The organism is Terrimonas alba, assembly GCF_042434975.1.
GTDB classification, from domain to species: domain Bacteria; phylum Bacteroidota; class Bacteroidia; order Chitinophagales; family Chitinophagaceae; genus Terrimonas_B; species Terrimonas_B alba.
This window is the reverse complement of sequence record NZ_JBHMQM010000004.1, coordinates 170,869-228,539: the sequence shown is the minus strand read 5'-3', so window position 1 is coordinate 228,539 and position 57,671 is coordinate 170,869. Positions and strand designations below refer to the sequence as shown.

Below are 57,671 nucleotides of genomic sequence, written 5' to 3'. Positions count from 1 at the left end.
TGCAACAGCAGGCTTGGCAGCAATGGCATCTGTCATGCTAACAACTTTGTATTTCTTTCCCTTGAATTCAATTTCTTTCCCAACTGATCTTTCAGATGCTACCGGCAATAACTCCGTTACCGGGAAATTTCTTTCAGCCAATACCTGTAACATTTTGGTGCCTACTAATCCAGTGGCCCCTACTACTGCAACTTTCATTTTTTGGTTCCCCCCAGCTTCTCCAATGGAGAAGGTTTTTTTGTTATTAAATAAAAATGTGTTCCGATTTTACATGCCATAAAAAAAAGCAGGCCTTCCATCCGGAAGGCCTGCTAAACTTTTATATGGTTACATACATAACGCCGCAAACCTTCCATCAGGAATGTTTCTTTATGCGCTTTGTATGCTTCATCATTTTCATGCTGCGCAAAAATAGGTTGCTGACTCATTAAGTCCAAATTCTTGCCGGCTATTTTTCTAAAAAAGGATTGGTTAAATTAGGGTTCATGAAACCATTACTGCTGCTTTGTTTGTTTCTTTTACTTACAACTGTTGTATCTGCTCAAAATCGCTATGACGTTATAATAGCTGAAATAATGGTTGATCCTTCTCCCCAGGTTGGCTTACCTGGCAATGAATGGATCGAGTTGAAGAACATAACTGCTGCGCCCGTTAACCTACAGGGCTGGCGTATAGGAGATGGCAACGGCCAAAGCGGACCCATGCCCAGCTTCTTATTGCAGCCGGACAGTCACGTGATCATTTGCACAGGCAGTGCTGTTACTGCTATGTCAACTTTTGGAAACACAATTTCAGTTACCAGTTTTCCCTCATTGGACAATGACGGTGAAGAAATAGTGCTTAAATCTCCCGACGATAAAATCATTCATTCCGTAAGTTATAATGCCGGCTGGTATCAAAACGAATTAAAAAAACAAGGTGGCTGGACACTCGAAATGATTGATCCGCATAATCCCTGTTCGGGCATTTCTAACTGGAAGGCAAGTATCAATACGCAAGGTGGAACTCCTGGAACGATCAATTCAGTTGATGCGGTAAATAATGACCAGCAGTCGCCAGAGTTAGTAAATGCATTTGTAAAAGATCACTCAACAATCATTCTTTCATTTAATGAACCCATCGATAGTTTGAGCGGCATTTCGCTGGCCAATTATGGGATAGACGGAGGTCTCACTCTAAGCAGCGCAGAAGTTTTATCACCATCATTTTACCAGATAGCTTTAAAAACAAACATTCCCATTGAACAAGATAAAGTTTATGTCGTCACCGTCAATAACATCACCGATTGTAAAGGAAATGTAATAAGTGCAAAAAACACCGCGAAGTTTGGCTTGCCTGCCGACGCTACTGCCGGGGATATTATCGTGAATGAGATTTTGTTTAATCCCCGCCCCAATGGATATGACTATGTTGAACTTTATAACAGGAGTAACAAAATTGTAGATGTAGCTAAGTTATATGTCGCCAACCGAAATAGCAGTGGAGGTATCAATTCCATAACCCAATTAAGCAGCAGTCCTTTTTATATTTTTCCTGCCGATTATCTTGTAATCACGGAGGATGCGGATAACCTGGCACTCAACTATCTTGTTCAAAATCCAGGTGCAGTTCTTACCGCTTCGTCTCTACCCTCTTTTCCGGATGATGAAGGTTTTACTCTTGTATTAAATCAACAAGGAGATGTAATTGATGAGGTTAACTATTCGGACGATTGGCACTTTAAATTAATCGATAACGCAGAAGGTATTTCTTTGGAAAGAGTAGATGCGGATGGTGCATCTCAATACGCAGACAATTGGCATTCGGCTGCTTCCACCGCTGGTTTTGGAACACCGGGTTATAAAAATTCTCAATTCAAAAACCAGCAGGCTATTTCAGCCGCCATCCAGGTGACACCCAAGGTTTTTTCACCGGATAATGATGGGTTTGATGATATCGCTACCATTCAGTATAAAATCAGTGAGCCTGGCTATGTTGCCAATATCACTATTTTTGATGCAGCCGGGCGACCAGTAAGAAATCTTGTTCGCAACGGAACGATGGCGATAACAGGATACTGGAACTGGGATGGACTGAATGATAAGGGCTTAAAGCTTCCGGTCGGTACTTATATTTTATTTACTGAAATATTCAACCTGCAGGGAAAGAAAGAGAGATTTAAGAATACGATTGTACTCGCAAGAAAATTTAATTGATTCATTTATCTATCTAATGCAACATTATCACCGTTGACAATGTTGCATCATCACAAAAATCAGCTAAATCCCATTAATCACAGTTCAGACAAGCTCAATTTCAAAATTCACCAGCTCCTTAAACTGCTGTATCCTTCTTTCAATATCTTCCCTGGTGATCTCCTTCAATCTTGTAGGGCCAAATTTCTCGACACAAAAACTTGCCATCGCTGAGCCCACGATAATTCCTCTTTTCATATTTTCAAAAGAAATATCACCCGATTTTGCCAAATGACCAATAAAACCACCCGCAAAAGTATCACCGGCTCCTGTTGGGTCAAATACATCTTCCAGCGGTAAGGCAGGGGCAAAGAAGACATTGTCGCCATGAAAAAGTAAGGCTCCGTGTTCTCCTTTTTTAATGATCAGGTATTTTGGACCCATGGTCAAAATGGTCTTGGCGGCTTTTACCAATGAAAACTGGCCGGTTAACTGGCGGGCTTCGGCATCATTCACCATCAGCAGGTCCACATGTTTCAACACCTCTTCCAAATCCGGCATCGCTGACTCCATCCAAAAGTTCATGGTGTCCATCACGATCAGCTTCGGTCGCTGCTTCAATTGTTTGATTACATTCAGCTGGGTCGCAGGCGCCAGGTTTCCGAGCATCAGGAATTCAGCGCCCTGGTATGAGTCCGGGATAACAGGGTTAAAATCGGCCAACACATTGAGGTCCGTAATGAGTGTATCCCGGCTGTTCATATCCTCATGATAGCGGCCACTCCAGAAAAACGATTTTTTGTCCGGCACCATCTCCACGCCTTCCAATTGAACACCGCGACTTTTCAGTTCTTCCAACTCCTCTTTCGGAAAATCGAACCCAACGATCGAAACCTGCTGGACGGGTTTTACAAAATTGGTTGCCGCATAAGCAACATAGGTGGCTGATCCACCCACAATTTTATCAGTTTTACCAAAAGGAGTTTCTATTGCGTCAAAGGCCATGGTACCTACGGCGATCAGGGACATGAGATTGATTTTATTAAAAATGAGTAAAAATTTCAGCGGGCAATATTACAGCAAATACGGCAAAGAGCGTTGTGAACCCTCAATTATGCCGAACTAAGATTGATGTAAAAGCTTTATTCCTGTCACTTTTATTGAGTTTCAATTACCATCAACTACTTATCTTTGGGTATGGCCAAAGCACAGCGACGTAAAGCGTCCAAAAAAGAACTGATTCTGGAAAAAGCGGCTGCCATGTTTCGCCAAAAAGGATTTGCTGCCACATCAATGCGTGACCTTGCCGAAACAGTTGGTATTGAAGCTGCCAGCTTGTATAATCACATCCGCTCAAAAAACGAAATATTGGAAGCCCTCTGTTTCGATGTAGCAAACCGGTTTAACACCAATATGGCATTGATTGAAGCCAGCCAGCAAAATTCGATTTCAAAAATCGAAACGCTTTTACGGTTTCATATTCAGCAAATGGTGGAGCGATATGAAGAAGTGTATGTAAGTGACCGGGAATGGAAGCACCTGGAAGAACCATACCTCTCCAACTTTCAAAACCAGCGTAGCACCTACCGGAAAAGATTTGCTGCCATCATTGAAGAGGGTATACAAAAAAATGAAATCCGTAAAATTGATGCCCCTACTGCTGTGTTGATCATGCTGCACGCCGTCAGCGGTATCGAATCATGGCACCGGTCCAAGGCGAAGATCAGCGCATCAGAGCTGGAAGACAATATGGTCATGATCATGATCGATGGCTTGCGTAAACAAGGTTGATTGATGTCCATTCATTTTCACTCTCTCCATATAAAAGAAATCAGGAAAGAAACTCCCGAATGCGTGTCAGTGGTGTTTGATATTCCTGAACGGCTAAAAGAAAATTTTCGCTTTAAGCAAGGACAAAGCCTGACCATGAGAATAGGCGGTGGCAATGAAGAAGTAAGGCGAACTTACTCTATCTGCAGCAGTCCTTTTGATAATGAACTAAGAGTAGCCATCAAAAAGGTGGCCGGTGGCCAGTTCTCCACTTTTGCCAATGACCAATTGAAAGCCGGTGATCTGCTGGAAGTAATGGAGCCTGTTGGAAAATTTTATACCGAGCTTGACCCGCTCCATAAAAAAAATTATCTCGCTATTGCTGCCGGGAGCGGCATCACTCCTGTTCTTTCATTAATTAAAACAACATTGGCTGCAGAACCGTACAGCCATTTTACACTGGTATACGGCAACCGAAACAGGTCATCTATTATTTTTTTTGAAGAGCTGGAAAGTTTAAAAAATAAATACCTGCAGCGCTTCAATTTCATTAATATCCTGAGCCGTGAAAGGACAGATATTCCTCTCCATTATGGCCGCATCAATATAGATAAACTGGTGGAGCTTGGAAAACTAGTTGATTACTCCCGCATGGATGAAGCATTTCTCTGCGGCCCCGAAGAAATGATCTTTGCTGCCAAAGAGTTTTTGGAACAAAAAGGACTGGATAAAAAGAATATCCATTTTGAATTGTTTACGACACCCGGAGCGAAGAAGTCAGAAGTGAAAGGTGAAAAAAGGGAACTCCCTGCTGAGTCACCAAAGAGCAAAATAACCGTTAAGCTTGATGGCAGAACATTTGACTTTGATTTGGGCTTTAGTGACGAAGCCATCCTGGATGCAGCCTTAAAAGAAGGGGTTGATCTTCCTTTTGCCTGCAAAGGCGGCGTTTGCTGCACCTGCAAAGCCAAATTGATAGAAGGCCAGGTGGAGATGGAAGTGCATTGGGGACTGGAAGATGAAGAGATTGAGCAAGGCTATATTCTAACTTGCCAGTCGCATCCAAAAACAGACAGGGTGGTGGTTGATTTTGATGAAAGATGATCAAACAACAAGCAAATGAAGAATGCCTGCCTCATCACGCAGGCATTTTCGTTGCCACTAAATGAATATTGTGCCTGATCACCAGATAAAAGTGGCCACACTATTTGCCGGTAACACCGGTGATGTCCACTTGCCTTTGAATTTGATGTTGAAAGGTGCTGCTGCGCTTCCATCATTTAATACGATCAAAACCTTTCTCTTCCCAGGTGTTTCGAAGGCTGCGCTGTAAAGACTTCCATAATTGTTGCTCGCTACTCTTACAGATCCGGCGGGCACAAATTTGGAAGCATGTGCAATAATATAATAAGATACATTTCTTGAAACAGAACTACTGATTGTCAAAGCACCTTTGCATTGCGTGCAACCACCGGGGGTGTGCGGGCCAAAGTTGGGGTCGTTCGCCAAATTCCACTCGAGAGCAACCCGGCTCCAGTTTCGCATCGACCCTATGATCACATTTTTCACATGCCATTTTAAATCGCCTTCAAATCCGCCGGTCGACGACGTCCATTGTTCTGTGAAATAAACATTCTTATCCTGGTGGGCATTTCGAACCGTAGACAAAGCGCTGATATCGCCTGCATACAAATGAAAGGCCGAGCCATCTACAAAAGCCTTGGCTGCCGGATCATTTAATATCGTTAACGGGTATTCCGGTTTATCGCAATTGTGATCATATACAATAATCTTTGTGGAAATATTGGCCGCCTGAAAAGCCGGTCCCAAACTGTTTTTTATAAAATCTCTTTGCTGTTCGGCAGTCATTAATAAACTCGGATTATTGCCCGGATGCAGCGGCTCATTTTGTGGCGTGATGGCATCAATAGTGATTCCTTCTGCTTTCATTTGTTGTATGTACTTCACAAAGTATTGGGCATATACATCATAATATTCTGTTTTTAAACTTCCCCCTATCGAGTTCCCATTGTCTTTCATCCATACCGGTGGTGTCCACGGACTTCCTAAAATTTTTATGTTCGGATTGATAGCCAGTATTTCTTTCAGCAATGGAATAAGTCCTGTGCCTCCTGCACGATCCGGGTCGAGGCTAAAGTTGGTTAAGCCAGTGTCTGTTTGCCCCGTAGGCATATCATCATAAGTATAAACCGATGCACTCAGGTCAGAAGCACCGATACTTACTCGCAGGTAGCTGATACTAATAGAATTCGCATCTTTTCCGAAAAGCTCCTGTAATAAACTGGCTTTGGAATTTACGGGGAGATTATTAATTAGCGTCGCACTCCCGCTGGTCAACGTATAGCCGAATCCATCCACGGATTGGTATCGCTGAGTGGTATCAACTGTTATTTCAGGGTTTGAATTAGTTATCGTATTAAAAGCTAAAACACCGGCCTGCTTTTGCAAGAGGATGCTTTGATCACCTTTTGTCAGCCAAAAATCTACTTCGTTCTTAGCTGGGAGTGGAGTTGGCGTTGTTCTGCCAGTGCTATCCTTATCTTTTGAACAGCCTCCATATATACTAATCAAACCTATGAGAGTAATTACAAATAATCGTAGTTGCATAGAAACGAATTTTTGGAGCATCAGAAAAGTTGTGTTAAGAAAATCAAGTTGTTCTTTTATATCGGTATTAATAGGTAGTCTTATATAAATTATCGAACCTCGTCCCGGTAGCTTTTTTTAAAGGAATTTGCAATCCGCCAGTTTGCTGCAACCAGTTGAAGAGCTCAGTTCGCAGGGCCATTCCGGTCTTTTGATAGCTGCTATCACGTATGAGGTTGTTCATTTCATAGGGATCAGCTTGCAGGTCGTAGAGTTCATTAATATCCCAAACGCCGTTGTAATAAATATACTTGTAACGATCAGTGCGAATTGCAAACATGGTTGGCGTTTGCGGGAAAGCCGCTTCCCAGTAATATTCATAAAATACTTTATCTCTTGACCACGGGCTATTTTTTCCTTTCAGTATATCAGTAAAAGAAAAACCCTGCATTTGACCAGGCTTGTTAATACCTGCCAATTCTAAAAAGGTCGGCGCTAAATCTACATTCATGATGATCTGCTCCACCACTGAATTGGGTTTCACCATGCCCGGCGCCCACACCAACAACGGCACCCGCATAGATTCTTCATAAGCATGCCGCTTGTCGATCAATCCATGCTCACCAAATGAAAATCCATTGTCGCCCATATAAACAACCATCGTATTGTTTTGCAGTCCCTGTGAACTGACCCATTCGAGAACCTTTTGAACACTTTCATCTACGGCTTGCAAGGTTTCAAGATACCGGCGGTAAAAATTATCAAACTGTATAAAGCCATGATACATGTAATCTACCCCGTGCCAACTATAGCGTTGATTGCGTACCCATTTCGGGATATCACGATAATTAACTTTTGTTTGGGGTGTTGTTACAACGCCATATGTTTTACTACTGTCGGTTGCTGTTAAATACATAGACGGCGGACAAACCACCGGTATATTAGCATATTTATTTTCGTGTCTTTTGGCGGGGTAAAATTCTGCGTGAACACCCTTGTGCGACAAGTAAAGAAAGAACGGTTTGTTCTTATTGCGTCCATCCATCCATTGAATAGCATAATCAGTGAGAAGGTCCGTGACATAACTACCTTCCGGTTGTTTTATTCTTTTACCATTGATATTGAATGTTGGATTATTATAAACACCCTGTCCCTGGAAACTAAGCCAGTAATCAAATCCGGGTTGCGGCTGATCATCCGTATTGCCCATATGCCATTTACCCATGAAAGCGGTTTGATAGCCCTTCTTCTGCATATAGGATGGAAAAAATACAAGGTTGCCGGGCAATGCTGCTTCATTATCTACTACGGTATGCGTATGTGCGTACTGACCCGTTAATATAGACGCACGGCTTGGTGAACACAGCGCCGTTGACACGAAGGCATTTTTTATATGTGCGCCTTCTTTGGCCATGCGATCCATGCCCGGAGTTTCTAATCCCTTTATTTTATTCATAAATCCCATAGCATCATACCGGTGATCATCAGCGAGGATGAAGATGATGTTCATGGGTTTTTCCCTGCCTGGTTGACTGATAGCTACAAGGCTTGCCAACATTATATCGATAAAAAAGATATATTTCATCATAAAAACCAAACGAACTATTTGACATTTTTGATTCTTTCCATTACAGGCGCCAACGAAGGCAATGAAGACGAAGGTTTATCCAAATAAAAATAACTTACCGATGAATAATCATCTACCCTGTAAAAATTCACCCAGCCTTCGGGAAATTTTTCATCCATGATAGAAAGGGTATCCGGCAGGTCCAACAAACGAACAAAACCAGCAGGTCCATCCACGGTAACGGGTTTTAGATTCACACCCTTTTTAGTAAGCTGCTTCACTTCTTCTTTGCCCCAACCGCCGATTTGTTGCAGTGTTACTTTTATTTCTTTGTTGAAAAAAATTGCATCAGGAATATGCCAGCGATAAAAATTGTATTGACCCAATGAGTCATTGGCTACGGTACATCCCTGGTATTGATTGATAAATTCCCCAAGCCCCCAGGCACTCCCGATATAATCTTCGGTGCCGGTTCCAATGATTGTTGGATATTGATCATCTCCATCCAGGTACATTTTTACTTCACCTTCGCCCCACCAGCTTTTACTGTAGGCGGAATCTGTGTTAACCCCCACCGTCATTCCTAAAAACCTGCCCTTACCGGATACTTTTGGCAACACTACAAAATCTTCGCCCAACCCGGCTGTCATTTGCCTGTTCCAATAAGCATGAAAATATAATGCGTGGGGTTCCATTTTTTGGAAGACAAAGTCGACATCATAAAATAGTTTCGCCGGTTCCTTTCCTTCATTGATCAGCAATATCCTTGCAGCTTTTTTAAATGGCATCGGGATATAACAGTTGAAAGAACGCCCTTCACCACTTGAAAAAAAAGCCGACTGAAAAGCAACTTTTTTCCCAAGATTATAACCAAAAAAATCACCCATGGGAACATCTACAGCAGGCTTGCTTTGCCCATCCCAGAAAAATTGCAAGCGAAGGCTTCGCAATTTCACCGGCGTTTGATCGATCGTCAGCCATATCCGCTGAATTGAGCCTTGTCCTTTTATATCCAGCAAAGTTTTTGTTTCTCCCGGCTTTATAAATTCAAAGGCGTTGCCCTTCGCCATTTTATTCGTTTTGCCTCCCTGACCTTTTATACCATTCGGGTTTTCAAAACTACTTAGGCGGCTTTCTGCAGCATTTGGCATTTCATATAATTGCTGCGCGGATGAAAACAATACTAAACAGACGCTAAAAGAAAGCAAGATTGTTTTTATCATGATCAGAGTAATTTAAAATCGGCATCTTTTACATCACGACTATTCCCACCAATAAAAACTTTAAAATCCCCGGGCTCTGCCACATATTTCAGTTCATAGTTATAAAACTTAAGATCGTCAACCGAAATGTCAAATGAAACCGCTTTGGCTTCACCCGCCTTCAACGCAATTTTCTGGAACCCTTTTAATTCTTTTACCGGCCTTGTACTGCTGCCCACCAAATCCCGTATGTACAACTGCACTACTTCCTTACCATCTTTATTCCCGGTATTAGTAATAGTAACGGAGGCGGTGATCTTTTTCCCCGCACTCAGTGATGCACTGCTCAGTTTTATATCGCTGTAAGAAAAGTCGGTATAGCTCAATCCATATCCAAAGGGATAAAGCGGATCATTGGAAACATCTAAATAGTTGGAACGGAATTTCTGGAACCATTTTCCTTCAGGGAGTGGACGGCCGGTATTCTTATGGTTATAAAAAATAGGAACCTGGCCTACGTTCTGTGGAAAGGTAGTACTCAGTTTCCCGGATGGGTTTACATCGCCAAACAAAACATCGGCAATGGCATAGCCAGCTTCAGAGCCGCCGAACCAAACATTGAGAATAGCGGGAACATTTTCCTGCTCCCATTTCAGTGCCAGCGGACGACCGGTGAATAACACAAGCACAACAGGTTTACCTGTTTTCAATAAAGCCTTCAATAATTCTTTTTGAGTACCCGGTATTTCAATATTAGTACGGCTGCTGGCCTCACCACTCATTTCCGCCGCTTCACCCAATGCCGCAACAATCACATCGGATTGATTGGCTATCTCAATTGCTTCCTGTAATATTTCACTGGCCGGGCGACGATCTCTTTTTAGTGATTTGCCAAACATGGTTCCTCTTTCTTCTATCAAACTATCTTCATCCAGGTTAGACCCTTTGGCATATAAGATCTTCGCATTGCTGCCGGCTACTTCCGTCAACCCCCTGATCACAGAAATGGATTTTGAAAAGTTAGCAGCTACACTCCATGTTCCCGTCATATTTTCTGTTGCATCGGCCAGCGGGCCTATCAATGCGATGGTACCGCTTTTCTTCAATGGCAGGATATTGCCCTGGTTCTTTAATAATACAAAACTTTCCGCTGCTATCGCTCTTGCTCCCTTACGGTGTGCATCCGTGAAAATTTCTCTCTTTGCACGGTTCTCATCACAATAACGAAAAGGATCATCAAACAATCCGAGTTTATATTTTGCTTCCAAAATTCTCCGGCATGCAGCATCGATCTGCGCCATCGTGACCTTACCTTCTTTCAATGATTTTTGCGTGGTGGTTAAAATGCCTTCTCCCACCATGTCCATATCGATACCCGCCATCAATGCTCTTGCGGAAACGGTTTGCAGATCGCCGATACCATGGTCAACCATTTCATTAATGCCAGTATAGTCTGTAACTACAAAACCTTTGAATCCCCATTGCCTGCGAAGCACATCTGTCAGCAACCATTTATTCCCGGTTGCCGGTACACCATCTATTTCGTTAAACGATGCCATCACAGATCCTACTCCGGCATCTACTGCCGCTTTATACGGAGGGAAGTACTCATTGAACATCCGTTGGCGGCTCATATCCGTAGTATTATAATCACGACCAGCTTCAGCAGCACCATATAATGCATAGTGTTTTACACAAGCCATGATGGTATTATTTTTTGAAAGATCAGTTCCCTGGTAACCTATTACCATTGCCCTTGCTATTTGCGAACCGAGATAAGCATCTTCACCACTGCCTTCAGAAATGCGGCCCCACCGCGGATCACGGGAAATATCTACCATCGGAGAAAAAGTCCAGTTGATACCATCGGCGCTTGCTTCCTGCGCTGCAATTTGTGCACTGCGTTCAATGGCTTTCATATCCCATGTGCAGGATAAACCTAACGGTATGGGAAACACTGTTTCGTAACCATGTATCACATCCATGCCGAAGATCATCGGAATTTTCAACCGGCTTTGCTCCATTGCTAACTGCTGAACATATTTTATTTTTTCAACTCCTTTGATATTGAACAATCCTCCCACCTTCCCCGCTTTTATTTTTTGTGCTAAAGAGGAATTATCCTCCCCGGCCTGTCCGCCCGTTACAATGTCACCGGCGCCCGGCAGATTCAATTGCCCTATTTTTTCTTCCAGGGTCATTTTCTTCATCAATGCATCAACAAAAGTTTTCATCTTCGCATCGGGTGAAGTTTGCGCAGCGACATTCAGCGATACAACGATTAATAAACCTAAAGACAGCTTTTGAAGCAGTTTCATGTTTTATTATTTTATTCTTTCAGTAAATGGGGTTCAATCAATTTTTGCCAGATAGCATACCCGGTTTTGTTCATATGCAGGTTATCATCCAGGAAAAGCTCGGATCTTGGTTTGCCTTCATCATCAATCATTTCCTTGTACACATCGACATAAGCCGTCCTCTTTTTAGTAGCGAGATATTTTTTAATCAATGCGTTGCCCTTGATCATTTTAGGAAGCAATAATTCCCGGCTTGGACTCGGCTTCATGGAAACATATACAACCGGCACATAAGGAAATTTCTTCCTGATTTTAGTGAACAAGGATATGAATCGTTGCAAAACAATTTTGGAAGAAATAGTATCTGATGAAGCCAGATCGTTTTCACCACAATAGATTACAATTTGTTTAGTGTGATATTGCGGAATAATATCATCCATATAACGAATAAGATCTAATAGGGTTGCCCCCCCAAAAGCATAATTGGTTATGCGATGATTAGGAAAATAATCCTGAACATCATTCCAAAGTGTAAAGGAAGAACTGCCAATGAAAAAAATTGATTTTACCTCTTTAGGATGTCGGAGACTATCCTTCTTTTTAATTTGCTGCACTTCATCGTAAAAAGGGGGTTGTTGTGCATACAACACACCCGTCAATAAAAGAAAAATCAATACTGTTTTTATCTTTCGCATTTGACGTTTTATTACTTAGTTTTATGACTTATCGGCGCTTATTACCTATTTGACCTCAATGACCTTTGTTCTCCCGGAAACTCCACTCTCATTGATCGCTTCAATCGAAAAATAATACGGCTTTTCTTTATCCATGGCTTTAAACCAATATTCATTAAAATCATGCACCATCACACAGTTATACAATTTATCCGGCGCAGTACCATAATAGATATTGTAGGCAAATGCATTGTCGACAGGACTCCATTTAATATATGCACTACGCTTATCTTTCTCTGTTCTTAAGACAATAAACTGTTTTACCATCTGCGGTTTGGCTCCATTGCCATTCCCAAATACCCGCAAGCCGCTAATAGCGAATTTGCCGGTCGGCATTTGTATATTTTCCAGCCGGATAAATCTTGCCTGCACAGGTTTTGTCAATTCGATATAGTCATGCGGCACATCTGTTTTGTTATTGCTTTTATCAGCCAGTATGTTCCATTTTTTCCCGTCAATGGAATAAGACAGTTTATACTGGTGAAATGTACCAAGCTGTTTGCCTAAAAAACTATTATCGACCTCCTGGTCTGCATAGTTGATTTGTACCGCATTCACGGTGGAAACATTTCCGAGATCGGATTGTATCCATTCACCTTTATTGGCAGAAGCAGAACTCCAATAGGTTTTGATATTTTCGTCCACCGCATTGTTGGCGTAATAGCTTCCTAATGTTGATGAGACCGTTACTGGTTTTTTGTAATTGAGGAGCATCCAGCCGGTGAAAGACGCGGCCCCCTCCCGACCTCCCCCCATAGGGGAGGCCACCATCACACCAACCCCGCTTTTCGCAGAACCTGAATTATTGGAAGTATTTTCAATAAGCGAGGGCTGTGCTTTGGATTCTCCCCCTTGGGGGGAGTTAGAGGGGGCCGGGAGGTAATGAGGATAGTCGCCAAACGCTGTGTTGCACCACATCATGCCATCCTTATCAAAACCCGCGGGCCAAATCCCTAATCGCCTTTCGAAATTATTTTTTACAGACAGTACCATGGTGCTTACATGCCAATAGTTACTATAATTATCCTGGAACGTAGCGCCATGACCGGCGCCCCTTGCAAAACCACCTAACTTGAAACTCAAAGGATCGGACATCGGAGTAAACGGGCCCAGAGGAGCTGTGCCTACCAACAGGCCGTCTGCATAACCGCTAAACTCCGTACCGGGTGCACCATATTGCAAATAATACTTGTCCTTATATTTTGTCATATGCGATCCTTCGATAAACGGATCGAGAAAAGTATTGTCCATGTATTCGCCGAAACGTTGCCAGCCATATCGCCAATGCTCGAGCAGGTACATTTCTTTTCGGGTACCGATGGGTTCAAAAGTTTTCCGGTTCAATTCAATACCATACATGGGATATTTATTACTACTTCCATTATACATATAAAGCCTTCCGTCATCGTCGGTAAAAAAAGAAGGATCCCAACCGCCTATTTCAAAGGAATCAACCAGTGGTTTCCATTCATTGGCTTTGGGATTGGTGCTCATCCACAAGGTAAACTTGCTTGTATAAGTAGAACCAAATACCAGCATGGTGTCACCTATTATACCTACTGCAGGTGCACAGAGTTCATCATAAGTGCCAGTATTCCATGGACGAAGAAATCTTTTTGAAATAAATTTCCAGTTGAGCATATCATTACTCCACCAGTAGCCCCATTGATTAGTAGAGAATAAATAATAGTCACCTCTATAGTTGACTATAACTGGATCTGCCGTAGACCGATGTCTACCCCATTCACTGAAATTGGGAATAGGCGTATAACCATAATCAATATTGATGGGATTGCAATACGTTTTTTGCTGAGCCCACATGGCAACACTGCTTATCAAGATACATCCTAGTAAAATTGTTTGTTTTATCATTCCTGTAAATTGAGTCAGTTATAAATTCCCTTTTTTTAACTCATTGTATGCATGGTCCACGGCTCTTGCCGTTAATGCCATGTACAGAATGGATGGGCTTTGATTGCCCGTACTCGTCATACAAGCTCCGTCGGTGACAAAAACATTCTGACAGGCATGCAACTGGTTCCATTTGTTTAATAAAGAAGTGGCCGGATCATTACCCATTCTCACGCCACCCATTTCATGAATATCAAGACCCGGAGCTTGTTTCGAATCATAGGTGCTAATGTCTTTTGCGCCGGCTTTTTCCAACATGGCTACGCCTTCCTGCATGAAATCTTTTAATAGTTTTTCATCATTATCATCGTAGCCAACAGAAGTAATGAGCAACGGAATACCCCACTGATCTTCTTGATCACCACTTAATCGCACATGATTGGTTGCTTTAGGAATTGTTTCACCCTGCATATACATATAAATCGTCCATCCACCTGGTTCGCAAAGCCCCTCTTTGAATGCGGCACCAATTCCCTCCGGGTTGCCATAAAATTTTTTTTCTCTTGATGCCGCTGAAAATATGACGTAACCACCTGTGAAATCTGTTTCCTGCTTTTTGAGGTTGCGAAAATTTGGGATCACACATTCAACCGGCCGGCCTGGTGTATAATAGGAATCAAGAAAGCCATCGAACCGGGCCCCCATACTGCCGCGATAGTTGTGAAAGCAAATATATTTTCCCAGCAATCCATTGTCATTACCCAAGCCATTCGGAAAACGATTAGAAGTAGAATTAAGTAAAATAAGATTGCTGTTCAATGCAGAGGCGTTGACAAAAATTATTTTGGCAAAAAACTCAGTGGCTTTTTTTGTATTGGCATCGATAACCGTTACGCCAACGGCTTTTTGCTTTTTTTCATAATAAATAATAGCATGAACTACTGAGTGTGGACGAACAGTAAGATTGCCAGTTTTAGCAGCCCAGGGCAATGTTGCGGTAACGGAACTAAAATAACCACCGAAAGGGCAGCCACGCATACATAAGTTTCTGTTCATGCATTGGCCTCTTCCCTGCTGCTTATGTAATTCGGTTGGTTCTGTAAGCTGCGCCCATCTGCCCGAAATATAATGACGGCCAAAATTGTCCCAAAGCGTTTTACGCATGTGTTGCTCTACTGCATTGAGATCATAGGCGGGCAAAAACTCTCCGTCAGGCATAGATTCAATCCCTTCTTTGCTACCACAGATGCCAGTAAATTTTTCAGCATGGCTATACCACGGCGCAATATCATTATAACGGATAGGCCAATCTATTCCATAGCCATAGCGCAATGGCGCTGAAAAATCCCATTCACTCCACCGTTGACAACTTCGTCCCCAGGTTAATGATTTACCTCCGACCTGGTAACCTCTGATCCAGTCGAATGGTTTTTCCTGCACATAGGGATGATCCTTATCTTTTACAAAGAAATGTGCGGTGTCTTCTCCATAACCAGCCGCTTTTGTAATTAATGGATTCTCCTTTTTTATTGCTTCCGTTATCCATCCGCGATGCGGTAGCTCCCATCGCTGTTTATCATACGTGGGATAATCTTTGATATGTTCAATATTTCTTCCCCTTTCAAGTACCAGCGTTTTTAATCCTTTATCACAAAGTTCCTTCGCGGCCCAGCCCCCACTGATACCACTACCAATAACAATGGCGTCAAAAGTATTTTGTTCTTTGCCTTTACTGTTAATATGAACATCGGGGGTATCCGGCATTTCTATTTTTTATTTTGAATGCTTGAAGAGTAAATGATCAACACTATATTTTCCGCTTCCTGCGAAAAAGAAAACCATTCCCAGCAAAACAAATAAGAATGGATGCTGGTCCTCGTACCAAATTTTTCCATGTCCTACAAAAAAAGAAACATACAACATGGTACAGACTAGAAACATTGATCCTACCCTTGTCAAAAAACCAATAGCCAGCATGATCCCGGCTACCAACTCTGCAATCTTTCCCATATACACCATGAATGCGGGTGAAGAAAAACCTTTGAAAGAATCCCAGGTCAGGTACTCGTTCATTTTTTCTTCATCAAATACTTCCCAGCCATGATATACCATGAACAAACCAACGACAATACGCACAAAAGCCAGACCAGCTTCCTGCCATAAAGGAAATGGTGAAAACAATTTATTCATTGATTAAACAGTTTAAACGATTGGCCATTTGAACTTGCTCTTCAGCTTTATCTTCATTCCTGATGCAGATGATTTCCTGGCAGCTTCTATGATCTCCAGCACATGCAACGCATGTTCGACATTGATCAGTGGTTCGGTATGATTGACGATGGCCTCACCCACTTTTGTTGCTCCTTCCTGCCACATATAGCCACCTTTATCGGTACTCATCAATTTGGGTGCTTCATCCCAGGAGTTGTCCAGTATAACACCATTAGTTTCCCAGTCATAACCGATCAGCCGCAGGTTTCCTTTATCACCATAGATCTGGATTGAGTGCAATGATTGATTTCCTGCTTCGTGACCATGTGGATCAAAGAAATTGAATCCACACATCACATGACTGATAACACCCTTCTCATGCTCTAACAAAACATGTGCATTGTCTTCTGCCTCTACTTTTATTGTTCCTTTATCATCTACCGTTCTTTCAGGTTTTACAATGCTTAACATGGCCATTACACTTTTTGCAGGGCCCAGCAAACCGGTCAATGTTGCCATATTATACACACCAAGATCAGGCATACTCCCACCCAGTTTTTCATAAAAGAAAGCACTCCAGGTAGGACCCGTATGACCATACTGTCCATGAGCACTGGCCAGCTTTCCAATTTTTCCTTCCTGTATGCATTTGCTCATAAAAGCAAACTGGGGACTGTTCACCACTGCTGGTGCACCCCAGATCCGAAGCCCTTTACTTTTTGCAAGATCCAATAAAGCTTTGCCCTCTGCATAGGTATTAGCCATTGGCTTCTCACTCCACACATGTTTGCCTGCCATCAATGCTTTCTTGTTGAGCTCACCATGCACCTGCATATCTGTTGTGGTAACCATCATATCAAATGGCACGCCGGCCAACATCTTATCAATATGCGGGTAAGTTTTCGCATTGACATTGTACTTTTTATTTTGTTCCACGGCTCTGTCATACTTGATGTCGCACAAACTCACAATTTCAATCAAAGAAGAAGTTTGCAGGTGGGGGATATAACGGTTGCTTACGCTTCCGCAACCGATTAAAGCGACTTTCAATTTCTTTTCGGGCTTTTCCAGGGCAAAGCTTTCCAGGGACGAGAGTAATACGGCGGCGCCAGCCATGGCGGTATGCTGCAGAAACTGTTGGCGTGAGATATTTTTCATAACAATCGTTTAAAATCTAAAAATGTGGTTTTCTATTTTTCTGCGGATAATTTTTTCAAACCATTTTGAATGTCATTATCGCTCATGAACAATTTCCACAGGAGGCCGGTACGGTAATTCTCTATCATCACGACCATAGGCGCCTGGTTCAAGCCCATATAAATTTCGGAGCACCAATTTTGTGTGAGATTAAATGCATCGCGGAAACCATATTCTCCCCATAAAAATTTTCCATAATTGTGATAATAGTTCTTTAATGCTTTCATAGATTCAACAGGAGTATAAGGAAATGAACTAATGGCCCCGGTCGGCGCAATCTTTCCCCTGTCTTGTCTTAATACAGGCTCATCTGCAGAATAGTTATAAGGACCATCGCTGGCTGTGAGACCCCAGCAGCTGTCTCCATAACCAACATAATGACCAGGATTGTCTACACAATACAAATAATTGATGCGGGCTATATTTTGGTTGTTGACGAAATAGTTAGTGTACCGATCGGTAATTTGTTTGGGGTCGTAACCCAGGTAAGAGTAATGAGTAAAAAAAAGTGGGCCGCCATTGGAAACACCAACATCCAATTTTATATCATAGTATTTGTTTCCATTCGTATACATAGAACCTTCGGTTGTTTGCCCCCAGCCTGCCCTGTATTGCTGGCCAGTGCTATCCTGGTTGGCCCAACCGGTATAATACATACTTGCCGGAACTGAATAGGTAGGTGAGGCGATGGCTAACAGGTAAGTGACCATTGTTTCATTCCAGCCAATAAGACGATGATCAATGATCCATCCCTGGTCAGGTGACCAATGCCAGTAAAGAAATTTGCTATCAGGATATCGACGATACCAACTCCATTCCGTTTTTTTCCAGATCTTAGTAATCTTATCACGGATTATTTTTTCACGGGCATCATCTTTATTAAAATAGGCTCTTGCCGTTAATAGTCCTTGTAATAAAAACGACGTTTCTACCAGATCGCCTCCATTGTCTCGTTTGCCAAAAAAAGGTTCTGCCGTGCCGGTGGGACCATCAATAAAATGCGGGAATACTCCATGAAAGGTCGACGCCTTGTCAAGGAAGTTAACAATCCTGGTGAATCGTTCTATCGATTGATCCCGTGTAATGAATTTCCTTTCAGTTCCTGCAATCAATGCCATTATACCAAAGCCCGAGGCCCCGGATGCGATCATATTATGTCGGCCCAAGATATTTTCCCTGGCCAGACCACTATTCTTTTCCGAACCTTCCCAATAATAAAAGAAGCAAGCTTCCTGTACCATAGTCAATAATTCTTCATCCGTCATTGGTTTAGTATGTACCTCCACTGGTTGTGATAATTCCGTTTCTTTATAATCGTTATCAATAAATGATAGTTTATACCAATAGTTTTTACCCGTTTGACCGGTGAAATCTGTGTATCGGGGAATAAATGGTGATTGAATACCTATTGGTTGATAGTTTTCCCCGTTTTCTGACCGGTAAATTTTTACATACCTAATGGCTTTATTGGCGATGTTCTTCCATTGCAGGTTTACATGCTTCGCATAGCCTTTTGCATCTGTTATAACAGGTTTTTCAATAAGCGGTGCTTTATCTGCGGAAGACAATAATTCGATATCGTCAATATAAATTGTTTGCTGACTGGCGCCGGAAAAACTTTTTTGTGTAAAAACTACTCCAATGATATTTTCGGGCTTGTTTGCATCAATGTTCCTGAATAGATGTAAAGGGATAACTACCTGCTCCCATGTCTTTACCTTACCTGTTTTAAAAGCAAACCCATTTGTGACCGTGCTGTCTTTCAGCATTAATCCTACCTCTGCTAAATCCCATTGCCTGGTTGATCCCGAAGAATGGTATATCCAAAAAGAAAGACGATCTGATTTCTTAAAATGATCCTGCCCCCTGGTCTCCTGCTTATAAACAACAACCTGCCATTGACCATCTTCATGATTTTTATACTGTAACTCTAACGAATTGCCCGGCGTGTGAAAAATAGTTTTACTTACCGGGAGTTTTCCATTTTTATTTTTTATAATGGAAGGCCGAATTTCCGACGCCTTAGAGAAAAAATAATCCCCTTCCATCCTGCTATTGACAAAAAAATTATACCCGTACAATGGCTCCTGCGCTATACAAGCACCGGAAATATTAACAACGAATGCGAGTAAACTTATTTTAAACATATTTTCAATTTCGAAAAACAATCAACCAACAACTTAGCATTAAGGCTGCTGACTTTGAAAGCCTAATTTTTTCAATCCATTTTTTATATCAGGAATGTTCATAAATAATTTCCACAACAAGCCGCTCCGGTAATTTTCGATCATCACAATGATGGGTCCCTGGTCGATGGCCAGGTGACTCTTTGCATACCAATTATGGGTTTCACTAAATCCATCTGTAAAACCATAGTCACTCCAGATCTTATTACCATGGTCATCATAAAAATGCCGGAGTGCATTCATGCTGAGTTCAGGAGTAAATGGCATGGAAGAAATGGCTGCGGTAGGTTGAATGACACCCAAATCCACCTCGGGGCAATGCGCCACATAACCCTTGTAACTATCGCCGGCAGTAAGTCCCCAGCAATTTTCACCATACCCTTTATACTTCTTCGGGTTCTCGATACAATAAGCCCGGTTGATTAATGTATGATTACGCACCTGTTCCAGGTAATCAATTCCTAACGTATCCTTTAAACCGTTGGGATTAATGCCCAGAAAAGTATACTGTTCAAAAAATAGCGGGCCGCCTTTGTCATAATTGCCTAAGGGCAATTTGTACCCGTAATAAGTTTTATCATTCTTAAAGCTTTTACTGTTGACCCAACTTCCATTATATACCTCCTTTGAAATAGGATGGCGTGGTGAAGCCGCCGCCATGATATAAGTGATCAGGCATTCATTCCAGCCCCATACCGGGAAATTCATATCAAAACCATTGTTGGGGCTCCAGTGCCAATACAATTTATTTTCGCCGTTGCTGTGCCAGTTCCAGTTGGCGGCACCCCACATTTGGTCGATCCGTTTGCGTAAATATTTCTCTCTTGGAATGTCTTTATTAAAATACTCTTTGGCGCAAAGAAATCCCATCAACAAGTAGGAAGTTTCCACGATATCGGCTGCATCATCTATACGATCAAACTTGATGGTCTTGCCGGTACGCCCATCCATGAAGTGAGGATAGATACCATGGAAACAATCAGCGTTAATAAGAAAATCAGCAATCTTTATTAACCGGCGAACGGCGGTATCCCTGCCTATCCATCCCCTTTCCACCGCTACAATCGTACTCATGATCCCAAAACCAGTTCCCCCAATAGCTCCTGCATCGGGTCCAAATTTCGTCTTGCTGAAGTTAGGTTCATCCCATGCCTCATTGATATAATCCCAGTAATGTTCTGCCAATACCGTGTTGCTTCGTTCCAACGCAAGGCCGCTTACAGGATGTGCTCCATGCCAGAAAAAACGGAAGGTTTGTTTTTGTACCAGTTCCAGCAATGCATCATTGCTTAACCCTTTGATCAATCCTTTGGGTGCAATACTATCAGGCCCGTCACCATATTTACCTTTTGTGAGTGCCAGCAACTTTGGCTGTGCATCTGACAAAAATGCGATGAATAGCAAAATGAAAAAGCAAGTCACTCGTTTCATAGCCAATAATTTTTTGTCAACGGCAAGATGAAATTTATTTTATCCATGGACTTTCAAATCCCAGCCTTTTCAATCCAACCTTAATTTCGGGACAACTCATAAATAATTTCCATAATAGTCCTGACCGGTAATTTTCAATCATTACTATGATCGGTCCCTGGTCAATAGCCAGGTGACTATCGGCATACCAGTTCTTTGTTTCGTTAAATGCATCGGTGAAGCCATATTCACTCCATATCTTATCGCCCAGGTCATTATAAAAATGTTTTAATGCCAGCATTGAATAGTCCGGAGTATAGGGAAATGCTGACAAAGCCGCTGTTGGTGTAATTGTTCCGTTATCATTGGTGGGTGAATGTGCATCATAGCCGTTCCAGGTATCGCTGGCTGTCAATCCCCAATTGTTTTCTCCGTAACCTTTAAATTCTTTGGGATTGTCAACACAATAAGCCCGGTTGATCAGTGTATGATTTTTATTTTGTTCCCAATAGTCTGCATAGCGGTCTTTCAATCCACGTGGATCCAATCCGAGGAATGAATAGTGCGAGAAAAACAATGGACCGCCATAATCAAAGCCTAGTGGTAATTTGATTTTATAAAATTCCTTGCCATTCTTAAAAAAATTGCTTTGAGCCCAACCACGATGATATACGGCTGGGCTTACGGAATATCTTTCGCCGGATGCCGCAAGTACATACATGATCAGGCATTCGTTAAAACCACGCACAGGAAAGTTCATAGCCCATCCATTATTGGGACTCCAATGCCAGTACAATACTTCTTCACCCTTTGTAAACCAATTCCATTCGATATCATTCCACATCCAGCCAATTCTATTTCTTAATTCTCTTTCTGTTCTGTCATCAGCATCGAAGTATTGTCTTACACATAGTAGTCCCTGGAATAAGAAAGATGTTTCAACAAGATCAGCGCCATCATCTTTCCGGCTGAAAGGGATCGTTTTACCCGTTGCTCCATCCAGCCAATGCGGAAACACGCCATGATAGGAATTTGCTTTCAATAAAAAATTCACCATCTTCAATAGAAACCGGGCAGCCGTATCTCTTGCAATCCATTTTCTTTCCGTAGCCACAATAACTGACATGACACCAAACCCTGTACCGCCGGTTGTCACTACTTCACTGCCATAGTTGTAAGCCACATTACTTCTTTCCCTTGCTAACCCTGATACCGGGTGAGCAAAATCCCAGAAATAACGGAAGGTTTGTTTTTGTACCAGGTCAAGCAAGGCGGAATCACCAGGATTTTTTGGACGGCTTGCCGCATTAAACTGCGCAACCTTTCTTTCTTTAACCTGTGCAAATGAGGAGGAGGGAAGAGTAGCGACTGAAATAAAAAGGAGAAGAGCAAGACGTTTCATAACAAATGATCTTATGTTTAGAAAAAGTGATTTAATAAAATCAAATCTTTATTTTTCCCTCTAACCTATTAAATCCAAAAAATCCTGGTTCAGACTACAAATACGGTGCAGTAAAACCCAACGCTTTCATCCCTGTTTTCACCTCAGGACAACTGGTAAACAAATCCCACAATAATCCGCTACGATAATTTTCAATCATTACTATAATTGGCCCCTGGTCAATAGCCAGGAAAGAATTGGCATACCACAGATCATTCAATGAAAAAGCGTCTCTAAAACCATATTGTGTCCATATCTTATCACCTAACACGTAATAAAAAAACTTCAATGCCTTCATCGACTCCTGGGGTGTAAAAGGGATAGATGAAATAGCCGCAGTTGGAGCTATCACACCAACATCGTTTGTGGGTGAGCTTGCTGTATAGCCATTTGGAATATCACTGGCTGTTAGCCCCCATACTGAATCACTATAGCCATAAAAGTTTTTGGGATTGGCCTTGCAATAACTGTAATTAATCAGCGTATGATTTTTTGTTTGTGTAGCGTAATTGCCATAAGCATCTGACAGACCATTTGGATCGATTCCCAAAAATGAGTAATGTGAGAAAAATAAAGGTCCGCCCAAATCGGGTCCCAAAGGCAATGGATAGCCATAATAGCTATTCCCGTTTTTCATTGAGCCATTAGAGGCCCAGCCATTATCATAAACAACCTTAGGAACGGAATGCGTAGTAGAAGAAGCCCCCAATACATAAGTGATGAGACTCTCATTCCAACCTTTTATCTGCATATTCATCACCCAGCCATTGGAGTTGGTAGAGCTCCAATGCCAATACAATGTGTTTTCATTATTCTTGCGGAACCAATCCCATTCCACTCTGTTTACTATTGTGTTGATATCACTTCTTAGTGTCGTTTCATCAGCACTCGTTCCGTCAAAAAATTGTCTTGCCGTCAATAGCCCCTGGATAAGATAAGAAGTCTCGACGAGATCTGCTCCATTATCATTTACACTAAAAGGAATAACCTTACCTGTCTGCCCGTTCAACCAGTGAGGATAAGCACCATGAAAAGTTTCGGCGATATTTTTTAGAAAAGAAACCATAGTCTGCAACCTGGTTAATCCCTCAGCCCGGGTTATAAAGCTCCGATGTATGGCGGCAACAATCGCCATTATGCCAAATCCCGTACCACCGGATGTATACGTATTAGCGTCTGTATTCCTTTCCCTGATCATTCCACTAGTAGGGTGAGCCAACTCCCAGAAATAGTTGAAGGTTCTTTTTTGAATAGAATCCAATAACACATTGTCGGGTATAGCCGGGAATTTTCGGGACGAATCAATAGACGTTATAAAAACTCTGTCAACCCTCGTTGCCAGACTACCATTGGATGCAGACTTTAAATTGGTAGAAATTGAAAGGTTGTATTTGCTAAGATAGGTTAAAGGATTTGTGGGGCTAATAACCAGGAGAGAATCTGCATTTTGCAAGGTTGCGGAATAAGGTACAACAACGTTATCCGAGGTTTTGAGGCTGATTGCTGAAGCCAGGCTGGTTTGTAACAATGGTTGTGTAAACTTAATAGCAATGGTAGGCAAGGAATTTATGTTGTATACTACTGAATTAAATGTAATTGAGTTTATAGTAGTATACGACACGACAGGGTTTTTTGGTGCCGACGGAGCATCATCTTCCTTTTTGCTACATGAAATGCAGGTAAATAAAATTAATATGAAGCTCATCCAACACATACCTCAATCATTAGGTTTAAGAAAAACTATCTCCTGGTTATTCCGGGCAAGGGCCAGAATCTTTTTGCCATTGACGATGTTAATCCATTTCATATCCCTTATTTCGCCATCAATATCTGGCAGTAAATGTTTACTTAAACTTCCGTCAACATTAAACAAAGTAGGAAGAAGCGCATCATATCTCCCTTCATAAGGAATCACGCCATAAAAATTACCGCCACCTATAAATTGATTTTTAGCTAAAGCAGGAGCAAAAGCCATTACAGGGGCCAATTGCAGTTCACTGGGAAGGTCCTGTCTTATAAAGTTGCCTTTTCCGTCATTGATAAAACAAGATGATGATAATACTTCTGCTTTAAGTTCCGTGTAGTCTTTAAAAAGATCATAAAACATATACTGAACAGTTTTACCTGCGACCTCTTTGTATTCAAGGTATGCCTTCTTCAATACCGGCAGTGAACGTTCCAATTCGTCCTTGGCTAAAAAGGTGTACTCATTTCCATTTACTGTGTAACACATTATCTGCTCAATCCTGCCATTTTTATCAAAGTCATTTATATATAGCTTCAGGGGGGGATTCTTTCCCGCATATAACTTACTGTTATGACCCCAATTGCCGGCAAGGATGTCGGCAATTCCGTCTCCATTTACATCTGTCATGTAAATTGTTTGCCACAATCCTGATGAAGCAGGAATATCTTTTCGCAGAAATTTTCCTCTGTCGTTGATATAAACTTTTACCGGCATCCATTCTCCCGCTACCACCAGGTCAGGCCATTGATCATTGTTTACATCTGTAAACACGGCTGATGTCACCATACCAATCTTCAACAGGTCCATTATTTCTTTACTGGCAATTGAAAATTTGCCTTTGCCATCATTAAGATATAAGTAGGAATTTTGAGGAATACCATATTTCATTGGGTCAGACAGAAAACCTACAAACACATCATTGTCTCCGTCCTTATCTATGTCAGCCACCGTTACACAAGATTTGTTTTCCAACATGCGGGGAATGCTTCCCTGCGAGAATGAAAAATGACCTTTGCCATCATTGATAAATAACCTGTCAGCTGAGGCTATCGCATTTGCCGGCATTTCGTTCCCGCCACTAACCACCCACAAATCCAGGAACCCATCACCATTTGCATCAAAAAATTCAGCATCCACATCTTCGCAAATAGCAAATTCATTAAATAAAGCTGTATCGATAGATTTAAATGAACCATTTGCCTGTTGAATCATCAATGCACCTGGTTGTCCTTTTGCACCACATAGGTAAATGTCATCCAGACCATCATTACTGATATCAGCTACGGCCATCTCAGGGCCGCGTGTTGATTGCAGATGAGGTATGAGATACTGAACATTGTAATCCAAAAAGTCATTCTCTTTATGACGCCAGCTTAATCCTGGTACGTTGGGCAATTCCTCAAATAATTGTTTTGCGGTTGGAAAAAAACTGGCGTAGTGAAAGCTATCTGTTGCAGTTTCTTCTTTTATCTCCAATTTTCCCGCAGTGATTTTTTTAAGAAGCCGGTATTTTTGATTTGGCCACACTACGAGCAGACTATCCACCGTCTTCAAATTATCCAGACCAAAAAGAACTTTGTAGTCGCATGACGACTGAAAACCTCTTTGAGGCTGAAATTGCTGGTATTGCATTTTACCATTGGAAAAAACCCAGAGCTTTGCTCCGACCCCAAACTTATTTCCCCCATTTCCTTTCAATGAAATAGCCAAGGCGTTTTTGTTGGCAGAATTATTTTTCAATAGCATAGCCTTTTCGTTCAAGCAGTTTATCACCAAATCAAGGTCACCATCATTATCGAGGTCTGCATAAGCTGCACCATTGAAATAGCCCTTCATATTCCTGGTTCCCCATTCTTCACTTACGTCAGTGAAACCTTCCTTTCCATTCCCCTTAAATAAAAAAGGATGTGAAGCGCCATCAGGCATTGCATTGATAGCTTCTTTATCGTATTTGTCGGACTTGTCCATTCCTTTTGTCTTGAGATCGGAAACAAACCGAACATAGTCAAGATCAACCGGCCGTTTTACAATTCCACTTGATATAAATAAGTCTTTGTTACCATCGTTATCAAAGTCTGCAAACAAAGGTGCCCAACTCCAGTCAGTAGCGGATATACCACTCATCAGGGCCACTTCGCTAAAAGTACTGCCACCACCATTATTTCTTTGCAGGCAATTTTTTGAGTATTGTTTTTGATATCCCTGTATCTCGAGCTTTACTTTATAGATATCCGGGTTCTCATCACTGCCGTAAGTCTTTAAAATTGCCTCGTCTGGCGGCAACATATCCACGGTTACGATATCCGGTTGTCCATCATTATTGTAATCAGCAACATCGTTTCCCATACTGAAACGGCTGTAATGACCGAAGTGCTTCGCACCACTTTCTGTAAAAGTTCCGTTGCCGTTATTGATATAGTAATAATCGTTTTCGTGAAAATCATTTCCCACATAAATATCATCCCAGCCATCATTATTCAAATCAGCCAGCGCCAGTCCAAGACCGTATCCCAGGTTGCTTTGGTATATCCCAGCTTCTTTTGAAACATCCCTAAACTTTCCGGAGGTGTTTATATCATTTCGGTATAATCTGTCACCTGAAACGCTATCATACTTATGACGATGGGACGTGTCTACAATATTGGCATGTGGATGAGTGGACTGGTTCAAAATATAGCAATCCAGGTCACCATCATGGTCATAATCAAAAAAAGCAGATTGTGTAGTAGCACAAGAAGTATTTAACCCATACTTTCCCGAGCTCTCGGTGAATGTATTATTCCTGTTGTTGATGTAAAGTTCATTATGCCCTTTAAGGTCATATCGTTCACTTACTGTTGAAACGTAAATATCGAGATAGCCGTCTCCGTTAACATCCGCCATACTTACTCCGGTACACCAGTCAGACAATCCTTTAACACCGGCTTTTTCTGTTATATCTTCAAACTCAAAATTTCCCTTGTTTAAGTAGAGTTTGTTATTGCCTTTACTATTGGCGGTAAAAAAAATATCCGGCAGGCCATCGTTGTTTATGTCACCTGTTGCAACACCGCCCCCGTTATAGTAGTAGAGATAATAAAGGATGTTAAAGTGAGGCCTATCACCTAAAATATTTTTAAATGATATGCCCGTCTTCGATGGCGACACTTCACTAAACACATACTCTTTTTGTTTACAGGAAATAACTGTCAAAGCAAGCAGGGCCCCTGGTATGAAACCATTCCAAATTTTCTTTAAAGATTTTACCTTTCTTTCTATCAAAACTTTCATTTATTTCTCAAAGCTCTTTAAATACAGGCGGACAAAATTTTAATCTGATAAACCTATGCATGTGCAAATGCACTAAATAAAACAAGACCAGGAAAAAGATAACCGGTTTTTGTAACGAAAAGGGCTGAAGAATATTCAGCCCTATTATATTTTAAATCACTGCTGATATCAGGTAAACAATTTACATCTTACTATTGTATAAGGCAGCCACTTCAGTTGCGGTAAGAGCCTTATTATACAGCCTGAACTGATCCAATGCCCCTTTCCAGGGTTGAATCCATCCATCAGTTGATCCCCCAAACCCTCCATGTTTGCTCCATCCGCCAACAACAAATCCTACCGGATTTACAAATTGTGCCGGTCCTCTTGGGTTTCCACCTTTTTTTACATCTGTCAGAGCAGCAGGTAATCCTGTCAATGCCGCACCGTCTACATAATACGTCAACTTTGAAGTGGTTTCATCATATACAAAAGCCAGGTGATGCCATTGATCATTCAAAAGATTTCCGGGCATTTTTCCATTGGCTGCCGTAAACTCAAACCATTGATCAGCATCCACGCCCCAAACGAGTTTGACTACTGCATCAGTGGCCGTTGATCCGCCGTTCTGGTGTTCTACGAATGCGGTAAAGTTCGAAGCAGTCCATCCATCTTTTGATGGTAATGTAAATAACCACTGGGGCTCATTTTGAGGCACTGTATTTTTTTCCCAAAAAGTGACTGTAAAACTTGAAGAAGCACCGAAATCATTGGCATTGGTATAAACGATACTACCACCGCTGGGTGCAGTACCGGTAACCCCGGGAACAAGTTTTACATTACTTGATGGGAAGAAACTGGGGTAATCGGAAATACTGTCCCTGAAGCGTTTGTTTATTTGACTATGTTCTGGCGCCGTCGAATCAAAACTTGCAAAGAACCGTAGGGGAGTAGAAGGAGTAACGGTATAATCCTGGGGATAGTCGCCAAGAGCAGGCCTGGTCATTTTCTGACAGCTGGCCATAACTAATACTATAACAGTAGTAGTTAAAATATTTTTGTATGATTTCATAATAATCAGTTTAACAACTTTAATACTTGTTTTACCATTACCATTCAGGATTTTGAACTAATACATCGCCTGTAAGATCAATCGCTTTTTGAGGAATAGGATAATACTTGCACCGGCTGGTATATCCCAGCGGTCCGAGCACAGCTTCGGCATCACCCCAACGAACTAAATCGTAAAACCGAAGACCTTCCATGGCAAATTCCCAACGTCGTTCGTTTTTAATCGCGGCTCTCATTTGATCTTTGCCTGCAAAGGCAATGGGAGGAAGAACAGCATTGTTGCCCCCTCTTGCCCTAGACCTTATCATTTCAAGCATGGTGGCAGCAGTAGCCCCGTCGCCCAGTTCGTTGGCTGCTTCCGCTTTCATCAGGATAACATCAGCATAACGTAGTATTCTGTGATTGATCCAGGTAGCTTGTGCTCCGGTGATTGCCCTTTGGGCAGGGTCAGCATACACTTTCTTATTCCAGTATTTTTGAACCAATACCGTTGGATAAGCGGGTAATGTCAATCCGTAGCCTCCTTCGGCATCGCCTCCATCATGTTGCCCGGAATAAAGAATTGTTTTCTTTTTTCGGGGATCGGAATTACTCCAATCGGTTTCCAATTTTTCGGAAGGTGCATTCCAGCCCCAACCAAGATCCCATTCCTTAGGCCCACCATCTATGATGCGGGGATTTTGAGATTGGGCATAAGGAGCTCCATAATTTGGCGAACCGCCTGTGCCAACATGCGTTTGAATTTCATAAATGGACTCAGGTCCATTTTTTCCTGCCCCACCCGGTCCATCTCTCCAAATTTCACGGAATGCAGGTAATGAATATTGTCCTGAAGCTATTACAGCATCACACGCAGCTGAAGCACCTGCCCAATTGGAACGGAATATATAAACCTGGGCCAGCAAAGTATTTGCAGCGCCTGAAGTAAGCCGGCCGGGGAACTCGTCTGAGCCGAGGTCCCAGGTTAGGGGTAGCGCTGCTGCCGCTTCCTGTAAGTCTTTCTCGATAACAGCAAAAATTGAGTCAACGGATGCTTTTGGTTTTACAGCGTCCTGTGGAGTGGCATTATAAGTGGTAAACAAAGGAACTTCGCCATATGCTCTGACCAAATCGAAATAGCAATAGGCTCTGAAAAATTTTGCTTCACCTACATTTCTATGCGAAAGCTCATCTGTAAAACCAGCAAGCTCGGCTGTTTGCAAAATGTTGTTCGCCTGGTTAATTAACAAGAAGTGATTATTCCAATACTCATTGGTAGCCCAGTCATCTTTTGTATACTGGAAAGTCTCAAACTCAGCAACAATCTCGGCACCATCGGTAGCAGAGCTTCCTTTGGTAGCATCATCATCCCTGATGCTGTGAAAGTCGATCCATGGTAAACTATTAAATGCAACATAGTCCCTTGTTATCCGGTACAGGCCCATGGTCTGCTGCTCAATGCCAAAGTCATCCAATGTTCCTTGTAAAGGTTTCCTGTCTAAAAACTTTTTGCACCCTGTCAAGCCCGAGAAAGCCATCAGGATAGCTACAAGATGAAATAAGATTTTTACTGGTTTCATAATTTCTCGTTTTATATTTATTTCAATCTTTTAAAAATTAAGGTTTAGGCCAAAAGTGGTTACACGTGGGATGGCTCCCCCTGCCTCATCAAACCCAAATGCAGTAGCTGTTCCACCGAACTCCGCTGTATAACCATTGTTCTCCTTCCAGGTTTTTAGGTTCTGCACATTTACAAATACCCGCAGGCCCTTAATCCTTGCCTTTGACATAAACTTGCTGGTAAGATCATAGCCAAGCTGTACGTTTCGAATACGAAAGAAGCTTCCGTCCTCAATATTGTAAGTTGAGCCATTGTAATTGAAACGGTGACCCTGGCTGATTATGGGTTCCCAATTAGAAGTACCCGCGCCATGCCATCTTGCCGTTTTAAGAGCCGGATAATTTACCCTTTGGAACGGCGATTCCAATGCTCCCCAAATCCTGAATACTTCGTTACCATATACGCCACCGAAATCAATGCTCAGGTTAAGCTTTTTATAAGCAACGCCTACTGAACCTCCATAGATGAAATCAGGAGAGGGATTACCAATGATCGTCCTGTCTGCAGCGGAGATGATGCCGTCTCCGTTCACGTCTTTAAATTTAAAATCGCCATTCAAATAAGTACCAAGCGCACCGGCAAAAGGAGAAACTAGTCTGTCTAAATCGGTTTGATAAAGGCCTTCCACTACATAACCGAAGAATGACCCAATCGGTTCTCCCGGCATGGTCCTCGCTTCTGCAGTAGCATTATTAGCACGGGCATCTATAATAATTCCGTTCGGCAATTCCTTAGCAAGACTAACCACTTTATTTTTCATGAAGGTGATATTGCCACTTAAGGTTAAGGTAATGTCACCTAACTGCTGATTCCAGCCCGCCGAAAATTCATGTCCCCAATTTTTCACTTCACCCCCATTAACCAGGATATCAAATAATCCCAATGAGCTTAGGTTTATGTAAGACATCATGTCCTTTGTAACCCTATTATAATAGCTATACTCGAAATGAAGCCGGTTATTAAATGCGGCAAGTTCGAGCCCTATGTCATAGGAGCTTATTGTCTCCCATTTAAGGTCCGGATTTTTTAAATAAGCAGGTGTTGCAGCCAGATATGCGGTACTACCAAATACAGCAACCTCGCTTGTTCCTGTTCTAATTCCCGGGTAAAATGGATAATAACCGGCAAACCCGTATGTACTTTGATTACCCAACAGACCAACAGAACCTTTTAATTTCAGGAAGTTGATAAAATCCTGGCCTTGCATAAATTCTTCTTTACCCAGTTCCCAGGCGGCGCCAACGGCCCAAAACTGCTGGTGCCTGTTCTTTTCCGGAATGCGTGACGAGGCGTCATCCCTGATGGAAGCATTTAAAAAATATTTACCGCGATAGTTATACAAAAATCTACCTAACACAGATACAGTCGTATACTCACCTGCACTTCCGGACGCATCACCTTCCAATACTTTTCCAAAGTTGTTGGTGACATACCATTTGTCTTCATCGTTAGGAATATGTAATGCTGTTACAGGACCACCAGCGGTTGATTTAGTGTAATTTTTCTCTTCCCTGTAAAAGAAGGTTGTAAATCCGCCCATGGCTGTCAATGAGTGATCACCAAACTTTTTCTTGTAGGTAAGTATATAATCCTGCTGCAATTTTTTGTAGGTATCGATATTTTGCTCAACACTCGTTGTCGCAGATCCAAAATTTTGAGCGGTATACAAATAAGGTTGATTCGTTGATGGATCGTAAGCATAGTACATGGGGTTGTACTTTCTTTTATTTACTTCACTTACATCGGCATACCAGGTTGCCCGGACATTGAAATCTTTCAAAAACGTTACATCAGCAAAAAAACTTCCAACATACCTGTTTTCCCTGCTAATGGTTTTATCCCAGGTGTTTTCAACCTCCAAAACTGGATTTACAACCCCTGATCCCTGTAAAAATAATCCTGAGTAAACTGGAATATCTATTGAGTCGTATACCGACCGATAAAGGTCCCTTACTCTAAAAGTTTTTGTCCCTGGAGAAATATGTGGCATCACTTTTCTGGCCGCATCCAATACCCATGTAGCATCATAGGGATTTTCCTGGCGGGATGCATTTAAATTCATCCCAACTTTAATAGCGCTATTTATCTTATACTCATCGCTGAAAGAAAGAAGATATTTTTTTAGTTTTTCCCTGATAACGACTCCTTCATCTTCTATATAGCCCAGCCCAAAATTGAATTTATTTTTATCACTAGTTCCAGACATGCTGATATTATGTGACTGGAAGTTGGCCTTTCTGGTCACCGCATCAATCCAGTCGGTATTATTGGTTCCTTTAATTGAAGAATAGTCAGGAGTAGGAACATTGTTATTATTATTTTCCTCTTCAAACAGTTCGTCAAACTGTGAAGCGCTGGCCATTTTGAGTTTATCCACAAGATCTTTGAAACCGTAAGTACCATTGTAGTTGATGGTGGTCTGGCCAGCCTTGGCTCTTTTCGTAGTAATAGCTATAACTCCCGTACCACCCCGGATACCAAAAATTGCCAGAGAAGAGGGATCCTTCATCACCTCAATCGATTCAATATCGTTGGGATTTATATAATCTATATTATCCTGGAAAATTCCGTCTACAATATATAACGGCTTTACCTGTCCGATACTTTGCGTACCACGAATGCGAATATCAGGCTCTTTACCTGGCGTGCCATTGTTTACAACATATAAGCCGGCCACCTTGCTTTGTAAAGAGGCTACCGGATTCGTATTAGGTTTGTCAGCAATTTCTTTTCCTGAAATTTTTACAATAGAACCTGTCAAATCCCTCTTACTCGCCGTACCATAACCTATCACCACCACCTGGTCCATCACCTTTGTCGAAGTAACAAGAGCTACGGTGATATCGGTTCTTCCTCCCAGGGCAACTTCCTGTGCGTCGTAACCAACAGAAGAAATAACCAATGTTACATTAGCATCCACAGCTGTAATGGAGAAATTCCCTTCACTATTAGTTGAAGTACCCGTGTTGGTGCCTTTTATTATTACCGAAGCACCGGAAAGCGGTGCACCGCCTTCCCCGGTCACCTTACCCCTGATCACAACATCCGGCAAACGGGTGGCTGCATTGGGATCTTCTTTGATAACAACAAGATTATCATTCATTAACTGGTACTGTAGTCTTGTTTTATCCAATAACAAACTCAATACTTCTCCCAAAGAAGCTTCCTTTACATTGATCGTTACTTTTTCCCTCATCTCCTCCAGGTTGTCATTGTAAAGAAACCGGTAATTGGTTTGTTTTTCAATAGTTCTTAAAATACCGCCGATTTCTGTCTTCTTCATACGCAGGCTGATCCTGTTCTGGCCGAAGCCATTGGCAGCAACATTCAGCGTAATACACAGCATGAAAACTGCGGTCAACTTCATAAATAGCAGAGCTTTTGATGGTAACGGAATTTTAGAAGCCGTTAGAAAACATTTCATATTTTTAGCAAATTAGGGGTTAAACAATCCAACCTGACGAGTTGATTATTTCCGTTTAGCCTTTTTTCAAACGGGGAATGCGCCAACATTCTCCGTTATCTTTTATTTTACCTCACCCCGGCCCTCTCCATCCTTCGGCAGGCCCAGGAGCGGGGGGTAAGTGCAGATCACTGAGATGACCCAATAAATATTTCATGATCGCTTATTTTATAATTAATCGGGAAAGCCTCTTTCAATGCAGCCATTGCCTGTTCCACCGTTTCGTTTTCAAACGAACCTGTTACAGTTAGTTGTTTTACTTTTTCATCTGTGAATGAAATGGTCACGTTGTACCATCTTTCCAGTTTCAATGCCAGTTCCTCAAAACTATCGCCGCGAAATTCGAGGCGGCTATAAAGCCAGGCCGTTTCAAAACGTTCGCTTTCCTTTTTTGTACTATCTATGTGGGTGATGGTGAAGCTTCCCGGTGATGCCTTAGTTGGTAGAGTTATCTTTTCAGACAGATTTTCTGATTCATTAGCTGCTTGCTTGGGAAGTACCAGTTTTTGATTTGGTATCAAACGGATAATTTTTTTTGCCGGATCGCCTGTTCTCACAACATTTACCAGGCCCCGGTATAAAGTCGTTTCGACATTTTTATCCTCAGGATAGGACTTCACATTAAAGGCCGTACCTAAAACTCTGATATCAATGCTTGAAGCATGAACGATAAAAGGCTTTTTTGGATTTTTGATCACATCAAAAAACGCCTCTCCTTCTAATCTTACTTCACGGGTAGCGCCTGAAAAATCACTTTCATAGAAAAGTTTAGACCCGGCGTTTAACCAAACCGTGGTTCCATCGCTCAATAAAAACCGTGAGCGGCTTCCCTTATTCACCACCAGGGTTTCAGGTTTTTTTGCCTCGTCAACATCGGTTTTTTGATTGTTCCAAAAAAACCATCCGGCAGTAATAATAAAAAAAGCGGCGGCAGCAGCTGTAATAGAAAACATGCGGCGGCGACGGGATCTTCTCCTGGTATTTAGCCTTTCTTCTTCAGAATGCTCCGAGTCTGCCTGCGCCTGGGCTTTGTCTATAATTTTGAGAATGAGTTTGCGGGCATTTCCGTCGTCATCTACGCCCTGCCCTTTTTCTTTCCAAATGCGGGAGAGGAGTTCAAATTGTTGCTGCACTTCATCATCCTGCTTCAATAAAACTGACAACTCCTCCGATTCCTCGGGAGATGCCTCGCTATTGAGAGCTTTGGCCATCAGGTGCCATATTCTTTCGGGTATTTCCATTTAAGCAGCGATCGATGTGCTATTAAGGACAGTAAAATGGAACTGATCTACTAAGCCGTTCCTGATTTTTTTTTAAGATTTTTTTGACCCGGAGTTGAAGTGGAAGACGATTCCCCAGGTTTGCTGATATGCAGGGATGCACATATTTTTTTGACAGCAATAGCCATTTGCACATCAATCGTATTAACAGAAATATTTAATATTTCAGCCACCTCTTTGTATTTGAGACCATCCTCCCTTATGAGTTTAAAAATCATTTTACAACGAGGGGGCAGTGCATCAACAGCCTGGTGCATGCGATCCATCATTTCAGAAGTGATCATTAACTCGTAAGGATCGGAAGCAAAGTCATCTACAGAACTATCCAGGAAATCAAAGGGCGCCAGTATCAGCTCTTTGGCTTTTTGTGATAATGAGTTGAGCGATTTGTTTTTTGTGGCAATGTAGACGTAAACAGTAATGTTTTCTATTTCAGTAATATGTCGCCTGTTGGCCCAGAGTTTTACAAAAACATCTTCTACCAATTCCTCGGCAATTTCTTTTGAACGAACCAATGAGGTGGCGAAATGAATTAGTTTTTTTCCGAAGTGCAAATAGAGTTGGGTAAATGCCGTTTGGTCATCATTGGCAATCTTTTTTTGCAGCTCCCTTAACTGAACTGTAATATCGTGATCGTTAGCAGGCAATCAGAGTTTTTTTATAAGCAGTCGTACTAAATTAATTCAAATATCTAACAAACAAATATTTTTTCCTGCCGCTGAACATTGTAACCATTTATTTTCCGTCTCAAAAAAACTTTTTAATCCAATTGCTGAGCTGATATGATTTGTCAACGATTTGCTCTTTAAAATTTAGCGCTATTCCCTTAGATAAGCCGTTAAAGTATGATGTTGTAAATTTGTTTATCAAATTGTTTTGCCTATGTCCACTCAAGATCTTGAAAAAATATTCCAGGAAAAGATCGACAATGAAATAAAGATTGAACCTAAGGACTGGATGCCCGATGCCTATCGCAAAACATTGATCCGGCAGATCAGCCAGCATGCCCATAGCGAAATTGTAGGCATGTTGCCCGAAGGTGAATGGATTACTAAAGCACCATCATTGAAACGAAAAGCTATCTTATTAGCTAAAGTACAGGATGAAGCGGGACATGGACTCTATCTATATTCAGCTGCAGAGACATTGGGAACTTCAAGAGAACAAATGATCAATGATCTGCATAGTGGCAAAGCAAAATATTCTTCTATTTTCAACTATCCCACATTGACATGGGCCGACATGGGCGCCATAGGCTGGCTGGTAGATGGCGCAGCCATATTAAACCAGGTGATGCTCTGCCGTACCTCCCACGGACCTTATGCAAGGGCCATGGTAAGGATTTGCAAAGAAGAAAGTTTTCATCAGCGCCAGGGGTTTGAAATATTGCTCACTCTTTCCAAAGGAACAAAGGAGCAGCAGGCAATGTGCCAGGATGCCATTAATCGCTGGTGGTGGCCATCCCTGATGATGTTTGGGCCGAGGGACAGTGAAAGCACCAACTCTGATCAAAGCATGAAGTGGAAGATCAAACGGAAAAGCAATGATGAATTGCGCCAAAATTTTGTTGACATGTGTGCTGAGCAAGTAAAAGTTTTAGGAATGACTTTGCCTGATCCTGAATTGAAATGGAATGAAAACAAAAAACATTATGATTTTGGCGAGATCAATTGGGATGAGTTTTGGAACGTGGTAAAAGGCAATGGCCCCTGCAATAAACAAAGATTGGATGCCCGGAGAAAGGCATGGGAAGAAGGCGCCTGGGTGAGAGAAGCAGCAACTGCTTACGCTGAAAAAAGAGCAGCCCGGAATAAACAGGAAGCAGCGTGAACAAACTACGAGTCGTCAGGCTGAAAATTAATCACACATAATAATTGATTAGCGGCTAAGTTTTTACCTAATCAAGTTTACCTCCTATCTTTAAGGACAATCTTTTTATGTCCAAAATACAGGAAGAATCTTCTCCGCAATTATCACGTAGCCTTGGTCCGCTGATGCTTTGGGGCATGGGCGTTGGTTATGTTATTTCAGGAATGTATTTTGGCTGGAACCTCGGTCTTGCCGCGGGTGGCACATTTGGTTTAGCCATTGCCACATTTTTTATCATCATTCTTTATATCACTTTTACTTTTTCCTATACCGAACTGGCCTGTGCCATTCCAAAAGCAGGTGGAGTTTTAGATTATGCCAACCGGGGTTTGGGAAAGGATTTGGGATTTGTTGCTGGTATGGCGCAGATCATTGAATTCGTATTTGCGCCGCCGGCAATTGCTGCTGCCATTGGCGCTTATTTTCATATTTTTTTTCCGCAAATACCGGTGATCACCATCGCCATCATTGCTTATGTTCTTTTTACTGCTTTAAACATCTACGGAGTAAAAGCGGCCGCAACTTTTGAATTGATCATTACCGTGTTTGCCGTGTTCGAGCTATTACTTTTTGCCGGTGTCGCATTACCTCATTTTGAAATGGAAAATATTAAGCTCAATGCTTTCCCCTTTGGATGGAAAGGTGTATGGGCAGCAATACCTTTCGCCATCTGGTTTTTCTTAGCCATAGAAGGAGTGGCCAACGTTGCGGAAGAAACCATCAATCCACAAAAAAACATCCTGCGTGGCTTTGGCTCTGCACTGGCAACATTAGTCGTTTTATGTATACTCACTTTTCTTGCTGCTGTAGGTGTGGGTGGTTGGGAAAAAATTGTTTACCCCTCACCAGGCGCCGACGCTTCTGATTCACCATTACCCCTGGCATTGGCACAAATTACCGGCAATAGCGGATGGCTTTATCATTTGCTGATCACGATTGGCTTGATGGGATTGGTGGCTTCTTTTCATGGAATTATTTTAGCTGCTGGCCGCGCTACCTTTGAGTTTGGACGCATCAATTATATCCCCCCGCAATTTGGAAAAGTACATCCCAAATTTAAAACTCCGGCAAATGCCCTGCTCATCAATATGCTTATCGGCATCATCGCCTTATTAACAGGCAAAACCGCTGAAATCATTACCATCGCCTGTTTTGGAGCTTTAACCTTGTATGTGTTATCGATGATAACTGTGATCGTTCTTCGCAAAAAAGAGCCGCAGATGGCAAGACCATTCCGGGTCCCTTTCTATCCCTGGTTTCCAGTCATTGCGCTTATTATTGCTGCTGTTTCTTTAATTGCCATGACTACGCTAAATTTTAAACTGGCGTTTATTTACTTTGGAATACTGGCAATTTCATATATGTGGTTTCATCTCTCAGTAAAAAAATCAATCTATGGCAAGCCTGTTAACCCCTAAAGCTATTGTACAAAATCTTTCGGCAACCAATGCAGAAAAAGTAAAACTGGCTGTTACGGACATCGATGGCGTTCTCCGGGGTAAAATGATCAGCTTTGAAAAATTTTTATCTGTTGCTGAAAAGGGATTTGGATTTTGTGACGTAGTATTTGGCTGGGATGCAGGTGATGTCGCCTATGACAACGCCACTATTACCGGGTGGCATAGCGGGTATCCGGATGCTTTGGCAACAGTAGACTTGCAAACCTTTCGTCAAATACCATGGGAACAGGATCTTCCTTTTTTCCTCGCCGATTTCAGTAATGAGCAAAGCCATTTAACCAATATTTGTCCGCGGACCTTATTGAAAAAAATAAAAAAACGGGCTCTTGAAATGGGGTACATTCCTTATTTCTCACAAGAGTTTGAATGGTTTAATTTCATCGATAACAGAGAAGACCTGTATAAAAATAATTTTCGCAACCCACAACCCATGACACCGGGCATGTTTGGTTATTCTGTTCTACGTGCCTCCCAGGAAACTGTCTTTTTTCATGCCCTGTTTGACTTACTAAAAAAATTCAAGGTGCCGGTTGAAGGTATCCACACTGAAACAGGACCGGGCGTTTATGAAGCCGCTATACTTTTTTCTGAAATATTAGAAGCTGCAGACAGGGCGGTTTTGTTTAAAAGCGGGGTGAAGGAAATTGCTCACGGGCACGGCATCATTGCTTCGTTTATGGCAAAATGGAATGAAGCACTACCTGGTTGCAGTGGACATGTGCATCAAAGCTTATGGTCGGCAAATGGCAAGGAGAATTTATTTTTTGATAAAAAGAATAAAACAGGGATTAGCAGCCTGATGGAAAGTTATATAGCCGGTCAACTTTATTGTTTACCTTATATACTCCCGATGTATGCACCCAGTGTCAATAGTTATAAACGATTGGTGGAAGGTGCGTGGGCTCCGACCACGCTGACATGGGCTTTTGACAACCGGACAACTGCTCTGAGGGTAATACCAGGAAGCGCTAATGCCACCCGGCTGGAAACAAGAGTGGTGGGCTCGGATGCCAATCCTTACCTCGCTATGGCTGCCTGCCTCGCCTCGGGTTTGTATGGTATAAAAAAGAAATTGAAACTGAAGACCCCTGCCACTATAGGAAGTGGCTATGCCGATACAAAAAATGGAATACTACCCAAAAATCTATGGGAAGCAACGCAAGCCATGAAAGATTCTTCGGTGGCAAAAGAACTATTTGGAGAAAATTTTGTCAATCATTTTACAGGCACGAGGGAATGGGAATGGCGGCAATTTTCTAAGGTGGTGACTGACTGGGAGTTGAAGAGATATTTTGAAATTATTTAATCCCGCCTCTAATAAGGAGGCGTATAAAACTTTATAATTTTCTACATGAATTTTGACAAAATATATCAATATAATTTTCCAACAACGATCCGATTTGGTGCAGGAGCTGTAAAGGAACTGCCAGCTTACTTACAACAAAATAACCTGCAAGCACCGCTTATTGTTACGGACCCTAACATTTCGGAATTACCCTTTTTCAAAACGATTGTCGGCAACCTGAAGCAATCAAATATTTCGGTTGAAGTTTTCCCGGAGATTCACAAAAATCCTGTAAAATCTGATGTGTACAAAGGAACAGAAATGTGGGACAAAACCAACAGGGATTGTATTATCGGCCTTGGTGGCGGCGCAGCATTGGATGTAGCAAGAGCCATTGTTTTGAGGGTTCAACACCGGGAAGATCTTTTTAAGTATGATGACCTTATCGGCGGTGATATCTATGTTACCAACGATGTCCCGCATTTTATTACTATTCCTACCACTGCCGGTACAGGGAGCGAGGTAGGACGCAGCGCTATCATCTCGGATGACATTACCCATCAGAAGAAAATTTTGTTTTCCCCCAAGCTGATGGCAAAGATTGTATTTGCAGATCCATTGCTTACAATGGATTTGCCCCCGTTTATTACGGCGGCCACAGGTATGGATGCGCTCACGCATAATATGGAAGCCTTTCTTGCCAAAAACTATCATCCCATTTGTGATGGAATTGCATTAGAAGGAATTTCATTGATCAAAGATTCATTGGAACCGGCGGTGAACCGGCCCGACCTTGCCTCACGCAGTAAAATGCTGCTTGGTTCAATGATGGGAGCCATTGCTTTTCAAAAAGGATTGGGCGTTGTGCATTCGCTGGCTCATCCGCTTTCTTCGCTGCTGGATACGCATCATGGTTTAGCGAATGCTGTAAATATTCCTTATGGGATGCAGTTTAATATTGAAGGTTTTGAAGAAAAGTTTCGCAGGATTGCAAGAACACTAGAACTAAAAGAAGAAACCGGTGAAGCCGTCGTGCAATTTCTATTTGACATGAATTCAAAAATTAATATCCCGTATAAGCTAAGGGAAATTCACGTCAGGGAAGAGCATATTGATACACTGGCCGACCTGGCCTTCGCCGATTTTGCTCATCCCAATAATCCCAAGCCGGTAAGCAGAGAAGATTTCAGAAATTTGTATAACCAGGCGTTATAGTTTTATGAAGAAAAAAATCGGTATTAGTTATACAAAAACTTTTTTTCAGAATTACTGGAATTGGTTTACCCCGCAGGACCTTGCGGATGATTTTGAATTGATCAAACTTTCTTTTGAAGAAAACAATGTTGAGGATATATACCAGTGCGATGGATTTATTCTGACAGGCGGCATTGATGTTCATCCTTCCCTTTATGAGGGTAAAACCAATTACGATAACGGACCGGGCATATTTCAACCCGAACGTGACCTATTTGAAACTAAAATTTATCGACACTCCCAATTACACAGGTTGCCGGTTTTGGGAATATGCAGGGGAATGCAGCTAATAAATGTATTGGAAGGTGGCAAGCTGATCCAGGACCTGGATGATGGCAATGCAAGACACAAAAAAGAAGAATCAGATAAAGAACATGCTATTGTTACCGAAAACAATACGCTTCTTAATAAAATAGCAGGAGCCTTTTCAGGTCATGTAAATAGTGCTCATCACCAGGCGATTGATCCCAATGCAATTGGCCTTAACCTGGTAGTAAATGCTTATGATGATGATGCCGAAAAGATTATCGAGGGGTTGGAGTTTGCCGACAAAAGCAACAAAGGATTTATGTTATGCGTGCAATGGCACCCGGAAAGGATGAAGGAGAGAGAGCAAAATCCTTTCTCCGAAAACCTGAAAAAACAATTTTTAACCGCTGTAAAAGAAACAAACTTAAAAAAATTGAAAGTCATTAATCCTGTCACGGAAGAAATAATAAAAGAAATAGCTGAAGACACTCAATCATCAGTAGCAGAAAAATTCGGCTTGTTACAAAAGGGGCAGCCGTTATGGGCCGCAACGTCGTTGGAAAAAAGGATTCAATGCATCGAAAAATTTTTTGCATTGCTGGATGATGAAAAAGATCACCTGGCCAAAGCACTAACCAGTGAGATGGGGAAACCCTTGCAGCAATCCTACAATGAACTAAACGGTGCAAGGAGCCGGATCAAATTTTTTATTGACAACTCAGCAAAATGGCTCGCAGAAGAATGGATCACTACAGAAGGAAATACGAAAGAAAAAATTGTCTATGAACCCCTTGGTATTATAGCGAACATCTCAGCATGGAACTATCCATACCTCGTCGGCGTAAACGTATTTGTTCCGGCCTTAATCGGCGGTAATGCTGTTTTTTATAAACCCTCGGAGTATGCATCTCTTACCGGCCTTGCTATCCAGCGGTTATTGGTTCAATCCGGTGTACCGGAGAATTGCTTCCAGGTGGTTATTGGCAAGGGAGAAGTGGGAGAGTACTTACTGGATCTTCCGTTAAATGGCTATTTTTTTACGGGGAGTTATCGCACGGGAAAATATATCGCAGAAAAAGTTGCGTCCAAGTTGGTTCCGTGCCAGCTTGAGTTGGGCGGAAAAGATCCGCTGTATGTCATGGATGATGTGGAGGATATTGATAAAGTGGCCGCAGCGGCGTTGGAGGGTGTAGTTTATAACAACGGACAGAGCTGCTGTGCCGTCGAAAGAATTTATGTGCAGGAACAGATATATGATCAGTTTGTACAATCTTATATCAGGCAGGCGGCTAAAATGAAAGTGGGTGATCCTTTGGAAAACTCAACAGATATTGGCCCGTTAAGTCGCAAAGAACAAAAAGATTTCCTGTTAGAACAATTGAAAGATGCAGAAGCTAAAGGAGCAAAAATTGCATACGGGGGTGAAGCAATTAATCGTGCGGGATATTTTATAGAACCAGCCGTGGTTGTTAATGTTAATCATGAGATGAAACTTATGAGGGAAGAGTCATTTGGTCCCGTGGTAGGTATTCAAAAAGTAAAAGATGATAAGGAAGCATTAGAATTGATGCAGGATACTGAATATGGATTGACGGCGGCTGTTTATTCAAAAAGTTTTGAACGGGCAGAAGCGTTAATGAAGGAAATCAATACAGGTACTGTTTATTGGAATTGTTGCGATCGTGTCAGTGCCGGTTTACCCTGGTCTGGCCGCAAGCATTCGGGGCTCGGTGCTACACTTTCCTACCAGGGCATCCGGGCATTTGTGCAACCCAAGGCTTATCATATAAGGGGTGGAAATTGATTTTCACTGTTCCCTGTCACTAACCGGGCATTAGATAAAAATTAGTGACCTTTGTTCATTCCTGAAATCGCTTAAAATAGCAAATCATGAACATTGCCATAAGAAAATTTTATTATGGAGATATACCCGAGGATAAATCGGGAGCTGGTTTCGTTGAAAATACCGGCAAGCCTAACGATTGGCCCTTGTGGGAAATTTTTATTCGTAGCAAACAGGGGCTGGACCATAAACATGCGGGAAGCCTTCATGCCGCTGATGCGCAGATGGCCATTGAAAATGCAAGAGATGTTTACACCCGAAGAATGGAAGGCGTAAGCATATGGGCGGTAGAAAGCAAATACATTCATGCCAGCAATCCTGATGAGGCGGAACAACTGTACGAACCCGCCAACGATAAAGTATATCGTCATCCAACCTTTTATGATCTTCCTGATGAAGTAGGACATATGTAACCCCCAATCTCTAAAGGGGGAGTATTAACAATTATGAATAACAATTTGATTGATTATACATTGCACCTTGCCGATACTGCGTTGATCCTGGGACATCGCAATAGTGAATGGTGTGGGCACGGGCCGATACTGGAACAGGACATCGCTATCTCCAATATTTCACTCGACCTTATAGGGCAGGCCAGAAATTTTTATCAATATGCCGCATTACTAAAAGCTGATGGATCAACGGAAGATAGCCTTGCCTATTTCCGGGATGCCAATGAGTTTAAGAATCTGCTGCTGGTTGAACAACCAAAGGGAGATTGGGCTCAAACAACACTCCGTCAATTTTTCTTCAGCGCTTATCAGCATATCTTGTTTAATCTGTTAAAAGAAAGTAACGATCACCAATTATCAGCTATTGCTGCCAAAGCTCTCAAAGAGGTAAGTTATCATCTTCGCTGGAGCAGCGAGTGGGTAATACGACTAGGTGACGGGACTGAAGAAAGCCACGGAAGAATGACAGCCGCCATCGAATCATTATGGAGTTATACCGGCGAAATGTTTACCAAAGCATTTTATGAAACTTCACTTATTGCTGAAAATATAATTCCGGATGTAGCTCTTCTTAAAGGGCCCTGGATGAAGAAAGTGACAGAAATATTTGACGAGGCCACTTTACCTGTACCACAAACGTCATTAGTACATACGGGAGGGAAAATTGGACAACATACAGATCAGCTTTCAACTATTTTGGAAGAACTGCAATCAGTAGCAAGGGCTCACCCCTCAGCAACATGGTAGTTAAGAACGACATATCAATTAACGCTGTCTGGAATATTTTGAAAAATATCCCCGATCCGGAAGTCCCGGTTCTCACCATTGTTGACCTGGGAATAGTAAGAGATGTCAGGTTACTTGACGGGGAAATAGAAGTAGTTATTACACCCACCTATACCGGCTGTCCGGCAATGGACTTGATTGCAACGAACATCAGGTTCGCACTACTTGAAAGTGGCTTTAAAAAAATAAAAATTACCACGGTTCTTTCACCAGCCTGGACTACTGATTGGATGAGCGAAGAGGGAAAAAGGAAATTAAAAGAATATGGAATTGCTCCTCCTAATCCGAAACAACAGGTTTGCAGCAACGATCTTTTTGCACCTCACGAAGCAGTTCAATGTCCGCGGTGCAACTCCTGGCACACCCACCGCCTGAGTGAGTTCGGTTCTACGGCATGTAAAGCGCTTTATCAATGCGATGCATGCCATGAAACGTTCGATTATTTTAAGTGTCATTGAACTCAGCAATCATTTCCTTTCCTGGGAATATTAGCGGTTACCACACGATATTTTATTTATGCACATCCATATTTGAGAAAAAAATACTCAAATAGAACATGTTTTTACTTAACAATTGACACGTATTTTTAGAAAATTAGTTGGCCAAAATTTTATATATAAATCGTAAAATTACTTTTCCAATCTTATTGCCCTTATCGAAAAATCAATCCAAGATAATAACTGCCAGCTTTTTACACTTTTTCTTTAATTAAGCTTCGATGGATTGCATTCTTATAATAATCCCCGTATATTTACTTTAATAAAATTTCGTGAAATATGAAGAAATATTTACTCGTCCTTATGTCGGTTATCTGCTCGATGTGCATAACCCATGCACAAAACCAGGGTTATAGCTGGACATTCGGGGCTGCTCCTCCCTTTACATCGGTTCCTGCTATGACCGGATCAACAGGTACCTATACTTTAGGTTTACTTGGCGATGGTGCGGCTTCTTTGGCAGCTCCTGCCGCTGAAACCGTTGGTTTGGGAACAAGCTGCACTACCCCATATAATGTAACTACCTATGGTGTTGGCGGTACTGTATTTGGACTTGAGTTCAGCAATGCCCCTCAAATTGTCAGCACTACTTACACCATTGAAATGGCTGTCAGGTTTGACGGTACTTTTGATTACCATAAATTAATAGGTTTTAACCAATTGGCTCCGGTTATTGCCGGGTCTGACGACGGCATTTATATTACACCTGATGATGCCGTTGACGATTCCAGGATTGTTTTCAGAGTGGGCGGCGTGAATTTATATGTAGGCGCAACTTCTATTCTTCCAAATGTCTGGCATCATATAGCGTTTGTCAGAGATGCAAATAATTCAATTACAATTTATTTGAATGGCGTTGTTGATGGAATTTATGATGATGCTGCCCTCAATTTTTTACCAAAAGCAGCCAATGCAAATACCATTCATTTTTTTAAAGATGAAGGCACGGAAGAAGTTGGAGGCCGAATAGCCAAACTGAGCATATATGGCAGACCATTAACTGAATCAGAAATATTCAACAGGACTTTTAATAACATATGTAACACCGACATTAAACTGGCGCCATTGTCCGACGAAGGTCATCAATGGACATTCCCAGCCACTACACCTCCTTTCATTTCTGCAGCTGCAGTTGCCGGAAGCGAAGTTGGTACACCTCACACCTTAACTACCGTAGGCGGCGGAGCAATCACAACAGGGACAACCGCTTCCCCAGCTCCATTGGGCGCCAGCTGTACGGGTGCAGTACCAATTGCTGTTTATCCAACAGATGCAGGGTTAGAATTTGAAAATGACAAGAAGTTTGTCTATGACACCTATACAATTGAAATGGCAGTTAGCTTCGATGCTTTAGGCGGGGTAAGCAGGAAATTGGTAAGCTTTGAGGACCTAAGTTCACTACCGGAAGCTACATGGGGAATTTATGTAAATCCCGTAGGTCACATAGAATTTATAGATGGTTCCGGTAGTACTGCGATAGCGGCCTCACCCCTTGCCGAAAACACATGGTATCATCTTGTGTTCACAAGAGCTGCTGACGGAACGATATCGTATTATCAAAATGGTGCATTAATCGGAACCTATACTGATGGAGATGATGACTTTATACCAAAAAGCACAACAGGATTCAACATCGTTTTCTTCAAAGATGATGACGGTACCAATGAAACAAGCGGGCGACTCGCCAAACTTGGTCTTTTTGCCAGTGCAATGTCCCTGGATGACGTTGTAGAACGTTTCGATAACGTGTGTAACGCAAATCTTGTTGTTCTTCCCGTCAATTTGAAGAGCTTTACCGCTATGAAAAATGGTAGCCAGGTTGACCTCACCTGGACAACAGCTTCTGAACAAAACAACCTGGGCTTTGATGTGGAAAGAAGTGCGAACGGAACTGACTTCACTACTATTGGTTTTGTAAACGGTAATGGTACCACTGCCCAGGAAAATACATATTACTTTACTGATCCATCTCCGTTGGCTGGCAAAAATTACTACCGCCTGAAACAAATAGATATCGATGGCAAGCCTACATACACGGAGATCAGGAGCGTAGAAATGGATAAAGTTGAACAAAGAGTCACTCTATTCCCCAACCCAAGCCGTAGTTCAATCACTATCAGAAATATCAAAAATGGAAGCCAGCTGGCGATATACAATAGCCAGGGCAATTTAATACTGAGAAAAATTGCTAATAACTACCAGGAATTGATTTCCGTCGAGAAATTAGCAACCGGCGTTTACATGTTGCAGATCACTGATAAAGACAACAATAAACAGATCATTCGCTTTTCTAAATTTTAATTAAACCGGTCTATAGTACAAAAAAGCATCCGCTAGTTGGCGGATGCTTTTTTGTATGTTTGCCACATAAACATTTAGTAAAATGTCGGCAGTTCTTTTTGAAATAAAAAACAGCGTCGCTTACATATCCTTAAACCGGCCTGACAAACTAAATTCTTTCAACCGTGAAATGGCCTTGCTTCTCCAGGAAAAGTTGGACGAATGTAAAGCCAGCGAAGTCCGTTGTGTTTATATAACCGGCACCGGAAAATCTTTTTCTGCCGGGCAGGACCTTGCTGAGGTAACTGACCCGGAAGGTCCTGGCATGCAAAGAATTCTCAGCGAACATTATAATCCGATTGTAACCCGGATAAGAAAACTGGAAAAACCTGTTATTGCTGCCGTCAATGGTGTGGCAGCGGGTGCAGGCGCTAATATCGCTCTCTGCTGCGATATCGTCGTAGCGGCGGCGGCGGCGTCTTTTATCCAGGCTTTTTCAAAAATAGGCCTGATACCTGACAGTGGCGGCACCTATACCTTACCCCGCCTTATTGGCTGGCAAAAAGCATCTGCTCTGATGATGCTGGGAGAAAAAGTGTCTGCCGCTGATGCCGAAAGAATGGGAATGATCTACAAAATATTTCCGGATGAAACTTTTGCGGAAAACGCAAGGCACATTGCAACATCCCTGGCAGAAATGCCCACAAAAGGACTAGCTTATACAAAACAGATTTTGAGCATGTCCTTCACCACAAGTTTCGAGGAGCAATTGCATGATGAAGATATATTTCAACAAAGGGCTGCCCAAACCGCCGATTACAAAGAAGGAGTAAAAGCCTTTCTTGAAAAAAGAAAACCGGTGTTTAAAGGAGAGTAATACCGGAAGTATTAAAAAGTTCAATATTAATTCTTATTCTTAAACGCAATGAGTACTGTTAACCCTGGTTCCGTGGTTGAGCATATGATGCAAAACGATTTATTCAGTCAGTGGCTGGGGATAAAAGTGCTGGATATAAAAGAAGGCTATAGTAAGATCCATATGACGATTCGTCCAGAAATGGTCAACGGTTTTGGCATTGTGCACGGAGGGATTGCTTTCTCACTGGCTGACAGTGCATTTGCCTTCGCCTGCAATAACCGCAACAATCTTTCGGTGGCGCTTGACACAGCAATTAATTTTACAAAGCCAATACATGTGGGAGACGAACTCACGGCGGAAGCGAAGGAAATCCATAATGGAAAATCCACCGGTTTATATCATATCAGCATCACCAACCAACGAAATCATCTTGTCGCCTTTTTTAAAGGCACCTGTTTCAGAACCGGCAAAAATCTTATTTAACCGATGTAAATTCCAGCAAACTACTATCAGCGACAATTCTTTTAGCCAATAATTCACCTGCGTTTTTAATCGCTTCTTCTTCTGATACAGAACCATCCTGGATCGCTAACACCGCTGCCAGCCCCAACTCTTCTAATTCTTTAGCACCAAGATCTAAAACGCCACATACCGCCTTACAGGGAACTTTGATTTCCCTTGCCAGCCCGGCGATATAACCAATCACTTTTCCTTCGGCGGTTTGCGCATCAATTTTTCCTTCGCCGGTAATAATAAGATCAGCATTCTCCAACGCTGCTATAAGATTACTGTTGTTTACAATTAATTCAATTCCGCTCTTTATGTCCACGTCAAAAAAAGACATTAATCCCGCAGCAATTCCTCCGGCAGCACCTGTTCCTGCAATCGTTGAAATGTTACGTCCCGTTTGAGCTTGAACAATCAAAGCAAAATTTCGCAACCCTTCATCTAATATTTTTACATCCACATCATTCGCACCTTTTTGGGGCGCAAAAATATAAGCAGCTCCCTGCGGGCCGTATAAAACATTTTTTACATCTGCAGCTATTTGAAATCGTATAGCCGGCATTGATTCTGGCTGAATTATTTTCTTAACTGAACATAAATTTTTGCCTGAAGCCGCCAACAGGTTTCCCTTTTCATCTGCAAACTCAAACCCCAAGGCAGCGAGTATTCCCATCCCGGCATCATTGGTTGCACTGCCTCCCAAACCAAGTAGTATTCTTGTTGCACCTTTTTCAATGGCATTTTTTATTAGTATTCCTGTACCCAATGTAGACGTCAGTATTGGGTTTTGTTCTTCTTTTTTCAATAGTGCCAAGCCACTGGCAACAGCCATTTCAATGACGGCAGTCTTTTGCTTATTATCCCATTCATAAGACGCATTTATCTCCCTGCCAAGGGCATCAATTGTTTTGCAGTCAATAGTTTCTGTTTGCAAATAGTGTTTCATTACCGTGGCAAAACCGTCACCGCCGTCAGCCATCGGAAATTCGAGGATTTGAATAGCTGCATTTTTTTCCCGCAACGATTTTCCTACAATTTCACACACCTGGAAACTGGTCAGACTTCCTTTAAACTTATCGGGAGCAACAATGATCTTCATACTACAAATTACGAATACAAAATGTCCCAATGCCGATTTGAAAAAGATAGCGACTTTTGAATAACAATTTTTTTGCGATGATCTATTCATTTAAAGATATCATACCTGTTATACATGAATCATCTTTTATTCATCCCCAGGCTGCCGTCATGGGAAATGTTATCATTGGAAAAAATTGTTATATCGGCCCTGGTGCAGCGCTCCGCGGAGATTGGGGTAAAATACTCATTGAAGATGGTTGTAACGTGCAGGAGAACTGTACCATTCATATGTTTCCGGGGATCACCGTATGGCTGAAAGAAAATGCACATATAGGTCATGGGGCCATTGTACATGGGGCAGTCATAGGCCGAAATTGCCTGGTGGGCATGAACAGCGTAATTATGGATAATGTTGAGCTGGGCGATGAATCGATTGTTGGCGCATTAACATTGATCAAAGAGGGGGAAAAAATTCCGGGCCGGAGTATCGTAATCGGAAACCCCGGCAAAATAATCAAAGAAGTAAGTGACGAAATGATAAACTGGAAAACAAAAGGCACTGAACTTTACCAGTCTTTACCAAAAGCCATGTTTGAGCAGTTCAAACCCGTTGAACCTTTGAGGCAAATTCCAGACAATCAACCTGTACCGCCAACTCTTTATTCGACCTGGAAAGAGCATAAAAAATAACTTACCAAGCCAGGCTATTTTTTTACTTACCCTATATCAAAAAGTGTTTCTTTCTAAAAAATAATAGTTGTAACTTAATTGACCATTGTTACCATTAAACTTCTTTTTATGAGAAAAAATATACTCCCCCGTTGTTTTTTACTTTTCACGTTTCCAGTTCTTGTAAGTCATTCCCAGTCCGATAGATTTGGGTATGCTGTTACTGATGTAAACAAAGAAGGTGCAAACTGGAGCTTTCTTAGAAAAATTGATCTTAAAAATGGAACCTTCAGCGATGTGATCCTGGATGGCAATGATGCAAAGGCACTGGCCTTTGATGATGCCACAAAGAAGCAATTGACCGAGCCGTTAAAAGATGCACGGTTTGGCAACCTTGCCAATGCAGCATTTGGCACTGGCGTAGCCGCCATTGCTTTGGATAAAAAGAACAGCAGGCTGTACTTTACTCCAATGTTCGTATACCAACTTCGCTATATAGACCTAAAAACGATGAAGGTATATTTTGTCAACACACCACAAAATGATGCCTTGGGCAAAAAAAGCTCAGATCAAAGTAATATCATTACACGCATGGCTATCGGTGATGATGGTTATGGCTATGCACTGACCAATGATGGCAATCATCTCCTGCGGTTTACTACCGGCAAAAAAGTTTCAATTACTGACTTAGGCGTTATAGTCGACGATCCTGCGAATAAACTTGTATCTGTTCATAACTCCTGCACCAGTTATGGCGGAGACATGATAGCCGACGATGACGGAAATCTCTTTTTAATTTCTAACAGAACAAATATTTTTAAAATCAACATTGAAACAAAAGTAGCTACACATCTGGGCACTGTATCCGGGTTGCCTGCCACTTACACAATTAATGGTGCTGCAGTAGATGATAACAACCAGATTCTTGTAAGCAGCGCCATCAATCACAACAATATGTATACGATCGATAGTAAAAACTGGACGGCTACGCCAATCAAATCTGGCGGTGGATGGCGTACATCTGATCTTGCTACGAGTAATTTACTTTCTACACGGAAAGTGCAGTCCCCAATTGATCTGCTGAAGAATATTAGTGAAAAAGACGATGGCCGTTTGCAGCTTTATCCCAACCCGGTTGTAAATAATCAATTCAGTATCCAATTCAATCTTCCGGCAGGCAATTACACCACTCAAATAAAAGATGTAATGGGGCGCCAGGTATTTCAAACAACGACTAGCGTGTTGGGAAAAGGCCAGGTTAAAACCTTGAACTTGCCTTCTGCTTCAAGCAAAGGTTTTTACCTTGTAAAAGTGATAGATCAAAATAATAAAACCGTCTATCTTAAAAAGGTATTGGTTCATTAATAAGTTTAGCATAAAACAAAAGGCCGCGATGGTTATAATAATCATCGTGGCCTTTCTGATTTTATTTTAGTTTAAAATAAATTATTCCTGGAAGTTCTTTATCTTATTATAAAGCGTTTTCCTGTCAATATTCAATACTTCCGCTGCTTTCTTTTTGTTGAAATTTACCTGCTGTAGCACGGTCATAATTGTTTCATACTCTGCCCTGCTGGCTGCATCTTTCAAATCAAGTTCCTTCTTGGGTGTAGCTGATGCAGGAACGACCGGCTTAGTCTCAGTTGACTCAGGTGAAAGGGGGCTTGAGTTGGTTATTTCCCAGGGTAATGAGCTGGTATTTATCTTTTCGCCAGCTGGTGTAAGCAGGACCGCTCTGCGGACTACATTTCTAAACTCACGAAGGTTACCTGGCCAGCTATATTGAAGAAAAATTTGCAACACATTATTTTCAAACCCTTCAACATCTTTATCCAATTCTCTTTTTGTTTTTTCAAGGAAAAAATCTGCAAAGGCAAGAATATCATCTCTGCGATTTCTTAATGGCGGCAGGTTTATCGAAAACTCATTAAACCGGTGATAAAGATCTTCCCTGAATTTTCCTTTTCGGTAAGCGTCCTGCAAGTTTTCGTTGGATGCTACAATTATCCGTACATCTACATTCATCTCCTTGTTACCACCCACCCGTTTAAACTTTCTTTCCTGTATCACTCTCAACAAGGTTGCCTGAACATCCAATGACAGGTTTCCAACTTCATCCAAAAACAAAGTGCCGCCATCCGCTAGTTCAAAATGACCCTCTTTATCCTGAAGGGCGCCTGTAAACGCACCTTTCACGTGACCAAATAATTCACTGCCCGCCAGTTCTTTCGACAACGTTCCGCAATCCATTGCCACGAAGGGTTTGCCGCTGCGGCTGCTCAGGTCATGTATGGTTTTAGCGATTACCTCTTTACCGGTTCCACTTTCACCGTACAATATAACACTGTAGTTAGTACCCGCTACAATATTTATTTGGTCGTAAAGAGCTTTCGTGGCCTGTGACGAGCCAATCATGAACTCACCATTCTGATGATAGTTGGTTTTCGCAGTTTCCTTTTTCTTAGCGGCTGCATCTGTCACAGGTTCTGAAGCGCCGGACTTTACTGGAGCTGATGATGATGATGGCTGATAAGCCCTGTTCAGTACACTTAATACTTCATCAGGGATCAAAGGTTTTACGATATAGTCGAAAGCTCCGAGCTTGATTACTTCCACAGCTGTTTTAATATCGGAATAACCGGTTATCATGATGACCTTAACAGCTGGATTCTCTTTACGCAGTGCAGTTAGTACTTTAATACCTTCCATATCGCCTAAGCGATAATCACAGATGACGGCATCAAATTTCTTTTCGGCAAATTTCGCTATCCCCTTAGCTCCGGAATGAGCCATTTCTATCTCGTAACCGTTCTTAGTAAGAAATCTTCCTAATAAAGCACATAAATCCAAATCATCATCAATAATGAGGACTTTTTTACTCATAGAACTTTAATTGAATAGGTGGTTGAAATTAAATATTTTCTTTTTAACATCTTATTTGTGCTTAAAATCATGCCGGACTTACTAACACTTTCTAAAGCAGGTATTCATTTCATATTTGGCAGAAAAATTGACGTCTCATGTTTGAATTACTGTGTTTTATAAATAATTAAAGCCCGTAGATGCCAGGAAAAGAAGAAAAAAAGCCACAGGTTCTCATCATTGACGACGAAGCAGATGTTTGCTATTTATTGAAGGGAATATTAAAGCAAAGAAATATTGATGCTACATATGTTAATACAATTGCTGAAGGCGAAGATGCATTAGAGAAGTATGAACCCCCGGTGATTTTCCTTGATAATCACTTGCCTGATGGATTTGGAATGGACTATATCCGTACTTTTAAAAAAGAGCATCCAGCGTCTAAAATCGTTATGCTAACTGCTCACGATAATTTTACGGATAGGGAAAGAGCTTACAAAGAAGGGGTAGACTTTTTTATCGGTAAACCGTTTACCAGGGAAATTATTTTGAAAACAATCGAGCGTTTAATTTGACACGCATTTTCTGTGGAAAAAATTCCCCATTAATTATTTCCCATTTCTATTTTCCATGATACTCAAGGATATACTGAAGGTAGAACCTGCCCCAACAACACTATTGACGTTGATGGATCCCTTGTGATTTAGTATAATATTTTGCGTATTTGCCAGCCCCAGGCCATTACCTTTTGCCTTACTGGTAAAGTAGGGTTCAAACAGTTTTTTCATCGTTTCATTGTCCATCCCCGATCCGTTATCTTTAAACTCGATGAGACAGCGGTCATCTTTTTTAGAAATCCTGATAGTCAGCACACCTGACTCATTGGGCATTGCTTCTATGGCATTCACAATAATATTAAGGAAGGCCAGCTTCATTTTTTCCTTATCCACCCATATTTCACACATTTGGTTATCAAAATATTTTTCTACCCGGATGCGGTTTAGTTTTAATCGATCCTGTGCCTGTTCCAATGCCTCATTAACGAGGTTATTGATATTGACGGCAGTAAACTCCAATTGATCGATTCGGGTTGAATTCAATAAGTCAGAAACCAATTGATTAATCCTGTTGACATTTCTTTCGATCATGTTCAGCAAAAGGGAGGCATCTTCATGGCCCTGACCATCCAGGTCCCTGATCTGTTCGGTTGCCAGGGAAATATTGGTAAGCGGATTTCGTACTTCGTGTGCAATAGTCCGGGCTATCCGGCCGGTGACAGCAAATTTTTCAATTAGTCGCAACTCATCGAGTTCCTTATTAGCCTTATTTAATTCATTTAAACGCTCCTCAAGCTCAAGACTATAAATTTTTGCATTTCTATCAGCCTCTTCTTTTGCCTTATTTTCCTTGGTGTAAGTGATCAGGGAATAAAAAATGGTAACCAATGCTGTCAACAAGGATATGATAGCCAATATAGCCGTGCTGGTGTAAAAGTCGCGCAGATTCTCATTTCTTCTCTTCATCAGGTTTTGTTCATTCTCCTTTAACTCATACACCAGGTTTCTTATATCATCCATTACCTTTTTATTCTCATCTTTCGAAGCAAGTATTTCTTCCTTGATAACAAATCCGCTTCGCTGAAAATTGACCAAAAAATCCGAAAGATTTTTTAATCGCTTATTTATTAATAATCCAAGCGTATCCAATTTTGCCTTTTTTATATCATCCCTGTGGATGGTGTTTCGAAGATTCTGGTAATAAGAACGCACATTTTTGGAACCGGAATTATAAGGTTTGAGATAGCGGACATCTTTCGTGATAACATATCCCCTTATACCTGTTTCAGCATCGGTTATTTCTGCTTTTATTGACTCAAGATTATTGATGGTAGAATAAGATTGTGAAACGGCATCAGTTTCCTGGGCAAGTTTCTCTATTATATAGAAAATGAGAAAATAGGAAACTAAGAGCAACAAAAAGGCGAGGATATAACCCCACCTGTTTTTTATTTTTTGTATAAGCTTCATACAACAATCTTCATGGTATAGCCCGTCTTAAAAATTTATACATTACTTGTTTGTTTAGGAGGAAGCTGTTGTTTTGGATTTATCAGCACAGCATGTATACAACAAATAACCGAACTCATCATTGATACATGAATGAACATGCCCGCTTTAAAAACAAAAAAGCCAATTAACCATGTCAGGGCCAGTGCTCCGGCAACTATAAAAAAAATCAGCTTCATAAAATCATTTGACTCTGTTAAAGAAAAAATAGTGCCATTCATTTTTTATTGTTAGACAGATTAATAGAAATAACAATTAAAAAAATACATCATTCCAAACGTAGTATTACCTACTGCCGGATCGTAGAAAAATATGGCCAAACTTTTGACTCAGTAGAGCATTAATAACATAAAATGGATTTACATTCTTCGCAACCTTTTTGGTTATTCAGGCATGGAAATATCAACAGCTATCCTTCACTTAATGATGATTTAAAAACAGATATCGCAATTATTGGCGCAGGAATAAGCGGGGCACTTGTCGCCAATCGCTTATGTAAGGACGGACACAAGGTCGTTGTAATTGACCGGCGTCATGCCGGTACCGGAAGTACGGCAGCAAGCACAGCATTATTACAATATGAGATCGATACCCCGTTACACAAACTTATTACCATGGTCGGGGAAAAAAATGCCACCAGGAGCTATGCGTTGTGTAGAAAAACCATTGATGATATGGGAAACCTTTGTAAGCAATTAAAAGCACCCGGACTCTTTTTACGAAAGCCAAGCTTTCAATATGCCTCTTACAAAAAAGATGTTCCGGGGCTGGAGGCCGAATTTAAACTCCGGCGAAACGCCAACTTTTCTATTCAATGGCTGGATGAAAAAGATATCATTGACAAATTTGGTTTTGCAAAACAAGCCGGCATTTTATCAAAGGATGGAGCGGAAGCAGATGCATATAAGATTACGCATGCAATTCTGGAAAAATGGGGTAGAAAAGGATTACAGGTATATGATAATACAGAAGTGATCGCTATCCGTCATCAAAAAAAGAGAGTGCAGTTAACAACAGCCAACAACAAAAAAATCACGGCCAAAAAATTAATAATAGCCTGCGGATATGAATCGCAAAAATATATTCCGCAAAAAGTGCAAACTCTAAGAGCAACCTACGCCATAGCCAGCGAGCCATTTGCAGAAACTAACTTCTGGCATAAAAACGCTTTGATTTGGGAAACTGCTGATCCCTACCTTTATATTCGTACAACCAGTGACAACAGAATAATAATAGGTGGAAAAGATGTCGGGTTTTCAAATCCGCACAAGAGAGATCAGCTGTTAACACAAAAAGCCAGGGAGCTTGAAAAAGCTTTTATCAAACTTTTTCCTTCCATACTTTTAAAAACGGATGTAAAATGGGCCGGCACCTTTGCAGCTACGGAGGATGGTCTGCCTTATATCGGGGGTATACCGGAAAGACCACACACTTATTTCGCCCTGGGCTTTGGTGGTAATGGCATCACTTTTAGCCTGATCGCTGCGGATATTATTGCCGATGTGTTATTGGGTAAAAAGAATAGTGACGCTGAGATTTTTAAGTTTAACAGGTAAGGTCACGAAGCCAATCCAAGCTTGACGCCTTGTGGGTAAATATCATAGATATGTTTCTCCTGCAGCCAGGATAATGCACCCCGGGTCCTTCTCACAAACCAACAAGCTTTTAAAATACGCACCGAAATGGTCTTAGTTGCCCTTTCCATATTCCCCTCTACCTGCCCGGTTATATATAGATAATCTTCTTCACTTCGCTGTACCACAGTCACTTTCTTATTGGCAAGTTTACGTAAGTCTGTTTTTTCCTTAATAAAACACAACAGCGAGTTTTCGTTGTCAACTTTAGCTCTCACTTCCAACGTAATTCTTTCTTTCTTATCCCGAAAACGTAAGAGCCCAAACTGTATAGCATCAATCTTTTGACCTATATATTCCATTTTCTTTTTCATTGCCATCATTTTAAAGTTTCCAAACTCTCCTATTATCCTATATTTTTTGGCAACATAGTTCTTGTTTGATGGGGAATCGCTACATGCTTCAGCATCCAATTAAAACCTTGTTCCACCATTGCTTCCAAACGGGATTTTTTCTTCTTTTCATAAGGAGCAGTATACTCTATAGAACTCATTGACATTTTAATGAGCATTACTTCACCGGTATGAGACCGGCTCATAGGTGCTTCCTCATAAAACGATTTGTTCATAATAGTAGCTTTGCCGCTCACTTCAACATGAAAAAAGTATCCCTTGCGATAAAAATGCAACCTGGCTGGAAAACACTGACCTTCTTCATACATACCCAGCAAGGGTTGGGGACATGTAAACCAAAGTTGTCCCTGGTCATCTACATGTAAAGCGGTAACAATGCTGTTGGGCATTTGAGTGAGTTCGTCGCTCATGCTATACATAATAGCCGTTCTGAGCTGGCTGATTTTTTCCCTGATGTCGTGGAGGTGTGTGTCTGTACTCATAGTAACTCTCTTTTATTCTACAATTGTCAAATGTGATACCAACGTTTTTTAATGCTGCTGCTACAACAAGAAGTGTGTATTCCTGTGCAACAAATTCTACAAACGAATGAAAATTCAGTAAGGGTAT

Annotated in this window: 45 protein-coding genes (1 of these 45 running past the window's edge); 18 read left to right on the top strand and 27 right to left on the bottom strand. The window is 41.6% G+C overall.

Annotation, left to right across the window (positions count from 1 at the left end; genetic code table 11):
* Positions 1-198: the 5' portion of an aspartate-semialdehyde dehydrogenase gene (locus ACFEL9_RS12980; RefSeq protein ID WP_385890583.1), read on the bottom strand. Its footprint begins 792 nt before the window's first position; only the first 198 of its 990 coding nucleotides appear in the window; the start codon lies at positions 196-198; its stop codon lies beyond the left edge, outside the window.
* A gap of 287 nt (positions 199-485) precedes the next feature.
* On the opposite strand from ACFEL9_RS12980, the gene ACFEL9_RS12975 reads away from it, so the two are divergent.
* The gene (locus ACFEL9_RS12975) at positions 486-2,195 is read left to right on the top strand and encodes a lamin tail domain-containing protein (RefSeq protein WP_385890580.1); all 1,710 of its coding nucleotides are present in this window, start codon (positions 486-488) and stop codon (positions 2,193-2,195) included.
* 84 nt (positions 2,196-2,279) lie between these two features.
* Here ACFEL9_RS12975 and ACFEL9_RS12970 read toward each other — a convergent pair whose 3' ends face one another.
* Positions 2,280-3,203: a PfkB family carbohydrate kinase gene (locus tag ACFEL9_RS12970; RefSeq protein ID WP_385890577.1), complete on the bottom strand. Its 924-nt coding sequence runs from the start codon at positions 3,201-3,203 to the stop codon at positions 2,280-2,282.
* Positions 3,204-3,371: 168 nt separating this feature from the next.
* Here ACFEL9_RS12970 and ACFEL9_RS12965 point away from each other — a divergent pair, with 168 nt between their 5' ends.
* Positions 3,372-3,965, top strand: a complete 594-nt coding sequence (locus ACFEL9_RS12965) for a TetR/AcrR family transcriptional regulator (protein WP_385890575.1) — start codon at positions 3,372-3,374, stop codon at positions 3,963-3,965.
* 3 nt (positions 3,966-3,968) lie between these two features.
* Positions 3,969-5,048, top strand: a complete 1,080-nt coding sequence (paaE, locus tag ACFEL9_RS12960) for a 1,2-phenylacetyl-CoA epoxidase subunit PaaE (protein ID WP_385890572.1) — start codon at positions 3,969-3,971, stop codon at positions 5,046-5,048.
* Between the two features lie 78 nt (positions 5,049-5,126).
* Here the strand turns inward: paaE and ACFEL9_RS12955 are convergent, their stop codons facing one another.
* From ACFEL9_RS12955 to ACFEL9_RS12865, 19 genes are all read right to left on the bottom strand, one after another.
* The gene (locus ACFEL9_RS12955; RefSeq protein ID WP_385890570.1) at positions 5,127-6,572 is read right to left on the bottom strand and encodes a glycoside hydrolase family 30 protein; all 1,446 of its coding nucleotides are present in this window, start codon (positions 6,570-6,572) and stop codon (positions 5,127-5,129) included.
* Between the two features lie 67 nt (positions 6,573-6,639).
* Positions 6,640-8,139 carry a sulfatase family protein gene (locus ACFEL9_RS12950; protein WP_385890568.1) on the bottom strand — a complete coding sequence of 500 codons (1,500 nt, stop codon included), beginning with the start codon at positions 8,137-8,139 and terminating at the stop codon, positions 6,640-6,642.
* A 14-nt stretch (positions 8,140-8,153) separates the two neighbouring features.
* Positions 8,154-9,341, bottom strand: coding sequence for a glycoside hydrolase family 172 protein (locus ACFEL9_RS12945; protein ID WP_385890565.1), 1,188 nt, complete (start codon positions 9,339-9,341; stop codon positions 8,154-8,156).
* Positions 9,342-9,343: 2 nt separating this feature from the next.
* Entirely contained in the window at positions 9,344-11,638 is a 2,295-nt protein-coding gene (gene bglX / locus ACFEL9_RS12940; protein ID WP_385890562.1) for a beta-glucosidase BglX, read from the bottom strand.
* Positions 11,639-11,649: 11 nt separating this feature from the next.
* Positions 11,650-12,312 (bottom strand): GDSL-type esterase/lipase family protein, encoded by a 663-nt coding sequence (locus ACFEL9_RS12935; protein WP_385890559.1) that lies wholly within the window; start codon positions 12,310-12,312, stop codon positions 11,650-11,652.
* 45 nt (positions 12,313-12,357) lie between these two features.
* Positions 12,358-14,223, bottom strand: a complete 1,866-nt coding sequence (locus ACFEL9_RS12930) for a family 43 glycosylhydrolase (protein ID WP_385890557.1) — start codon at positions 14,221-14,223, stop codon at positions 12,358-12,360.
* 18 nt (positions 14,224-14,241) lie between these two features.
* The gene (locus ACFEL9_RS12925) at positions 14,242-15,966 is read right to left on the bottom strand and encodes a GMC oxidoreductase (protein ID WP_385890555.1); all 1,725 of its coding nucleotides are present in this window, start codon (positions 15,964-15,966) and stop codon (positions 14,242-14,244) included.
* Positions 15,967-15,975: 9 nt separating this feature from the next.
* Positions 15,976-16,392, bottom strand: a complete 417-nt coding sequence (locus tag ACFEL9_RS12920) for a DoxX family protein (RefSeq protein WP_385890552.1) — start codon at positions 16,390-16,392, stop codon at positions 15,976-15,978.
* A 12-nt stretch (positions 16,393-16,404) separates the two neighbouring features.
* Positions 16,405-17,571: a Gfo/Idh/MocA family protein gene (locus ACFEL9_RS12915; RefSeq protein ID WP_385890549.1), complete on the bottom strand. Its 1,167-nt coding sequence runs from the start codon at positions 17,569-17,571 to the stop codon at positions 16,405-16,407.
* Between the two features lie 32 nt (positions 17,572-17,603).
* The gene (locus ACFEL9_RS12910; protein ID WP_385890547.1) at positions 17,604-19,757 is read right to left on the bottom strand and encodes a glucoamylase family protein; all 2,154 of its coding nucleotides are present in this window, start codon (positions 19,755-19,757) and stop codon (positions 17,604-17,606) included.
* Between the two features lie 39 nt (positions 19,758-19,796).
* Positions 19,797-21,227: a glucoamylase family protein gene (locus tag ACFEL9_RS12905; RefSeq protein ID WP_385890544.1), complete on the bottom strand. Its 1,431-nt coding sequence runs from the start codon at positions 21,225-21,227 to the stop codon at positions 19,797-19,799.
* Positions 21,228-21,261: 34 nt separating this feature from the next.
* Positions 21,262-22,608: a glucoamylase family protein gene (locus tag ACFEL9_RS12900; RefSeq protein WP_385890541.1), complete on the bottom strand. Its 1,347-nt coding sequence runs from the start codon at positions 22,606-22,608 to the stop codon at positions 21,262-21,264.
* Positions 22,609-22,702: 94 nt separating this feature from the next.
* Positions 22,703-24,268 carry a glucoamylase family protein gene (locus tag ACFEL9_RS12895; RefSeq protein ID WP_385890538.1) on the bottom strand — a complete coding sequence of 522 codons (1,566 nt, stop codon included), beginning with the start codon at positions 24,266-24,268 and terminating at the stop codon, positions 22,703-22,705.
* 96 nt (positions 24,269-24,364) lie between these two features.
* Positions 24,365-27,664, bottom strand: coding sequence for a VCBS repeat-containing protein (locus ACFEL9_RS12890; protein WP_385890535.1), 3,300 nt, complete (start codon positions 27,662-27,664; stop codon positions 24,365-24,367).
* Positions 27,665-27,845: 181 nt separating this feature from the next.
* Positions 27,846-28,715 carry a LamG domain-containing protein gene (locus ACFEL9_RS12885; RefSeq protein WP_385890532.1) on the bottom strand — a complete coding sequence of 290 codons (870 nt, stop codon included), beginning with the start codon at positions 28,713-28,715 and terminating at the stop codon, positions 27,846-27,848.
* Positions 28,716-28,752: 37 nt separating this feature from the next.
* The gene (locus ACFEL9_RS12880) at positions 28,753-30,273 is read right to left on the bottom strand and encodes a RagB/SusD family nutrient uptake outer membrane protein (RefSeq protein ID WP_385890530.1); all 1,521 of its coding nucleotides are present in this window, start codon (positions 30,271-30,273) and stop codon (positions 28,753-28,755) included.
* A 30-nt stretch (positions 30,274-30,303) separates the two neighbouring features.
* Positions 30,304-33,681, bottom strand: coding sequence for a SusC/RagA family TonB-linked outer membrane protein (locus ACFEL9_RS12875; RefSeq protein ID WP_385890528.1), 3,378 nt, complete (start codon positions 33,679-33,681; stop codon positions 30,304-30,306).
* A 224-nt stretch (positions 33,682-33,905) separates the two neighbouring features.
* The gene (locus ACFEL9_RS12870; protein WP_385890525.1) at positions 33,906-35,018 is read right to left on the bottom strand and encodes a FecR family protein; all 1,113 of its coding nucleotides are present in this window, start codon (positions 35,016-35,018) and stop codon (positions 33,906-33,908) included.
* 50 nt (positions 35,019-35,068) lie between these two features.
* A complete protein-coding gene (locus ACFEL9_RS12865) occupies positions 35,069-35,704 on the bottom strand; it encodes an RNA polymerase sigma-70 factor (RefSeq protein ID WP_385890523.1) in 636 nt (211 codons plus the stop codon).
* Between the two features lie 235 nt (positions 35,705-35,939).
* On the opposite strand from ACFEL9_RS12865, the gene paaA reads away from it, so the two are divergent.
* The 11 genes from paaA (at position 35,940) to paaI (ending at position 48,374) form a co-directional block, all read left to right on the top strand.
* Positions 35,940-36,887 carry a 1,2-phenylacetyl-CoA epoxidase subunit PaaA gene (gene paaA, locus ACFEL9_RS12860; RefSeq protein WP_385890520.1) on the top strand — a complete coding sequence of 316 codons (948 nt, stop codon included), beginning with the start codon at positions 35,940-35,942 and terminating at the stop codon, positions 36,885-36,887.
* A gap of 107 nt (positions 36,888-36,994) precedes the next feature.
* Positions 36,995-38,344: an ethanolamine permease gene (eat, locus tag ACFEL9_RS12855; protein ID WP_385890518.1), complete on the top strand. Its 1,350-nt coding sequence runs from the start codon at positions 36,995-36,997 to the stop codon at positions 38,342-38,344.
* Positions 38,322-39,692, top strand: coding sequence for a glutamine synthetase family protein (locus ACFEL9_RS12850; protein ID WP_385890515.1), 1,371 nt, complete (start codon positions 38,322-38,324; stop codon positions 39,690-39,692). The genes eat and ACFEL9_RS12850 overlap by 23 nt, the downstream gene beginning before the upstream one ends.
* Positions 39,693-39,737: 45 nt before the next feature.
* The gene (locus ACFEL9_RS12845) at positions 39,738-40,886 is read left to right on the top strand and encodes an iron-containing alcohol dehydrogenase (RefSeq protein WP_385890513.1); all 1,149 of its coding nucleotides are present in this window, start codon (positions 39,738-39,740) and stop codon (positions 40,884-40,886) included.
* A gap of 4 nt (positions 40,887-40,890) precedes the next feature.
* Positions 40,891-42,978, top strand: coding sequence for an aldehyde dehydrogenase family protein (locus ACFEL9_RS12840; protein ID WP_385890510.1), 2,088 nt, complete (start codon positions 40,891-40,893; stop codon positions 42,976-42,978).
* Between the two features lie 86 nt (positions 42,979-43,064).
* Entirely contained in the window at positions 43,065-43,430 is a 366-nt protein-coding gene (paaB, locus tag ACFEL9_RS12835; protein ID WP_385890508.1) for a 1,2-phenylacetyl-CoA epoxidase subunit PaaB, read from the top strand.
* A 33-nt stretch (positions 43,431-43,463) separates the two neighbouring features.
* The gene (gene paaC, locus ACFEL9_RS12830; RefSeq protein WP_385890505.1) at positions 43,464-44,216 is read left to right on the top strand and encodes a 1,2-phenylacetyl-CoA epoxidase subunit PaaC; all 753 of its coding nucleotides are present in this window, start codon (positions 43,464-43,466) and stop codon (positions 44,214-44,216) included.
* Positions 44,210-44,713, top strand: a complete 504-nt coding sequence (gene paaD, locus ACFEL9_RS12825; RefSeq protein WP_385890503.1) for a 1,2-phenylacetyl-CoA epoxidase subunit PaaD — start codon at positions 44,210-44,212, stop codon at positions 44,711-44,713. Before paaC ends, paaD begins: the two co-directional genes overlap by 7 nt.
* Before the next feature lie 318 nt (positions 44,714-45,031).
* Positions 45,032-47,053: a LamG-like jellyroll fold domain-containing protein gene (locus tag ACFEL9_RS12820; RefSeq protein ID WP_385890500.1), complete on the top strand. Its 2,022-nt coding sequence runs from the start codon at positions 45,032-45,034 to the stop codon at positions 47,051-47,053.
* Positions 47,054-47,135: 82 nt separating this feature from the next.
* Positions 47,136-47,909 carry an enoyl-CoA hydratase-related protein gene (locus tag ACFEL9_RS12815; protein WP_385890498.1) on the top strand — a complete coding sequence of 258 codons (774 nt, stop codon included), beginning with the start codon at positions 47,136-47,138 and terminating at the stop codon, positions 47,907-47,909.
* Positions 47,910-47,957: 48 nt separating this feature from the next.
* The gene (gene paaI / locus ACFEL9_RS12810; RefSeq protein ID WP_385890496.1) at positions 47,958-48,374 is read left to right on the top strand and encodes a hydroxyphenylacetyl-CoA thioesterase PaaI; all 417 of its coding nucleotides are present in this window, start codon (positions 47,958-47,960) and stop codon (positions 48,372-48,374) included.
* Here paaI and ACFEL9_RS12805 read toward each other — a convergent pair.
* Positions 48,367-49,497: a glycerate kinase gene (locus ACFEL9_RS12805; protein ID WP_385890493.1), complete on the bottom strand. Its 1,131-nt coding sequence runs from the start codon at positions 49,495-49,497 to the stop codon at positions 48,367-48,369. The two genes, paaI and ACFEL9_RS12805, sit on opposite strands and share 8 nt — an antisense overlap.
* A gap of 56 nt (positions 49,498-49,553) precedes the next feature.
* Here ACFEL9_RS12805 and ACFEL9_RS12800 point away from each other — a divergent pair, with 56 nt between their 5' ends.
* The gene (locus tag ACFEL9_RS12800; RefSeq protein ID WP_385890490.1) at positions 49,554-50,168 is read left to right on the top strand and encodes an acyltransferase; all 615 of its coding nucleotides are present in this window, start codon (positions 49,554-49,556) and stop codon (positions 50,166-50,168) included.
* Positions 50,169-50,276: 108 nt separating this feature from the next.
* Positions 50,277-51,512 carry a T9SS type A sorting domain-containing protein gene (locus tag ACFEL9_RS12795; RefSeq protein ID WP_385890488.1) on the top strand — a complete coding sequence of 412 codons (1,236 nt, stop codon included), beginning with the start codon at positions 50,277-50,279 and terminating at the stop codon, positions 51,510-51,512.
* 81 nt (positions 51,513-51,593) lie between these two features.
* Here the strand turns inward: ACFEL9_RS12795 and ACFEL9_RS12790 are convergent, their stop codons facing one another.
* Positions 51,594-53,030 (bottom strand): sigma-54-dependent transcriptional regulator, encoded by a 1,437-nt coding sequence (locus ACFEL9_RS12790; RefSeq protein WP_385890486.1) that lies wholly within the window; start codon positions 53,028-53,030, stop codon positions 51,594-51,596.
* 179 nt (positions 53,031-53,209) lie between these two features.
* On the opposite strand from ACFEL9_RS12790, the gene ACFEL9_RS12785 reads away from it, so the two are divergent.
* The gene (locus ACFEL9_RS12785; protein WP_385890484.1) at positions 53,210-53,584 is read left to right on the top strand and encodes a response regulator; all 375 of its coding nucleotides are present in this window, start codon (positions 53,210-53,212) and stop codon (positions 53,582-53,584) included.
* 33 nt (positions 53,585-53,617) lie between these two features.
* On the opposite strand, the gene ACFEL9_RS12780 is transcribed toward ACFEL9_RS12785, so the two are convergent.
* Entirely contained in the window at positions 53,618-55,036 is a 1,419-nt protein-coding gene (locus ACFEL9_RS12780; protein WP_385890481.1) for a CHASE3 domain-containing protein, read from the bottom strand.
* A gap of 35 nt (positions 55,037-55,071) precedes the next feature.
* Positions 55,072-55,254 (bottom strand): hypothetical protein, encoded by a 183-nt coding sequence (locus ACFEL9_RS12775; protein ID WP_385890478.1) that lies wholly within the window; start codon positions 55,252-55,254, stop codon positions 55,072-55,074.
* A gap of 174 nt (positions 55,255-55,428) precedes the next feature.
* Between ACFEL9_RS12775 and ACFEL9_RS12770 the strand changes: the two genes are divergently transcribed.
* A complete protein-coding gene (locus ACFEL9_RS12770; RefSeq protein ID WP_385890475.1) occupies positions 55,429-56,631 on the top strand; it encodes an NAD(P)/FAD-dependent oxidoreductase in 1,203 nt (400 codons plus the stop codon).
* A 2-nt stretch (positions 56,632-56,633) separates the two neighbouring features.
* On the opposite strand, the gene ACFEL9_RS12765 is transcribed toward ACFEL9_RS12770, so the two are convergent.
* Both ACFEL9_RS12765 and ACFEL9_RS12760 read right to left on the bottom strand, forming a co-directional pair.
* Positions 56,634-57,023 carry a hypothetical protein gene (locus ACFEL9_RS12765; protein ID WP_385890473.1) on the bottom strand — a complete coding sequence of 130 codons (390 nt, stop codon included), beginning with the start codon at positions 57,021-57,023 and terminating at the stop codon, positions 56,634-56,636.
* A 32-nt stretch (positions 57,024-57,055) separates the two neighbouring features.
* Positions 57,056-57,544 carry a hypothetical protein gene (locus ACFEL9_RS12760; RefSeq protein ID WP_385890470.1) on the bottom strand — a complete coding sequence of 163 codons (489 nt, stop codon included), beginning with the start codon at positions 57,542-57,544 and terminating at the stop codon, positions 57,056-57,058.
* Between the last annotated feature and the right edge of the window lie 127 nt (positions 57,545-57,671).

What these genes read in the sequence shown, in the direction of transcription:
- ACFEL9_RS12975 (WP_385890580.1), top strand. Translation starts at nt 486, where the DNA reads ATGAAACCATTACTGCTGCTTTGTTTGTTTCTTTTACTTACAACTGTT.
- ACFEL9_RS12970 (WP_385890577.1), bottom strand. Translation starts at nt 3,203, where the DNA reads ATGTCCCTGATCGCCGTAGGTACCATGGCCTTTGACGCAATAGAAACT.
- ACFEL9_RS12965 (WP_385890575.1), top strand. Translation starts at nt 3,372, where the DNA reads ATGGCCAAAGCACAGCGACGTAAAGCGTCCAAAAAAGAACTGATTCTG.
- paaE (WP_385890572.1), top strand. Translation starts at nt 3,969, where the DNA reads ATGTCCATTCATTTTCACTCTCTCCATATAAAAGAAATCAGGAAAGAA.
- ACFEL9_RS12955 (WP_385890570.1), bottom strand. Translation starts at nt 6,572, where the DNA reads ATGCAACTACGATTATTTGTAATTACTCTCATAGGTTTGATTAGTATA.
- ACFEL9_RS12950 (WP_385890568.1), bottom strand. Translation starts at nt 8,139, where the DNA reads ATGATGAAATATATCTTTTTTATCGATATAATGTTGGCAAGCCTTGTA.
- ACFEL9_RS12945 (WP_385890565.1), bottom strand. Translation starts at nt 9,341, where the DNA reads ATGATAAAAACAATCTTGCTTTCTTTTAGCGTCTGTTTAGTATTGTTT.
- bglX (WP_385890562.1), bottom strand. Translation starts at nt 11,638, where the DNA reads ATGAAACTGCTTCAAAAGCTGTCTTTAGGTTTATTAATCGTTGTATCG.
- ACFEL9_RS12935 (WP_385890559.1), bottom strand. Translation starts at nt 12,312, where the DNA reads ATGCGAAAGATAAAAACAGTATTGATTTTTCTTTTATTGACGGGTGTG.
- ACFEL9_RS12930 (WP_385890557.1), bottom strand. Translation starts at nt 14,223, where the DNA reads ATGATAAAACAAACAATTTTACTAGGATGTATCTTGATAAGCAGTGTT.
- ACFEL9_RS12925 (WP_385890555.1), bottom strand. Translation starts at nt 15,966, where the DNA reads ATGCCGGATACCCCCGATGTTCATATTAACAGTAAAGGCAAAGAACAA.
- ACFEL9_RS12920 (WP_385890552.1), bottom strand. Translation starts at nt 16,392, where the DNA reads ATGAATAAATTGTTTTCACCATTTCCTTTATGGCAGGAAGCTGGTCTG.
- ACFEL9_RS12915 (WP_385890549.1), bottom strand. Translation starts at nt 17,571, where the DNA reads ATGAAAAATATCTCACGCCAACAGTTTCTGCAGCATACCGCCATGGCT.
- ACFEL9_RS12910 (WP_385890547.1), bottom strand. Translation starts at nt 19,757, where the DNA reads ATGTTTAAAATAAGTTTACTCGCATTCGTTGTTAATATTTCCGGTGCT.
- ACFEL9_RS12905 (WP_385890544.1), bottom strand. Translation starts at nt 21,227, where the DNA reads ATGAAACGAGTGACTTGCTTTTTCATTTTGCTATTCATCGCATTTTTG.
- ACFEL9_RS12900 (WP_385890541.1), bottom strand. Translation starts at nt 22,608, where the DNA reads ATGAAACGTCTTGCTCTTCTCCTTTTTATTTCAGTCGCTACTCTTCCC.
- ACFEL9_RS12890 (WP_385890535.1), bottom strand. Translation starts at nt 27,664, where the DNA reads ATGAAAGTTTTGATAGAAAGAAAGGTAAAATCTTTAAAGAAAATTTGG.
- ACFEL9_RS12885 (WP_385890532.1), bottom strand. Translation starts at nt 28,715, where the DNA reads ATGAAATCATACAAAAATATTTTAACTACTACTGTTATAGTATTAGTT.
- ACFEL9_RS12880 (WP_385890530.1), bottom strand. Translation starts at nt 30,273, where the DNA reads ATGAAACCAGTAAAAATCTTATTTCATCTTGTAGCTATCCTGATGGCT.
- ACFEL9_RS12875 (WP_385890528.1), bottom strand. Translation starts at nt 33,681, where the DNA reads ATGAAGTTGACCGCAGTTTTCATGCTGTGTATTACGCTGAATGTTGCT.
- ACFEL9_RS12870 (WP_385890525.1), bottom strand. Translation starts at nt 35,018, where the DNA reads ATGGAAATACCCGAAAGAATATGGCACCTGATGGCCAAAGCTCTCAAT.
- paaA (WP_385890520.1), top strand. Translation starts at nt 35,940, where the DNA reads ATGTCCACTCAAGATCTTGAAAAAATATTCCAGGAAAAGATCGACAAT.
- eat (WP_385890518.1), top strand. Translation starts at nt 36,995, where the DNA reads ATGTCCAAAATACAGGAAGAATCTTCTCCGCAATTATCACGTAGCCTT.
- ACFEL9_RS12850 (WP_385890515.1), top strand. Translation starts at nt 38,322, where the DNA reads ATGGCAAGCCTGTTAACCCCTAAAGCTATTGTACAAAATCTTTCGGCA.
- ACFEL9_RS12845 (WP_385890513.1), top strand. Translation starts at nt 39,738, where the DNA reads ATGAATTTTGACAAAATATATCAATATAATTTTCCAACAACGATCCGA.
- ACFEL9_RS12840 (WP_385890510.1), top strand. Translation starts at nt 40,891, where the DNA reads ATGAAGAAAAAAATCGGTATTAGTTATACAAAAACTTTTTTTCAGAAT.
- paaB (WP_385890508.1), top strand. Translation starts at nt 43,065, where the DNA reads ATGAACATTGCCATAAGAAAATTTTATTATGGAGATATACCCGAGGAT.
- paaC (WP_385890505.1), top strand. Translation starts at nt 43,464, where the DNA reads ATGAATAACAATTTGATTGATTATACATTGCACCTTGCCGATACTGCG.
- paaD (WP_385890503.1), top strand. Translation starts at nt 44,210, where the DNA reads ATGGTAGTTAAGAACGACATATCAATTAACGCTGTCTGGAATATTTTG.
- ACFEL9_RS12820 (WP_385890500.1), top strand. Translation starts at nt 45,032, where the DNA reads ATGAAGAAATATTTACTCGTCCTTATGTCGGTTATCTGCTCGATGTGC.
- ACFEL9_RS12815 (WP_385890498.1), top strand. Translation starts at nt 47,136, where the DNA reads ATGTCGGCAGTTCTTTTTGAAATAAAAAACAGCGTCGCTTACATATCC.
- paaI (WP_385890496.1), top strand. Translation starts at nt 47,958, where the DNA reads ATGAGTACTGTTAACCCTGGTTCCGTGGTTGAGCATATGATGCAAAAC.
- ACFEL9_RS12805 (WP_385890493.1), bottom strand. Translation starts at nt 49,497, where the DNA reads ATGAAGATCATTGTTGCTCCCGATAAGTTTAAAGGAAGTCTGACCAGT.
- ACFEL9_RS12795 (WP_385890488.1), top strand. Translation starts at nt 50,277, where the DNA reads ATGAGAAAAAATATACTCCCCCGTTGTTTTTTACTTTTCACGTTTCCA.
- ACFEL9_RS12790 (WP_385890486.1), bottom strand. Translation starts at nt 53,030, where the DNA reads ATGAGTAAAAAAGTCCTCATTATTGATGATGATTTGGATTTATGTGCT.
- ACFEL9_RS12785 (WP_385890484.1), top strand. Translation starts at nt 53,210, where the DNA reads ATGCCAGGAAAAGAAGAAAAAAAGCCACAGGTTCTCATCATTGACGAC.
- ACFEL9_RS12780 (WP_385890481.1), bottom strand. Translation starts at nt 55,036, where the DNA reads ATGAAGCTTATACAAAAAATAAAAAACAGGTGGGGTTATATCCTCGCC.
- ACFEL9_RS12775 (WP_385890478.1), bottom strand. Translation starts at nt 55,254, where the DNA reads ATGAAGCTGATTTTTTTTATAGTTGCCGGAGCACTGGCCCTGACATGG.
- ACFEL9_RS12770 (WP_385890475.1), top strand. Translation starts at nt 55,429, where the DNA reads ATGGATTTACATTCTTCGCAACCTTTTTGGTTATTCAGGCATGGAAAT.
- ACFEL9_RS12765 (WP_385890473.1), bottom strand. Translation starts at nt 57,023, where the DNA reads ATGAAAAAGAAAATGGAATATATAGGTCAAAAGATTGATGCTATACAG.
- ACFEL9_RS12760 (WP_385890470.1), bottom strand. Translation starts at nt 57,544, where the DNA reads ATGAGTACAGACACACACCTCCACGACATCAGGGAAAAAATCAGCCAG.